Here is a 57,671-nt window from a genome sequence, read left to right on the forward strand (position 1 = left end):
GACTCGAACCCGCGACCCTCAGCTTGGAAGGCTGATGCTCTAGCCAACTGAGCTATTCCCGCCGGTCTTCGTTCTGAAGCTGCTCAACAGCCTGGACAGCCTGTCGGTCTCAACGGCCCGGTTATCCTGGTCAGTCCATGCGGTCCAGCCGGCCTTGCCGGGCCCTCTTCGCGAAACATGGGGAGGGCAGGATTCGAACCTGCGAAGGCTGAGCCAACGGATTTACAGTCCGTCCCATTTGACCGCTCTGGAACCTCCCCTGGCTGCCTGAAAGCCACCACTCGGATTCGAACCGAGAACCTACTGATTACAAATCAGCCGCTCTGCCATTGGAGCTATGGTGGCCCATTATAATCAGTACGGATACACATCTTGAGCAGCTCAAGAACACAGACAGGTAAATATAATCAACATCCCTGCCATTGTCAAGGGTGTATGTAAAATAAAATGGAAGCGGGACCGGGCTACCGCCGAAGGCGGATGTGGAGTTCCCGGAGCTGTTTTTCGCTGACTTCCCCGGGCGCGCCCATGAGCAGGTCCTGGGCGTTCTGGTTCAGGGGGAAGGCGATGACTTCCCGGAGATTGGTTTCGTCGGTGAGGAGCATGACGATACGGTCGATGCCCGGAGCGATGCCGCCGTGGGGCGGCGCGCCGTACTTCAGCGCGCTGATCATGCCGCCGAACTCGGCGTCGACCTCGCCGGCGGAGTAACCGGCGATTTCGAAGGCCCGGTACATGATGTCGGGCCGGTGGTTCCGGATGGCGCCGCTGGACAGTTCCGTACCGTTGCAGACGATGTCGTACTGGTAGGCCAGGACTTCGAGGGGCGGCGTGGTCTCCAGGGCTTCGAGGCCGCCCTGGGGCATGGAGAAGGGATTGTGCGAGAAGATCACCTTGCCCGATTCGGCGTCGTATTCGTACATGGGGAAATCGACGATCCAGCAGAAGCGGTAGGCGCCCGGTTCCCGCAGGTCGAGCAGGTCGGCGAAATGCAGCCTGAGGCGGCCCGCCACATCGACGGCCCGTTCCTCCGTGTCGGCCACGAAGAACCACGAGGCCCCCGTTTCGGGTTCGATGACGGATTTCAGCCGTTCCAGGGTCGGACTGTCCAGCACGCGGGCGATGGAACCCTTGACCCCGTCCTCGGTAAAGGAGATGTACGCCGCGCCCCGTCCCCCGAAATCCTCCTTCACGGTCCGGTCCAGGTTGTCGAAGAAACTGCGGGGCCGCGCGGCCACGCCCGGGACGGCCAGGACCCTGACGACGCCGCCCTTCTCGACGATCTGGCGGAAGGCGTTGAATTCCGATGCCCGGAAGGCCTCGGTGACGTCCTCGATCTCCAGGCCGAAACGAAGGTCGGGCTTGTCGGTCCCGTAGCGGAGCATGGCGTCGCGATAGGGGATGCGCGGGAAGGGCGGGGCGGTGACGTCCCAGTCGCTGAACTCGGTGAACAGGCCGTAAAACAGGGTTTCCAGCGCTTCGAAGACGTCATCCTGCTCGACGAAGGACATCTCCACGTCCAGCTGGTAGAACTCGCCCGGCGACCGGTCGGCCCGGGCATCTTCATCCCGGAAGCACGGGGCGATCTGGAAGTACCGGTCGAACCCCGAGATCATCAGGAGCTGCTTGAATTGCTGCGGCGCCTGGGGAAGGGCGTAGAACTTGCCGGGATGCACGCGGCTCGGGACCAGGTAGTCCCGGGCGCCCTCGGGCGAACTGCTGGTGAGGATGGGCGTGTTGAACTCGTTGAATCCCATTTCCGTCATGCGGCGCCGTACGCTCGCGATGATGCGCGACCGCATGATGATGTTGTGGTGCAGCCGCTGCCTGCGCAGGTCCAGCATGCGGTAGGTCAGCCGGGTGGCTTCCGGGTATTCCCGCTCGTCGGCGACCGACAGGGGCAGGGCATCCGCGGCGCTGAGCACCGTCATGGAATCGGACTTCACCTCGATGTGCCCGGTAGGCAGGTTGGGGTTGATCGCATCGTCAGCCCGCAGGATCACCTCGCCGGTAAAGGTGGCGACGCTCTCCGAACGCAGGTCCCCCGCCTCCTCGTGGAATCCGCTTTCCGGCGTGATGACGACCTGCGTGATCCCGTAGTGGTCTCTCAGGTCGATGAAGAGCAGGCCGCCGTGGTCCCTTTTGCGGTGCACCCAGCCGGCGATCCGCACCCGCGTTCCGTCGTCGGTCTGCCGCAGTTCACCGCAGGTGTGCGTCCTGTACGGGTGGTCTTTCATCTTATTCCCTTTCTTCCCTTTCCGGTTGAACCGCGACTCGGGTCGGTGCGTCACGCGGGCCGGCCGGACCGCTCTACGCCCAGTTCGGCCAGGAGGTCCAGCGTGTTCCGCATGCAGATCCTGGAGGCCGCTTCGCCGGCCTCCGAAAACTGTTTTCCACCGGGCAGTTCAAGCAGTGCGTGCTCGATCTGCTCCGGTCCGACGCGCCAATGGGTCTCGAGTGACACGCAACCTTCGTAGCCCTGCTCGAGCAGTTCGGCAAACTGACCACGGTAGTCGATCTCGCCTTCGCACATGGGAACGTTGACATACTTCTTGTCCGTACCCCTGGCCCCATCCTTGATGTGCATGTGATACATGTCCGACCGGATGTGGTCGTAACCGTCGGGATAAGGTGCGTGACCGTCGTCGTCGAACAGTTCGTTGCAGGGATCCCAGAGGGGCTTGACGACCTGTGTATCCAGGGCGTCGATCAAACGCCGGGTCTCCGCGCCGGTGCCGATCATGGTGGACATTTCGTTTTCCAGTCCCAGCACGACGCCCTCGCCCTCGGCGATACGGACAGGTTCAAGGAACCGTTCTACAATCCGGTCCCAGTACTTATCGAGGGGATCCTGTTTCCAGAAGGCGAAAACGCGGACCAGCGGCGTGTCCAAACCCCGGGCGACCCGTATGCTCCTGCGGAGGATTCCGAGATGTTCCCTGTACGAGGCGTCGTCATCAATGTCGCATTTGTAGAAGGGTGGTGCCACGCCGACGACCGCCAGTCCGGCTTCACCGGTCCGGTCCCTGATCCGCGCGATCTCGTCGTCGTCAAGATCCTGTGGCGGTTTGTCCCAGATCGATCGGATCTCGATCCCGTCCAGGTTGAAGTCACGGGCGAATGCGATGACCCTGTCCAGGTCCTGGGACACCTCGTCGGTGATTACGGCGATCGTGAACATGGGGCTGGATGCCTCCCTTGCGCGTCTTTTGCTGTGCGCGTTTTTTGCTATGCCTTGTGCCCGGTCATGGATTCGGCGAACCGGAAGATCGACGATTCCTGGTCGAAGGTCTCCACCGAACCGGGCCGGCTGTTCCTGATTTCCGCTATGGCGGCTTCGGGCGTGGATCCCTGCCAGACGAGATACCCGGCCAGCACGGTTCCGGTCCGGCCTATGCCCGCCATGCAGTGTACGACCACGCCGCCGTGTTCCACTTGCTCATCGATGTACTGGACGGCCTGGAGGATCTGTTCCGGAGAAGGCGCCGTCATGTCCTCCACGGGGATGTGCATGCTGCTGAACCCGCAGTGGTCCAGCGTCCCCCCGTGGAGCGGTTCGTGCGTCAGGGACACCACGGTGCGCACGCCCAACTCCTTCAGGCGCATCAGGTCCTGTACCAGCGCGGGGTCCGCCCCGGGGTCCGCCTTGCCGCCCGCGCGTCTGCGAAGGGCGCTCGTCGGCAGGGCCATGCCGGCCAGCCGCCGGGGTATGACCCAGGTAAAGTTTCTCAGCATCCTTTGCTCACGGGGTCCCTTTGCTCACGGGGTCCCTTTGCTCACGGGGTCCCTTTGCTCACGGGGTCACTTCCCCGGTATGTCCTCGAACTTGCCTTCCTCGATATTCTTCGGATCGATGGTCGTCTTCGGCTTCTTCGGCGTCCTGGACCGGGGTTCGGGCTCCGGCCGGGCCGGCCGGGGGGGACGCATGACCATGGCGGCCAGGAAACGAAGGGCCTGCTGGATCAGGATCCCCGCCAGGAATCTCATTACGAACCGGAGTATGTAAGTCAGCATGGCGCTATCCGTCGCAGGAGGGTTGCATCACTTCTTCCACACACGCGCGCGCTTCCTCCTGTACTTCATCGGGCGTGCGCGCGCCGTCGATGATCCTGATGTGGTCCAGGACGCTTCTCCGCCGCGCCAGTTCCAGGTAGTTCTCGCGGATGGCGCGGAGCGTTTCGAGATCTTCGAACAGTTCGGTATCCGGCCGCGCCCGGCTGATACGGTCCATGCAGACTTCGGCGGGCGCATCGATCAGCAGGGTCAGGTGGGGGTGGATCGCCCGGGCGTTGATCGACTCGATCCAGTCCAGTTCGCCGGGCATCTCCCGCCACTGGTAGGCGAAGGACGAGAGGAAGTACCGGTCGCAAAGCACGGGGATTCCGCGGTGTATGTGGGATTCGATTTCCGTTTTGACGTGGTCGATCCGATCGGCCGCGAAGAGCAGCGCGTGACAGATGCCGTCCAGTTCCACCCGGCGCTGAAGGGCGTCTTTCAACAGTCTTCCGATGGGGCGGTTCGTGGGTTCCCCCGTCGTATGAACCGGACCTCCGAAACGGGTTTCCATCCACCGCCTGAGCCGTTCCAACTGGGTCGTCTTGCCCGCCCCGTCGATCCCTTCGATCACGATGAACGGCGCGGTGGCCTCCCCGGCGTCGCCGCGGACCTCCTTCCCCATCATGAATACCCCCATGGGCGGAGCAGGTCCCGCCAACCGCGCGCTTCTTCCAGGACGCCGGCTTCCTTTTGTTCATATCGTCTCAGGATTTCCCTCAGCCCGGTGCTGAACAGGACGCCGATGGCGCCGAGACCCAGAAAGAGCAGCCCGATGCCGCTGGCCAGGCTGAAGGCCATGACGAGGGAACCGGCCGCCAGCAGCGCGAAGGAACGACGCGGGTTGTCCACGACCAGGTATACGCCCGTCCGGACGATCTGCCAGACGGGTAATTGCTCGCGCAGCATGAGGGGCAGCGCGTATACGGCCGTCATGCAGACGAAGACGATCAGCCACAACATCACGCCGCTCAGTATTGCCCCCGTCCATGGCCAGTCTTCCATGAGCCGCACGTAGAAGAACACGTTGGCCGCGAGCAGGACCAGGACGCCCGCGTACAGGCCGCAGAGCGAAAAGCTCCGGCCCAGGTCCCCGCGGGTGTGGGCGAAGAAATCCCTGATGCCTGTTTCTTCATAGGCCGCGATACGTCCGGTGACCCGGAACAGTCCGGCGAAGGCGAGGGGAAGGGTAACCAGCGGCAGGGCAAGCAGCAACCAGAGGATGTTGATCACGATCAGCGTTCCCAGGTAATCATAAGTATTCCAGAACCACTTCCTGAACAGACCGGGTTCCCTGTCCTGCATTTTCAGCGCACCCCGATTCCAAAGGCCGACTCGGACTGGGCGACGATACGCGCACCCCGATTCCAAAGGCCGACTTGGACGCAATACAACGCCAGCATGGTACAGGCTGCCCCCCGAATTCGCAACTGTTTTCTTGGTGAGAAAAAACCTTGACTTTACCGCCGTACCGCGCTATAATGGCGCATTCGACATTCGGCAGCCGAACGGTTTTTACATCGAGCATTGGACTGAAATGACAGCCGCAAGTTCGTCCCGGTCATCCCGATTCTACGCTTGGCGGAAGCAGAGCGATCTGTTTACCTGGTGGCCTTTTTACGGGACGAGGCGGCATGTCATGCGAAGCGGCGCCTGATTGAAGTAGATTCATCCTTCGTTGATTTGACCGGCCTCTACCCTCACAAGGTAGCGGCCTTTTTTATTTTATGGGGTGGTCGAAGACGGACCGCTGAAGGCGTGAGATTCGTGTCGACGCTACGCTTGAGGTCGACGGGCACGTCGGGTGAATCAAAGACGGGCCGCTAACAGGGTTGGGGATACCTTAAGGATCAGTTCACCGGGAGCGGGACAGGATCATGCGAGTTACCCATATACACCTGGAAGCCATCGAATACCAGACCGAGGGCGGCCTGGCCGTCAAGCGGTACGCCGAGCATCTTTCTCCGGACGAAGCCATTGAACCCGTTATCGACGCGCTCGATGCCCACCTGGGCGCCCTGTTCGCGTCCGGCTACGAGTATCCCGGAAGATATACCCGGTGGGACATGGGGTTCGTCGATCCGCCGATCCGGATCGAAACCCGGGAGAACGCCTTCCTTATCGAAGCCCTGAACGCCCGGGGCGGGGTGTTGCTGCCCGCGATCCTCGCGCAGGTCGAAGGTCTGCGGGCCACGCGTGCCGTTGCCCGTCACGAAGAACGCATCACCGGCGAGGTGCATACGCCCGGCGGACATTTCACGGAAGAGCAGCGCAGCCGTCAACCCTCCGTATTCTCGATCCTGCGGGGGATCATAGACCTCTTCTCCTGCCCGGACGAACATCATCTCGGCCTCTACGGCGCCTTCGGCTACGACCTTGCCTTTCAGTTCGAACCCATGGACTACCGGCTAAGCCGCCCGGCGGACCAGCGGGACCTGGTGCTCTACCTGCCAGACCGGCTGGTGACGGTCGATCACAACCGCGAGGTGGCCGTCCGGTACGACTACGAATTCGATACAGGCGGCGGGTCTACCCAGGGCCTGCCCAGGGAAGGCGCCGTCCAGCCCTACCGTGCGGGACGGGCCACGGCCGCCCGGGAATTCGAGAAGGGCGCTTATGCCGACGTCGTCCGCAAGGCGCAAGAGTATTTCAGGAGAGGTGACCTGTTCGAAGTCGTGCCCAGCCAGACCTTCTACGAGTCCTGCCCGGACCCGCCCTCCGAAATCTTCCGCCGCCTGAGGGAACGGAATCCCGCGCCGTACGCCACGCTCATCAACCTGGGACAGCGCGAATATCTGGTCGGCGCGTCGCCAGAGATGTTCGTCCGGGGCGAAGGGATCCGTATCGAGACCTGCCCCATTTCAGGTACGGTCAGCCGGGGGAACGACGCGCTGAGCGACGCCGACCAGATCCTCAAGCTGCTGAGCTCGGAGAAAGAGGAGTCCGAGTTGACCATGTGTACGGACGTGGACCGGAACGACAAGTCGCGGATCTGCGTGCCCGGCAGCGTTCGGGTCATCGGACGGCGCCAGATTGAGATGTACTCGAGAGTGATCCACACGGTCGACCACGTGGAAGGCATCCTGCGGCCGGAGTATGATGCGCTGGACGCCTTTCTCGCGCACACATGGGCGGTCACCGTGACCGGCGCGCCGAAGATATGGGCGATGCGGTTCATCGAAAACAATGAACGGTCGTGCCGCGCCTGGTATGGCGGCGCGATCGGATTCCTCGGATTCGACGGGAACATGAACACGGGGCTTACCCTCCGGACCATACGCATCAAGGACGGTATCGCCGAGGTGAGGGCCGGGAGCACGCTGCTGATCGACTCCGATCCGGGGGACGAGGAGCGTGAGACGGAACTCAAGGCCATGGCGTTCATCGATGCGATCGGGCGTCCCCGGGAATCCCAGGGGGGAAGCGCCCATCCCGGATTCGCGGAAGACGCCGGATCGGGAAAGCGCGTGCTGCTGATGGACTATGAGGATTCTTTCGTGCATACGCTGGCCAACTACCTGCGCCAGACCGGCGCCGATGTCATGACGGTCCGAACGGGCATCTCGCGGTCCAAGCTGATGGAACTCATGGACGCCTACGACCCGGACCTGGTCTTTCTGTCGCCCGGTCCCGGCCAGCCGTCGGATTTCGACGTGGCGCTGGCCATCGACGCGGCGCTGGAACGGGCGCTGCCCGTCTTCGGTGTCTGCCTCGGGCTGCAGGGCATCGTCGAGTACTTCGGCGGTACCCTGGGTGTGCTGCCCTATCCCATGCACGGGAAGGAGTCGCGCGTGATCGTCCGGGACAGGCGGTCCGGACAAGCCGGGCGGACCGGGACCCTGTTCGAAGGGTTCCCCCAGTCCTTCACCGTAGGCCGCTATCACTCGCTGCATGCCGAACGCGATCGGCTGCCGCCTGAACTTACCGTCACGGCGGAGACGGAAGACGGCGTCGTCATGGCCATCGAACACCGCACCATGCCCGTGGCGGCGGTACAGTTCCATCCCGAGTCCATCATGACGCTCAAGGACGGGATCGGCATCCGGCTCATCGACAATGTCTTCAGGTATCTGGTCAAAGCGGCCGACGCGGTGGACGCGCGCCGGGAGGGCAGTCCATGAGCCAACTTATGAATCGACCCATGAACCGACCCGCAGTCATCCTGACGGGAATCAAGCCCACGGGCAGTCCGCACCTCGGCAACTACATCGGCGCCATCCGGCCCGCGCTGGAGCACGCGCGGCGGTCGCCCGACGTGCGTGCCATGTATTTCCTGGCGGACTACCACGCACTGACGCTCGTCAAGGACCCTGTGCGATTCAGGGACCTGTGCCACGAACTCGCCGCGACCTGGATCGCCTGCGGACTAGATCCCGAACGGCAGGTCTTCTACCGCCAGTCGGACGTGCCGGAGGTGTTCGAGCTGTCCTGGATCCTGTCCTGTTCGACGTCGAAGGGCCTGATGAACCGCGCCCACGCGTACAAGGCGCACGTGGATCGTCACACGCGAGGCGGACGGGACGCGGACTCCGGGAATCCGGACGCCGGGGACGCGGACGCCGGGGACGCGGACGCCGGGGTGAATATGGGCTTGTATTCCTATCCCATACTCATGGCGGCGGACATCCTGCTGTTCCAGGCGAAGTACGTACCGGTGGGACGGGACCAGGAACAACATATCGAGATCGCCAGGGACATTGCCGCGCGTTTCAATCGGTCCTTCGGCGACGTGCTCACCCTGCCGGTATATCTGTCCGACCCTTCAACGGCCGAGATTCCCGGCACGGACGGAAGAAAGATGAGCAAGGCCTATAACAATACCATACCGCTTTTCGGGTCGCGCGAGCAGTTGCGCAAGGCCATATTCGGGATCAAGACGGATTCGAGTCCGCCCGGCGCGCCCAAGGACCCCGGGACGTCGCTCGTATTCCAGATCTACAGGCAGTTCGCGGACCGGGACCGGACCGAGTCGATGCGGAACCGGCTGGAGCGGGGACGGATTACGTGGAAAGCGGCCAAGGAAGAGTTGTTCGACCTTGTCGACGGTTTGCTGGAACGTCCAAGGGCGGTCTACGAGGAACTGATGGCCGACCGGACCCGCATCGACCGCTTGCTGGAATCGGGCGCCAGCAGCGCGCGGGAACTGGCCCGGCCGACCATGGAGACCGTGCGGCAGGCGGTGGGGCGATAGCGGCGTTAGGCGCCGTGAACGGGAAGCGCGCAACCTGCGGCCTGCAAGCCGGTGTCGGGAGATAGCGGCGTTCATGCCGTCGTCCCGGGTTTCAAGCGACAGGAAGGGACAGGGTTTCATGATTCAGCAGGCCATTGCGAAGGCGATCGACGGGATCTCGCTGACCGAAGCGGAAGCCGTGGAGGTCATGAATGGGATCATGTCGGGGGACGCCACGCCGGCGCAGATCGGCGCGTTCCTCGTCGCATTCCGTCTGAAGGGCGAGACGATCGAAGAGGTCACCGGGTTCGCCAGGGTCATGCGCGACCGGGCCACGCGGGTCGAATGTCGGGCTTATCCCATCGTGGATACCTGCGGCACGGGCGGCGACGGAAAGCATACGTTCAATATATCGACGGCAGCAGCTTTCGTGGCCGCGGCCGCGGGCGCCTTTATCGCCAAGCACGGCGGCCGCGCGGCATCCAGCAAGGCGGGCAGTGCCGACGTGCTGACGGCCCTGGGCGTCAATATCGAAACGCCGCCGGAAAGGGTGTCCGCCTGCATCGACGAGATCGGCATCGGGTTCATGTTCGCCCCGGCCCTCCATTCGGCCATGCGGTTCGCGAGCGGTCCGCGCCGGGAACTCGGCGTGCGGACGGTGCTCAACCTGCTGGGACCGCTCACAAATCCGGCCGGGACCACGGCCCAGGTCATGGGCGTGTACGACGCGAGTGTCATCCAGACCGCCGCCCACGTGCTGAACAACCTGGGGGCGGAGCGCGCTTTCGTGGTGCACAGCGCAGACGGCCTGGACGAGTTCACCACCACCGCGCCGACCCACGTGGCGGAGGCCCGGGACGGCGTCGTGCGGACCTATGACGTCGCGCCGGAAGACTTCGGTCTGCCGCGGGCGTCCATCGAGGACCTCAAAGGGGGCGAGGTGGAAGAGAACGCGGAGATCATCCAGTCCGTGCTGGCCGGGGAATCCGGTCCCCGGCGGGACATCGTCCTGCTTAACGCCGCGGCGGCGATCGTGGCCGGCGGTGCCGCGGAGGACTTCGACGAGGGTATCGAAAAGGCGGCCCGGGCCATCGACACCGGCGGGGCGCGGGAGAAACTCGACGCACTGGTCCGCATGACCGGCGAATGACCCTCCGGACCCCGGACAGCGGGATGGGAGAGACACGAAAGCCATGAATATCCTGGATCGGATCGTAGCGCATAAGATCGAAGAGGTGGAAGACCGGAAGCGGCGCATGCCCCTGCCGGTTGCCGGACCCGAAACCGGGCCCGTACGCCGCCGCGATGTCCGGCCCTTCGACCGTGCGCTGAAACAGGGAAACGGCATCGGGGTCATCGCCGAATTCAAGAAGGCTTCGCCCTCGAAGGGGGCGATCCGTTCCGACGCGGCGCCCGTGGAGATCGGACCGGTCTATGCAGCCCATGGGGCATCGGCCATATCGGTGTTGACGGACCGGCGGTTCTTCCAGGGCAGCGACGAGGACCTGGTGGCCCTTCGGCGGTGCGTCCCCGTGCCTGTGCTGCGCAAGGAGTTTATCGTGGACGAGTACCAGGTGCACGAGACCGCGGCGTTGGGTGCGGACGCCATGCTGCTCATCGCGGCCATCCTGGACGACTCCCGCCTGACGGCCCTGCAGCGGACCGCGGCGGACTGCGGTCTGCACTGCCTGGTGGAAGTGCACGACGAGCGGGAACTGGACCGGGCCCTGGCGGCGGGCAGCCGCATCATCGGCATCAACAACCGGGACCTGGCGGACTTCACCGTTACGCTGGATACGTCGCTGCGTCTCAGGCCGCGCATCCCCCGGGACATCGTGACCGTCAGCGAGAGCGGCATCCATGGGCGCGAGGACGTCCTGCGGCTGCAAGAGGCGGGATTCGACGCCGTACTCGTGGGCGAGTCCCTGATGGGGGCGGAGGAGATCGGCGGACAACTGGACGCCCTGCTGGGCCGGTCCATCGAGAAGGCGCAACAGGGGATCCGAAGGCGAACGGCTTCCCCGGGGACAGGGCCATGAATTCGGTCAGGATCAAGATCTGCGGCATTACGAACGAGGCGGACGCCGCCGCGGCGGTTCGCGCGGGCGCGGACGCGCTCGGGTTCATCTTCTATGAGGGCAGTCCCCGCTGCGTGACGCCGGGCCGGGCCGCGGAAATCGTGGCCGGACTGCCGCCCTTTGTCGTCCCGGTGGGCGTATTCGTGAACGCGTCGGCCGACGACGTGGACGGAATCTGCGGGGCCGTGGGTATCCAGGTCGTGCAGCTCCACGGCGACGAACCACCCGGTTTCTGCGAAGCACTCGGGCGCCCGGTCATCAAGGCCTTTCGCGTCAGGGACGCATCGTGGAAATCCGACGCAGAGGGCTATCCCGTCGACGCGGTACTACTCGATACGTATGCCGAAGACCGGTACGGCGGCACGGGGGCCACCTTCGACTGGTGGCTCGTGGAAGGCAGTCCCCACCGTGTCATCCTGAGCGGCGGGCTGAATCCGGACAACGTGGCCGAGGCCGTAAGCTGCGTGCGGCCCTACGGCGTGGATACGGGCAGCGGCGTGGAGCGTGAACCGGGCCGCAAGGACCACGGCAAGATCCGTGATTTCGTGGAGGCGGTGAGGCGGCCTATATGACCTCTTCGCTTGAAAACGGGCCCATCGGCCTCGCCATATCGGGTTCGACCCGCGTGGTCGGCGTATGCGGCCAGGGCATCGGGTATACGCTTTCGCCGGCCATGCACAACGCGGCCTTTCGCCATTGCGGACTGGATTACGTGTATGTAACCTTCGAAATCGCGGCCACCGAAGTGCGGCGGGCCGTCGACGGCATCCGGGGGCTGGGGCTGGCTGGGGTCAACGTGACCAAGCCGCTCAAGACGGACGTGCTGCCCTATCTGGACGAGGTGTCCGAAGAAGCCCGCAGGATCGGCTCGGTCAACACCATCGTGAACCATGGGGGCCGCCTCGCTGGCATGTCGACGGACGGCGACGGACTGTTGCGGGCGCTCGAGGAAAAAGGCGTAGCCGTCGCCGGTTCGAGAATGTTGATCCTGGGCGCGGGAGGAGCGGCCCGGGCGGCCTGCGCCATGGCCCGCGGGCAGGGGGCCGCATCGATTACCATTGCCGCACGCAACGTGGACCGGGCCCGGGACACGGCGTCGGTGGGTGGCGCAAAGGCGATCACGCTTTCGCCATCGGACCTCGGCGTCGCGGTCCGTGGCGCCGACCTGGTGATTAACGCGATCCCGGAAGACCTGCCGCTGGGAGGTGACTGGTTTTACGAAGGGCAGTTCGTCTACGACACGCGTTACGACCAGGCGGAGACCGGACTGATGCGATGCGCCCGGTCGCGGGGCGCGGAAAGCTCGAACGGCATCGGCATGCTGCTGTTCCAGGGTGCGGCGTCTTTTGAAATCTGGACCGGCCACGCGGCGCCGGTCGAAGTGATGAGAAGCGCGTTGGAGAAACAGCTAAGGCACAGGAAGGCTCGGGAGGAGAAGGCATGTTGCGATACCTGACCGCAGGCGAATCACACGGACCGGCCATATCGGCAATTCTCGAAGGTCTGCCCGCGGGGCTGCCGGTGGCTGCGGAAGACATCAACCGGGACCTGAAACGGCGCCAGGGCGGATACGGCCGGGGCCGGAGAATGCAGATCGAGACCGATACGATCGAGATCCGGGGCGGCGTGCGCCACGGCAGGACCATGGGCGGACCGGTTTCTCTCGTCGTGCAGAACCGGGACTGGCAGAACTGGACGGACGTCATGGCGATCGAGGAGGCCGACGGTCCGGTGAGGCGGCGGGTGACCCGGCCCCGACCCGGCCACGCCGATCTCGCGGGCGGACTGAAGTACGACCGACGCGATCTGCGGGACATCCTGGAACGGGCGAGCGCGCGGGAGACGACCATGCGGGTCGCGGTCGGCGCGGTCGCCCGTTCCCTCCTCGCTCAGTTCGGCATGCGCGTGCTCAGCCACGTGGTGCGGATCGGGCAGGTGGACGCGGACGTGAGCGCCCTGTCGAACGATGAGATCATCGACCGGGCCGAAGCCTCTCCCGTGCGCTGCGCCGATGAAGACGCCGCGCAGAAGATGATCGCGGAGATCGACCGGGCGAAGTCTCTCAAGGACACGATCGGCGGGGTCTTCGAGGTCAAGGTGCTGAACGCGCCGCCCGGCCTCGGCAGCCATGTGCAGTGGGACCGCAAGCTCGACGGACGGCTGGCCCAGGCGGTCATGAGCATACAGGCCGTGAAGGGCGTGGAGATCGGGCTGGGTTTCGGCGTGACCCGGGTCCTCGGTTCGGAGGTCCACGACGAGATCTTCTACGAAGGAGGACGGTTCTACCGCGAAACGAACCGGGCCGGCGGCGTCGAGGGCGGCATGACCGAAGGCGAGGAAATCGTCGTCCGCGGCGCGCTCAAGCCCATCGCGACGCTCATGCGCACGATCATGTCGGTGGATATCGAGTCCAAGGAAGCCTTCGATTCCGCCAAGGAGCGGTCGGACGTGTGCACCGTGCCCGCCGCCGGCGTGATCGGCGAAGCGGTGGTGGCCTTCGTTGTCGCCGACGCCATGCAGGAGAAATTCGGGGGCGACAGTCTGGAGGAAATGAAGCGCAACTACCAGGGCTACATGGACCAGCTGGCGCGGTACTAGCACCGGCAGGAGCGTTACTGGCGAAAGTATCGGCGCGCGTTCGTCGAAGCGCTGGATCGGGGCCGGCGGACCGCGCCGCCGCCTTCCGGCTAATCGAGGCGCGGGCAACAGGCGGACGGGAAGTGGCTGAGTCTGGAGCACATCAATCCGGCGGAATCGTCCTTATCGGTTTCATGGGCACGGGCAAGACGGCGGTGGGCTGGCGCCTCGCACGGGCCCTGGGCGTGCCCTTCGTGGACACCGACGCGCTGATCGAAAAGAAGGCCGCGGCGCGTATCCCCGAGATCTTCGAGCAGCGGGGGGAGACCGGTTTCCGGGCGATCGAGAAGTCTGTCATCCGGAGCCTCGCCGACGGGGTGCGCAGAGTGATCGCCACGGGCGGCGGCGCGGTGCTTGATCCGGACAACTTCGACGTGCTGCGGTCGCTGGGTCCGGTCATACATTTGAACGCGCCGGCAGAGACGGTACTGGCGCGCACGCGGGGCGATTCGGGGACCCGGCCGCTCCTGACCGGGGAAGACCCGCTGGAACGGATCCGGTCACTCCAGCGCGAGCGAGCGCCGGTCTACGGCGGGGCGGACCATGAAGTCGACACGTCGCGGCATTCGATCGAGGATATAGTGGAGATGGTCAAGGCCTGGGTAGAAAGCGAAGAACGGGTGATCCGAGTGGACCTCGGATCCGACAGCTATGACATCGTGATCGGGCCCGATGTGCTCGACCGGCTGGGAAGCCGTATGACGTCTTTCGATCTGACCGGCCGCGCGCTGGTCGTGACCCATCCGGGCATCGCGCAGCGCTACGGCGGTCGGACGACAGACTCTCTGCGGTCGGCCGGGTTCGAACCGGATCTGGTCGAAGTTCCGGACGGCGAGGCGCAGAAGTCGCTGCAGTGGGCTGAGAAACTCTATGACGCCATGCTGGCCCACGGGATGGACCGCCGTTCCCCCGTTATCGCGCTGGGCGGCGGGGTCATCGGCGACCTGGCCGGTTTCGCCGCGGCCACTTTCCTGCGCGGCGTCCCGTTCGTCCAGGTCCCCACCTCGCTCCTGGCCCAGGTGGACGCCAGCGTGGGGGGCAAGGTGGCCGTGGACCACCGCCGCGGGAAGAACCTGATCGGTGCGTTCTACCAGCCCCTGCTCGTGCTGGCCAGCCTGGATACGCTCGACAGCCTTCCGGACCGGGAACTGCGTGCGGGCATGGCGGAAGTGATCAAGTATGGCGTCATTGCAGACCCAGGACTGTTCGCCTATATTGAGGGGCGCCTGGACGATATACTGAAACGCGACCGCGGCGTGCTGGCGCACCTCGTGGCGCGGTCCTGCGAGATCAAGGCGGAAGTGGTCGCCGGAGACGAACGCGAACATGGACGGCGAGCCATCCTCAACTTCGGCCATACCATGGGCCACGCCATCGAGACGCAGACGGGCATGCTGCACGGCGAGGCCGTGGCCATCGGCATGGTCTACGCCGCCCGGGTCGCGGAGCGCATGGGCCTGCTGGACGGCGAAAGCGTCCGGCGGCTGATCGAACTGGTGCGGCGCACGGGGCTGCCCTGCCGGTGCGACGGACTGGACGTCCCGGCGACGATCGAGACCATGAAGTTCGACAAGAAGTCGGTGGGCGGCCGCCCGCGTTTCATCCTGCCCAGCCGCATCGGCGAGGTGGCCGTACGCGACGACGTGCCCGCCGAATACATCCGGTCCGTCCTCGCGACGGGGAACTAGAAGGGCGGCGCCCAGGCGCCGGATCAGTGAAGGCATGATGAAAATACTCGTATTGCACGGTCCGAATCTGAACATGCTGGGCGTCCGGGAACCGGAAGTCTACGGTACGGACACGCTGGAGGACATCAACCGGTCCCTCGAGACGGCCGCGGCGGGACAGGGGATTGAGGTGCGCATCCGCCAGTCCAACCACGAGGGGGTGCTGGTGGACGAGATTCAGGATGCCCTCGGCTGGGCCGACGGCATCCTGATCAATCCCGGCGCGTACACCCACACGAGCATCGCCCTGCGCGACGCGATCGTCGCCGTGGGCCTGCCCGTGGTGGAAGTCCACCTGTCGGACATACACGCCCGGGAAAAGTTCCGGCATCATTCCTATATCGAGCCCGTGGTCCTCAGGCAGATCTGCGGACACGGAAGCGACAGCTATCGGCTGGGCCTGGAGGCCCTGATCGACCACATCAGCATTGGGAGCGAAGGATGACGGCGATCACGCTGCCCGACCAGCGCGGACATTTCGGGATATTCGGCGGCCGCTACGTTCCGGAGACGCTGATGACGGCCCTGGACGAGCTGCTGGACGTCTACGAGGCGGCAAAAACAGATCCGGAATTCGAGGAGGAATTCCGTTACTACCTCCGGGACTACGTGGGCCGTCCGTCCCCCCTCTACTACGCGGAGCGGTTGACGCAGACCCACGGCGGCGCGCGGATCTATCTCAAGCGGGAGGACCTGAACCACACGGGCGCCCACAAGATCAACAACACGATCGGCCAGATCCTGCTCACCCGGCGCATGAAGAAACCACGGGTCATCGCGGAGACCGGTGCGGGCCAGCACGGCGTGGCCACGGCCACCGTGGCCGCCCGCTTCGGCCTGGAATGCGATGTCTACATGGGTTCCGAGGACATGGAACGCCAGGCGCTGAACGTCTTCCGCATGCGCCTGATGGGCAGCCGGGTCATCGCCGTCGACGCGGGCAGCCGCACGCTGAAGGACGCGCTGAACGAGGCCCTGCGGGACTGGGCGACCAACGTCCGCCATACCCATTACATCATCGGATCGGTGGCGGGGCCCCATCCCTTCCCCATGCTGGTGCGCGATTTCCAGTCGGTCATCGGCCGGGAAGCGCGGGAGCAGGTCCTGGAGAAAGAAGGGCGGCTTCCCGATGTGCTCGTCGCCTGTGTGGGGGGCGGCAGCAACGCCATCGGGCTCTTTCATCCCTTCCTCGGCGACGGCGTTCGCCTGGTCGGCGTGGAGGGCGCGGGACACGGGCTGGATACGGGGATGCACGCGGCGACGCTGGGCATCGGCACGCCAGGCGTCCTGCACGGCGCCATGAGTTATACCGGACAGGACGCGAACGGCCAGATCCAGGTCGCCCACTCCGTCTCCGCGGGACTCGACTATCCCGGTGTGGGACCCGAGCACAGTTACCTGAAGGATTCCGGCCGCGCGGAGTACGTGAGCGTGACCGACGACGAGGCGCTGGAGGCCTTCGAACTGCTCTCCAGGGTCGAAGGCATCATACCCGCGCTCGAAAGCGCCCACGCCATCGCCCATATCGCCCGGATCGCCCCGGAAATGGACCGGGAGGAGGTCATCGTCGCCGGGCTGTCGGGCCGCGGAGACAAGGACGTCGAGCAGGTGGACGGGTTGCTGGCCCGGCGCGAAGAGGACGCTGAATGAACCGGATCGAAGAGACCTTCGCATCGCTGAAGTCCGCGGGCCGCACGGCGCTGATCCCCTACATCATGGCGGGGGACCCGGACCTGGAAACGACGGCCTCGCTGGTCGTTGAAGTGGATCGCCGCGGGGCCGACCTGGTGGAACTGGGCGTGCCCTTCTCCGATCCCATCGCCGACGGCCCCACGATCCAGCGCGCCGCGTTGCGGGCCCTGGACCGGGGCACGACCCTGCGGGCCATCGTCGACACGGTAGCCTCGATCAGAAAGCAGTCCTCCATACCCATTGTCTTGATGACCTACTACAACCCGGTGCTCGCTTACGGGATTGGGGAATTCTGCCGGGATGCCGCCCGCGCGGGGGTGGACGGCCTGATCGTGCCCGATCTGCCGCCGGAGGAAGGGGCCGAACTGTCCGATGCCTGCCGGCGGCACGGCCTCACCGTCGTCTTCCTGGTGGCGCCCACGAGCACTACGCAGCGGATCGAACTGGTGAACCGTCACTCCACGGGGTTCGTCTACTGCGTCTCCCTCACGGGCGTCACGGGCGCGCGGGGAGAGCTGGCGGACGGGGTGGACGCGTTCATGGCGCAGGTGCGGTCCCACACAGACCGGCCTCTCGGGCTGGGCTTCGGCATCTCGTCGCCGGAGCAGGCCGGAGAGGCCGCGCGACTGGCCGACGGGGTCATCGTGGGCAGCGCCATCATCAACGTGATGGAAGCGCACGCCGGCAAGCCGGACATGCTCCGGTCCGTGGGCGAATACGTGGCTTCACTGAGGACGGGTATAGACCAGGGAACACCGGTGCCCGCACAGGGCTAGTTTTGCGAATGGGGCCGGGCAGGTGCCTGCTCGCATGGAGCATTGGGATGGTACAGGCTTCACGTCAAAAGGGAGATGCGTGTGGGCGTCCAGGAGACCGGTCCGGTCTTCGCGGCGTCCACCTGTTTTACCCCGTTCCCGGTTTTTGCCGGGATAAATCGGGTACGCACCAACCCGGGAGGAACTATGGTCCGAGGCGTTCGCGGCGCCATAACCGTTGAATCGAATACAGCGGAAGCCATTCGAAGCGCGGCCCATCGGCTGCTTACGACGATTATGGACCGAAACGGCATCGAACTGGAACAGATCGCCAGCGTGGTTTTCTCCGTGACGAAGGATATCGACGCGGAATCGCCCGCTTATGGCGTGCGGCAGATGGGATTGGTCGCCGTTCCCCTGTTCAGTCTGCAGGAAATGGAGGTCCCGGGTTCGCTTGTCCGTTGCGTACGGGTACTGGTTCATATAAACACCGACAAATCACAGGACGAAATACGGCATGTGTACCTGGACGGCGCCGTCGTGCTCCGGCCGGACATCGCCGGGAGGGAATGAAATGGTCGTCGTAATGAAACCGCAGGCCACGGAAGCACAGAAGGAACACGTCCGCGAGACGATCCGGGCCTTCAGATGCAAACCACGGGATATCCAGGGGGACGTGATCACCATCATCTGTCTTATCGGCAATACGCTCAGTCTCGTTCCCGAACAGTTCGAGATCCTGGAGGGGGTGGACCGCGTTCAGCGCATCCAGCGGCCCTACAAGCTGGTGAGCCGGGAGGTGCAGCCGCACAAGACCCGTTTCAAGGTGGGCGACGTAATGATCGGCGGCGACGGCATCGCCATCATCGCCGGTCCCTGTTCCGTCGAATCCTACGACCAGTTCCTGGAGGCGGCGCAGCACGCCCGATCCGCAGGGGCCCATATCATACGCGGCGGAGCCTTCAAGCCCAGGACCTCGCCCTACAGCTTCCAGGGGCTCGGTGAGGAGGGCCTGAAGATCATGGCCCGGGTCAGCGAGGAAACAGGCCTGCCGACCATCTCGGAAGTGATGGAGCCCGAGATGGAACCCATGGTCTCGGAATACGTGGACATGCTGCAGATCGGCGCCCGGAACATGCAGAACTATCCGCTGCTGAACGTCGCGGGACGGAGCAGCAAGCCCGTCATGCTCAAGCGGGGCATGTCCGCCACGCTCGAAGAGATGCTCCTGGCGGCCGAGTACATCCTGGCGGCGGGGAACCACAACGTCGTCCTGTGCGAAAGGGGCATCCGGACTTTCGAGACCTGGACCCGGAACACCCTCGACATCTCCGCCGTACCGGTGCTGCAGAAATACACCCATCTGCCCGTGTTCATCGACCCGAGCCACGGGACCGGCAACGCCGATTTCGTGGGGCCGGCCGCCCGGGCGGCCGTGGCGGTGGGCGCCGACGGGCTCATGATCGAGATGCATCCGACGCCGGAGCGCGCGCTGTCCGATGGGGACCAGTCCCTGACTCCGGAAGCGCTGACCTCCCTGATCCCGGAACTGCAGGCGGTCGCGACGGCCGTCAACCGGACCATCGGCTGAGCTGGCCTATGCGCATTACCATTATCGGCGTGGGACTGCTGGGCGGTTCCTTCGGCATGGCGGTCCGGAAGGCGGGGGCGGCGGAACGCGTCGCGGGCGTCGACCTGGACCGGGCCGTACTGGACCGGGCCCTGGAGCGCGGCGCCATCGACGCGGGATACCTTGAAACGGCCGAAGGGGCGGAAGGCGCCGACCTGGTCGTACTCGCCACGCCCGTGCGGTCTATCCTGGACATGGTGCCCCGCCTCGCGCCGCTCCTCGGTGAGGAGACCATCCTCCTGGACCTGGGCAGCACCAAGGAGGCCATCGTTTCCGCCATAGCCGGCGAGGCCGGCATCAGGCGGTACGTCGGCGGCCACCCCATGGCGGGTACCGAGCACACCGGCATCGACCACGCCGATGACGGGCTGTTCCAGGGCGCGACCTTCGCCCTGGTTCCGCCGCCCGCGGTGGATGTAGGCGCGCTCGACCTGCTCAGGGACCTGGTCCGCCGGATCGGGGCGCGTCCCGTCGTCATTCCCGCCGAGCGCCACGACCGGATCGTCTCCGTCACCAGCCACCTGCCCTACCTGTTGTCCGTGGTGCTGGCCCTTGCCGCGGAGCAAACGGCGCGCGAGGAAGAACGCCTGGGTGAGTTCGCCGCGTCGGGATTCCGGGACACGACCCGGCTGGCTGCGTCCACCGTGCGGGTGATGGCCGACATCTGCCTGACCAACGGACGGCCCCTGCTGCGCGGCATCGAGGACGCCAGGCGGTTGCTCGACGACCTGGCGGCGCAGATCGAGGAGGGGCGCGAAACGGAACTGGTGGAGACGCTGACGAAGGCGAAGGATAGCAGGGCCGCGTTGCTGGGTGAAAGGAGGACCGATTGAAGAAGTACAGGACCGGCTTCCAGGGCGAGCTGGGAGCCTTCAGCGAAATGGCCGTGCTCGCCTATTTCGGAGACGGGGCCGAACCGGTACCCCACGGATGGTTCGACGACGTGTTCCGCGCCGTGGACGAGGGCAGCTGCGACTACGGCATGCTGCCGATCGAGAACACCCTGGCGGGCAGCATCCACGTCAACTACGACCTGATGCAGGAGCACGACCTGCAGATCGTGGGCGAAATCGTGCTCCGCATCGTCCACAACCTGATGGCGAAACCGGGTGTCCGGCCGGAGGAGCTCCGCCGGGTCCAGTCCCATCCCAAGGCGCTTGAACAGTGCGTCCGGTTCTTCCGGGAGCATCCGTCGATGAAACCCGACACCGTGTACGATACGGGCGGGGCGGCCAAGATGCTCGGGGAGGGAGATGCCCGGGACGTCGGCGTCATCGCGAGCACGCGGGCCGCGGAGCGTTACGGACTCGAGATCCTGGAAAGCGGGATCGAGGACAACGTCCAGAACTATACGCGTTTCCTGGTCCTGGGCAAAGAGCCTGAACCACCGGAGGGCGAACGCCTGAAGACCTCCATCGTGTTCTCGGTGCCCCACGAACCCGGCATGCTGTTCAAGGCCATGAGCGTCTTCGCGCTGCGGGATATCTCCATCAACAAAATCGAATCGCGGCCCCTGGTCGGATCCCCCTGGGAGTACCTGTTCTACCTGGATTTCGAGGGTCACGCGGAGAGCCTGCTCTGCAGCCGGGCGCTCAACCATCTCCGGGAGATCGCGGCAAACTACAAGCTACTGGGCTCCTATGCCGAGGGCCGCATCGTGGACCGGGTTTGATGGGAGCGTGTCAACCCCGTCAGGACGTTTCCTGCGCGTCGGCTTGCCGGAGCGCCAGCCCGGGTTCGACGAAGAGCGTTTTTTCGCGGGTGAACACGACCTGCCCGGGGCTGCCGTTTTTCATTTTCCGGACGTAACGGCGCTCCGTGTAGTCCACCGGTACCGTGGTGGAACCGCGGCCCTTGCTGTACCAGGCCGCCAGGCAGGCCGCTTCGTGGAGGGTCTTCCTGCTCGGCATCTGGGTCTTGTCCTCCCGCCGCAGGATCACGTGGGAACCGCCGAGGTTCCGCGCGTGCAGCCAGATGTCGTCCGGCGCTGCCGATTTCGTCAGCGCTTCGTTCTCCCGGCTGTTGCGGCCGACGAGCAGCAGGTGTCCACTGGAGGTGAGGTACCTCCTCGGATGGATGTCCTGCCCGGCCTTCTTGCGCGGCCGTTTCGAAGCGCCGGTTTTCGAAGTGCCGGTTTCGCGGGGCGCCTTGACCAGGTCCAATCTGATGCAGGCTCTGTAAACCTCCTCCAACCTCTCTTCATCGGCGTCGCATCCCAGCTTCGCGCGGATGCCCGTGACTTCTTCCAGGCGTTTCCGTGCCCGGGCGATGCGTTGGGCCACCGCCTTCCGGCCATCCCGGGCCTTGCGGGCCTGGCGGAAGTACCACCGGGCGTTCTCCGCCGGCGACAGGCCGGGCTTCATGGGAATAGCGACTTCCTCCCGGCCACTGCTGAAGTAGTCTTCGACCACGGCTTCCGCCGCCCCCGATTTGAGCCGGGCCAGGTGAGAGGTGATCAGCTCGCCGTACCGGCGGTATTCCTCTTCCTGCTCCACGTCAATCAGGTCCTGACCCAGGTTCTCCGCCAGGCGTTCAAGGCGCCGGGTCTCATCGCGCAAGGCCCGCTGCACGTTCTGCAGCCGTTGCCTGAACGCTTCTTCGGCCATCCGTTCTTCGTAGAAACTTTCCACCGCGACGCTGACGGATTCGTGGCGTTCCACCTGCACCTCGGGCAGGGAATGGACCGGGACCGCGGAAAGGATGCGGGCCCGCCCGTCCTCCGATCTTCCGATGCAGGGCGTCCAGTCCCGTGCCCTGACGCGGTGGACAAGCTCCTCCAGGCTCCGCCCGGTCCGCGCGATGCGGTCCTCCATGTCCGTGCCCTCAAAACCCGTCGCGTCCGAAAGGCCCGCACGGGCGAGGACCTCCCGGGCCATATCCCGGGACAGGCCCGCAAACGTGGCGGTTATATGACGCGCCAGTTCCTCCGGCGTCTCCAGGCGGTCCGCCCCGGCCATGCAATCCGTCCCGGACAGCCGTTCGACCGTGGCTTCGTCGAGGGGTGTCTTCTTCATCGGCGGTGGGAACGCGTAGGGCTCGCCGGGAACCAGCGTCCTATCCGTGCCCCGGATGCGGCGGAGGGTCTCCAGGATAACCTGTTCCGGGTCGGAGAGGAAGACCATGACGCCCCGGTTCCCGATGAGCTCGGCGATCAGGCGGTACCGGCCGGATCCCGGAGAAGGCCGGCCCCGGCAATGGAGTTGCACCACCCGTTCGAAGGGGGCTACGTCGACCTTTTCCAGCACACCGGGGATGAGATGGTCCCGCAACACGGCGAGCAGCGCGGACGACGCTGCGCCCTTCTTCGCGGCATCCGACAGATGAACCCGGGAGAAACCCGGCTGCACGGAAAGAGACAGCACGCGCCTGCCCGTGCTCATCTTCAGGACGAGGCCGATTTCCATGGGTGCGTACTGTTCGACGGCCACAATACGCGCCCCCTCAAGCTCCCCGCATTCGTCTTTCACGGCCTGCAACACCAGGGCGTCCATGACGGCTCCATCCTGATTCCGGTTCCGGTGCGATCTTTGTTCGATGACGTTCCACGCCGGCGGGACCACCGCGTTCCGCCTTTTGCTTAATATAACGGGACCGGCTACGTCATGGGTGATGATTCTTCTTTTCGGCCTGCCCGTGGCGTGCCCGGAGCGTACCCGGAGCGTACCCGGAGCGTAACCGTGGCGTGCCCGGAGCCTGCCCGGGGCGTGCCCGAAATGGGCGGGAACGCCGCCGGACGGCCACCAATATGTTATTGACAAATCGCCGTTTAGCGTGTATTTTCATGTTTCTTGGAAACAGGCGGTAACGGGGATTCAGGGGCTTTGAATGATATGCAGCATGACTGGATACGGCGCCGGGGAATCCGACCTCGCCGACGTCCGCACCGTCGTCGAACTGCGTTCGGTTAACGGCCGGTTCTGCGACATCGCGGTACGGCTGCCGAAGTCTCTGGGTTCGCTGGAAGGACGCGTGCGCGCGTACGTGCAGGACCACGTGACGCGGGGCAACGTCTCAGTGTCCATCCGGTGCGACGATGGAGAAACCAACGCCCACGGGATCAGGATCGACGCGGAGGCGGGAAGGAAGTACTGCGACGCGCTGAGGCGGCTCAAGGACGAGCTCGGCGTATCGGGCGAGGTCTCGCTGGAAATGGTCGCCGCCTACCCGGGCCTGGTTACGCCAGAAGCCGACGAAGTCGACCCGGCCGAGCGCTGGGCGGGAATCGAGGCCGCCCTGGAGCGCGCCCTCGCCGCCTTCAAGGACATGAAGCGGAACGAGGGGAAGGCGCTCGAAATTGATCTGCGCGGCAGGATACAGGCCATACAGGCCCTGCTGCGGTCGATCGAGGACCGGGCGCCGGACCGGGTGGCCGAATTCCGGGCACGCCTGCGCCATCGGATCGAAGGCCTGCTCGACGACGGACCGGTCGACCCGCAGCGCGTGGCCATGGAGATCACCCTGTTCGCGGAGCGCAGCGACGTGACCGAGGAATGCGTCCGCATGAACGCCCATTGCGGCGCCTTCCTGGAAGCGCTGGGGGACGACGGGAGTCCGGGCAGGCGCCTCAACTTCCTCATCCAGGAGATGAACCGGGAGATCAATACCATCGGATCCAAGGGCAACGATACGGAAATCAGCCATTCCGTCATCCAGGCCAAGGAAGAATTGGAGAAGGTCCGCGAACAGGTGCAGAACATTGAGTGATTCCGTCGCGCCCGGCCGCACATTGAGTGATTCCGTCGCGCCCGGCCAAACGGAGGCAAAGGGGTTCTGCCTGGTCCTCTCCGCACCGTCGGGTACGGGAAAGACCACGATCGGCGAGTTGCTGACGACCGGTGACCCGGCCATCGTCCGGTCCGTATCCATGACGACCCGGATGAAGCGGCCGAACGAGCGGGAAGGGATCGATTACCAGTTTGTCAGCGCGGATGAATTCAAGGAGAAGATACGTCAGGGCGACTTTCTCGAATGGGCGGAAGTTTACGACGGGGTGCTGTACGGTACCCCACGGGACGCCGTCGAGCAAATCATCCGGTCCGGGGGCGTGGCCCTGCTGGTCATTGACGTCCAGGGCGGAGGGGCCGTCAAGGCCATTTTCCCGGAGGCCGTTCTCGTCTTCCTCATTCCGCCATCCCTGGACAGCCTGGCGCGGCGGTTGAAACAGCGAGGCCTGGAAACGGACGATCAGATCCGCAAGCGACTGGAAAAGGCGCGCACCGAGATGAAGTACCTGCCCGCGTATGACTACGGGGTCGACAATGAAGACGGCAAGCAGCAGTCCACCGTTGACGCCATTCGGGGGATCATAGCCGCCGAACGGCGTCGCATCAGCCGATGGGAGCAGCCATGAACGCCACGAAAACCACACAGTACATTTCCCAGGAGCGCATGAGGGACGTCGCCGACAACATCTACGAGGCCGTCATGGTGACGGCCATGGAGGCACGGAGAATCAACCTCCATAACAAGATGCTGGGCACGCAGGACGACCGCGCCGAGAAAGTGACGACCCAGGCGCTGGACCGGTTGCTCGGTGACGAGTTGAACTACGACTACCAGCCGGCCGAGGAAGACGAGGCCGTGGAGTAAGGCAGGAGCTTTCGATGTCCAGGTTGAAAGGACGCCGGATCGTCCTCGGCGTGACGGGCAGCATTTCGGCCTACAAGGCGGCGGAAGTAGTCCGCGGGCTCATCCGGGAACAGGCGGACGTCCGGGTGGTGATGACCCGTGAAGCCGGTGCGTTCGTCGGTGCCGTAACCTTCAGCGCGCTGACCGCCCATCCCGTGGCCGTCGAGCAGTTTCCCGATACCGGGATGGCTGGCGAAGAACACGTCGATCTCGCGGTCTGGGCCGATACGGTGGTCATCGCGCCCGCCACGGCCAATATCATCGGCAAGATGGCGAACGGGCTGGGCGACGACCTGCTCTCCTCCGTGATGCTGGCCTGCGAAGCGCCCTGCTGCCTGGCGCCGGCCATGAATTTCCGCATGTGGAGAAACGAGGCCGTCCAGTCGAATCTCGACCGCCTCCGGAGTCGTGGCGTTCACGTCGTCGAACCGGAATTCGGCCTGCTGGCCAACGGCGAAGAGGGGGACGGGAGGCTGGCGGCGCCGGAGCATATCGTGGAAGCGATCGCCATTCTCGCCGATCCCGACCACGACCTGGCCGGATGTAACGTGCTGGTGAGCGCCGGCCCCACGGCGGAGGACATCGATCCCGTCCGGTGCGTGACGAACCGCTCCAGCGGAAAGATGGGTTACGCCCTCGCAAGGGCCGCGGTCCGGCGCGGCGCGTCGGTCACGCTCGTGGCGGGACCCACGAACCTCCAGGATCCCTACGGGGTTGCAGTCGAACACGTCCGGACCGCCGGTGAAATGCGCGAAGCCGTCCTGGCCAACCGCGAAGGCCAGCACGCCGTGATCATGGCTGCGGCCGTGGCGGATTACCGGCCGGGTGACCAGTCCCCCCGGAAGATGAAGAAGACGCAGGATCGTCTCACGTTGGAAATGACGCGGACCACCGATATCCTCGCGGAAGTGGCCGCCGACCGGCCGCCTGTGCTGATCGGCTTCGCCGCGGAGACCCATGACGGTCTTGAATACGCGCGCAGGAAGCTGGCGGAGAAGGACCTGGACCTGGTGGTCTACAACGACCTCACCGCCGAGGGTGCCGGGTTCGGAACGGATACGAACATCGTCACCCTGATACGCCACGACGGCCGCGAGGAATCCCTGCCCCTGCAGTCCAAGTCCGACGTGGCGGACCGCGTCATGGACGAAGTCGCCGCCCTGCTGAGAAACCGGGAAGTCGTTCCCGCATGAACAACCAAGCGTCGCTGTCCGACCTGATACGCCAGACCGTCGAGGCCGTGAGGCAGGAAGAAGAGCAGGGTCTCGAATCGCTCTACCTGCCGGAGGGCCTGGACGGGGCGCTTCCGCTGCCGGAACAGAGGGGGTTGCCTCGTTCCGAACAACCGGGCCAACCTGCCGGGGCCGGGCGAGCGGCCCAGGCGGGCCAACCTGCCCGGAGCAGCCAGACTGCCCCGACCGCTCAACCTGCCCGAAGTGGCCAACCTGTACGGCCGGGCCAACCTGCCGGGGCCGGGCGAGCGGCCCCTGTGGCCCCTGTGGCCCCTGTGGCCCAGGCGCCCCAGGCGCCCCAGACGGACCCGGCAACGTCCCTCGAGGCTCTGTATGCGAAATACCATCGCTGCACGGCCTGCGCGCTGGGATTCAAGCGAAAGCACTTTGTATTCGGTACCGGGAACGAGCACGCCGACGTGATGTTCGTGGGCGAAGCGCCCGGCGCCCAGGAAGACGAACAGGGCCAGCCCTTCGTGGGCCAGGCGGGAAAGCTGCTGACCCGCATCCTGAACGCCATTGATTTCACCCGGGACGAGGTGTACATCACCAACATCCTGAAATGCCGGCCGCCGAACAACCGCGACCCGATGCCCGAAGAGATCGACGCGTGCGACGCCATCCTGAAGGAGCAGATCCGGCTCGTCCGACCCAGGTTGATCTGCGCCCTCGGCCGCGTCGCGGCCCAGGCCCTGCTCGGGAAGAACGATTCGATTCGGTCGCTGCGGGGCAGGTTCCACGACTATCACGGCATCAGACTGCTGGTGACGTACCACCCTTCCGGCCTGCTGCGCAATGCGGCCTACAAGCGGCCGACCTGGGAAGACGTGCAGATGTTGCGGAAGGAATACGACCGTATCGCGCAGTCCGATGCGCAGGCGACCCCGGGAGCTGAGGTCTCATGAACAGCCAGAGCGACGGGGCGGAGCGACTTCCGCCACAGGCCGTGGAAGCGGAGGCGGCGGTCCTGGGCGCCATGCTGCTGGAGCAGGACGCCATATCGATCGCCCTCGAGATCCTGGACGATACCGCGTTCTACCGAGAGGCGCACCGCAAGATCTTCAACGCCATCATTGCCCTGTACGACCGGAACGAACCCACCGACGTGATCACCCTGAGCGAAGAGCTGGAGAAGCGGCATGAACTGCCCGCCGTGGGGGGATCCTTCTACCTGGTCGGCCTGACGGAAGGCGTTTCGACTGCGGCCAACGTGGAATATCACGCCCGGATTGTGCTCGAGAAGTCCCAGGGACGCAAGCTGATCAACGTGGCGACCCAGATCGCCTCCCGGGCCTATGAATCGTCGGAAGACACCGCGGAACTGCTGGACGACGCCGAACGGATGGTGTTCTCCCTGTCCCAGCGCGACGCCCGACGCGGCTTCACCCAGCTCAATCCCATTCTGCACGACACCTTCGAGAACATCGAAAAGCTCCATGAGCAGGACACCACCGTGACCGGCGTGCCCACGGGCTTCACCCGGCTGGACGAGATGACCGCCGGCTTCCAGCGCGGGGACCTGGTCATCATCGCGGCCCGGCCGGCCATGGGGAAGACAGCCCTCTGCCTGAACATCATCCGCCACGTGGCGGTGGAGGCCGGGGTCGGCGTCGGCCTGTTCAGCCTCGAGATGACCAGCCACCAGCTGGCCCAGCGGATGCTCTGCAGCGAGGCTCGTGTGGATTCCCACTTGATGCGCACCGGCCGGCTGCCGGGAGACGCGTGGTCGAACCTGAGCATCGCGGTTGGGGCCCTCGCCACCGCGCCGGTGTACATCGACGAGACCCCGGCGTTGTCGGTTACCGAAATGCGTTCCCGGGCGCGCAGGCTGATGTCCGAGCATGACGACATCGGCCTGCTGGCCGTCGACTACATGCAGCTCATGCGGGGCCCGAACGACGCGGAGAACAGGCAGCAGGAGATCTCCGCCATCTCCCGGAACATGAAGGCCCTGGCCAAGGAGCTGGACGTCCCGATCGTCGCGCTGTCGCAGCTTTCCAGGGCGGTGGAGATCCGCGGCGGGGACGGTAGGCCGCAGTTGTCGGACTTGAGGGAGTCGGGCGCGATCGAACAGGACGCCGACGTGGTGCTGTTCATCTACCGGCCCGCCCGTTACGCAGACGGCGAGGAACAGGAGCAGAACCAGGCGGAAATCATCATCGGCAAGCAGCGCAACGGTCCCGTCGGAACGGTGGACCTGGTCTTCGTGGACCGTTTCGCCCGTTTCGAGAACCCGGATCTCTATCACGAAGACCCGGGCTGACCGTTCTTCCCGCGTTACGATCTCTACCCGCTCATGATCGAAATCGTACACTTGAGAAAAGCCTTCGGGAAACCGGTGCTGAAGGATGTCAACCTGACCATCGAGTCCGGGGAGACCATGGTCATCATCGGCCGGAGCGGATGCGGTAAGAGCGTGCTGCTCAAGCACATCACAGGCCTGCTGCACCCGGACGGCGGAACGCTGCTGGTGGACGGCAGGGACGTGACCAGGCTGTACGGCACGAAGCTGGACGAAATCCGGAAGCGGTTCGGTTTCCTGTTCCAGGGCGGCGCCCTCTTCGATTCCATGACCGTGGGCGAGAACGTGGGGATCGCCCTGAAGGTACACACCGACCGGACCGAGGCGGAGATCAACGAACGGGTCCGGACCTGCCTCCAGATGGTCGGCCTGTCTGACGTGGAGGAACAGAAGCCGGCGGAACTTTCGGGCGGCATGCGCAAGAGAGTGGGACTCGCCAGGGCGATCGCCATGAACCCGGAGTACATTCTCTACGACGAACCCACTACGGGTTTGGATCCCATCATGGCGGACATCATCAACGACCTGATCCTGGACATGAACCAACGGCTGTCGGTGACGGCGATCGCAGTGACCCACGACATGATCAGCGCGTACAAGATCGCGGACCGCATCGCCATGCTCCACGACGGGGTGATTCACATGGTGGGGACACCGGACGAGATCCGGAACTGTGACGACGCGCTGGTGCAACAGTTCATCCTGGGCCGCGGCGAAGGCCCCATCAAATCGCTGGAATAGTCATGGACCAATCGACTGGAGGATCGCGGGTCTCGCGGTATGGCTTCGCTGGCCTTTAACCTGCTCGCCCGGGACCCGGCTTCCAACGCCCGGGCCGGCCGCATGACGACCCCCCACGGCGAAATCCGCACGCCGGTGTTCATGCCCGTGGGGACCCAGGCGACGGTGAAGACGCTGACGCCGGAGGAACTCGAGGCCGCCGGCGCGCAGATCATACTCGGCAACACCTACCACCTGTTTCTCAGGCCCGGACATGCGTTGATCCGGGAGATGGGCGGGCTGCACGGCTTCATGAACTGGCGGCGGCCCCTGTTGACCGACAGCGGGGGCTACCAGGTGTTCAGCCTTTCGGACCTCAAGTCCATTCAGGAAGAGGGGGTGACCTTCCAATCGCATATCGACGGCTCGCGGCACCTGTTCACGCCGGAGTCCGTCATGGAAATAGAGACCGCACTCGGCGCCGATATCATCGCGCCCCTCGACGAGTGTCCACCCTATCCCTGCGACTACGGTTACGCGAAGGATTCCGCCGCCCTGACGTTGCGATGGGCCGAGCGGTCCCAAAAGCGTTTCGACGAACTGGAGGGAGAAAGGGCGCATCCCCAGGCGCTGTTCGGCATCGTGCAGGGAAGCGTCTACGAAGACCTCCGGGTCGACTGCGCGCGGTCGCTGGTGGACCGGGGATTTGACGCCTACGCCATCGGAGGGATGTCGATCGGGGAGCCGAAATCGGCCATGGCGGACCTGATCGACGCCACCGTAGAACACCTGCCGGAAGACCGGCCCCGTTACCTGATGGGCGCCGGCACGCCGGAAGACCTCGTCGACGCCGTGGGACGGGGTATCGACATGTTCGACTGCGTCATTCCCACCCGCGAGGGCCGGAACGGCGCGCTTTACACGCGCTCCGGACGCATCAATATCTATAACGCTCGCTTCAGGGCCGATGACGGACCGATCGATTCATCCTGTTCCTGTTATGCCTGCCGGACCTTCAGCCGCTCGTACATCCGGCACCTTTACCGCGCGGGAGAAATACTGGGTCCGAGAATGGGGACTCTGCACAACATCCACTTCTACGTCGGCCTGGTCTCCGAGATGAGAAAAGCCATCCTGGAAGGCCGTTTTGGCGCGTGGAGCAGGTCGTTTCTGACCGCGTATCGCAGTGAGACCGCAAGAAGTGAGACCGCAAGAAGTGAGACCGCAAGAAGTGAGACCGCAAGAAAGGAGCAACCCCAGTGATTCAAGATGCCTTTGCCATGGGCCCCGGCGGTGGCGGAGACGCTTCCGGACCGGGTTTCCTGATCTCCATGATCCCCATCCTGTTGATGTTCGCGATCATCTACCTTCTGCTGATCCGTCCCCAGCAGAAGCGTCAGCGGGAACACCAGGCCATGCTGGACGCCCTGCAGAACGGGGACAAGGTGGTGACGCAGGGCGGGATCATCGGTGTCGTTACCGGACTGAAGGCGGACACGGTCACGGTGCGTATCGCCGACGACGTCCGCATCGACCTGCAACGCAGCGCCATTTCCCGCCTGATCAGCAGCAAGAAGGGCGGCAAGGAAGAGTAGGAAAGGAATAACAGGAAGCAGCCATGGCGGTCAGACCCATTCGCATATACGGCGACCCGGTACTCCGGGAAAAGTCCCGCCCGGTGGGGGAGATATCTTCGGCGCTGCGCCTCCTCGCCGGGGACCTGGTCGACACCATGTACGACGCGGAGGGTGTCGGGCTTGCGGCTCCGCAGGTCGGGGAGCCCGTCCGCATGTACGCGGTGAACCTCGGGGCGATCGGTCCGGAACTCTTCCTGGACCGCCGTGGGCCGTCCCTGGACGAAGAGCCGGAACACCTGGTGCTGGTGAACCCGCGCGTCGTCAAGCAGGAAGGCGCGCAGACGGGAGACGAGGGGTGCCTGAGTTTTCCCGATCTGTTCGACAAGGTGACCCGGCCCGAGGTCGTGCGCGTCGAGGCGACGGACCTGGACGGACGCCCCGTCGAGATCGAGGGCAGCGGACTGCTTGCGCGGGTCCTGGTCCATGAGTACGACCACCTGGAGGGCGTCCTGTTCATCGATCACCTCAGCAAGCTCCGCCAGCAGTTCCTCCGCGGCAAGCTGAGGAAGCTCAAGGAGAGCGGTCAGGCGGTCTGATATGCGCGTGGTCTACATGGGTACGCCCGCCTTCGCGGTGCCAAGCCTCGAGGCGCTGATCGGCCGCCCGGAACACGAGGTGGCCGGCGTCGTCACCGGCCCCGACCGACCGAAGGGGCGGGGATTGAAGACCGCGCCTTCACCGGTGAAGGAAACCGCCCTACGGCATGGTATACCGCTCTGGCAGCCGGAGAAGTTGCGCGACCCGGGTTTCCTGGACGCCCTTCGGTCCCTGGACGCCGGCCTGTTCGTGGTCGTGGCCTTCCGCATCCTGCCGGACGAACTGCTGGCCATCCCCCCGCGCGGCACGATCAACCTGCATCCTTCCCTCCTGCCCCGGTACCGCGGCGCGGCGCCCATCCAGTGGGCGGTGATGAACGGGGACGAGGTTACGGGCGTCACCACGTTCCTGGTCGAAAGGAAGGTGGACACGGGCGACATCCTCTGCCAGGAGACCGTGCCGATCGGACCGGAAGAAACCGCCGGCGGACTGCACGACCGACTGTCCCGCACCGGCGCGGACCTGCTCCTGCGCACGGTGGATCGGGTGGCGGACGGCCGCATAACGCCGCGTCCGCAACGGGGCGAAGCGTCGCCCGCGCCGAGGATCTCCCGGGAGGACGGCCGCATAGACTGGCGGCTGCCGGCCCGTGCCATACACAACAGGGTGCGCGGCCTGAACCCAATCCCCATGGCCTTCACCACCTGGCGCGGCCAGCGCCTCCGGGTTATTTCGAGTCAGCCCCTCAGCCTGAAAGGGGAAGGGGAAGGGGGCGGGCCGCCCGGAGAGATCGTCTCCGCCGACGAACGCCGGGGCATCACGGTGCAGACCGGAGAAGGCGGGTTGAGGCTGACCATGGTGCAGCCCGAGGGCCGGAGCAGGATCGAAGGCGCGGAATTTGTGAGAGGATACCGGCCCGTAGCAGGCGACCTTCTCGGCGGCTCCTAGCGTCCGCGGTCCGCGGTCGAGCACGGCCGGACAGCACCGTCCTGAGCACGGAACCTCTATCATGGTTCGACCTGACCACGAAACGCCGACCGAGGCCGGAGAGAACGCGCCATCGGTGCGCGAGACTGCCCCATCGGTGCGCGAGACTGCCCCATCGGTGCGCGAGACTGCCTCATCGGTGCGCGAGATCGCGTTGAAAGCGCTGCATCGCGCGGAAGATCGGGACATGGGGCCGCGGGATGCCCTCCATGCCCTCTTCCGGCGGCACGATTACCCGGCCCGGGACCGGGCCTTCGCGACTGAACTGGTATACGGTTCCATCCGCTGGCGCCGCCGCCTGGACTGGATGCTTGGCCGGCTGCTGCGTGGCAAACCGGAGTCGTTGACGCCGTGGATCCGCCTGATCCTCCACATGGGCCTGTACCAGTTGATGATGATGGACCAGGTCCCCGACGCCGCCGCCACCCATGAATCCGTGCAACTCGCCAAGCGCTACGGGCACGAAGGCACCGTCCGCCTGACCAACGCGATCCTGAGGTCGGCCATCCGGCAGCGGGACCAGCTTTCGCGGCCACCGCATGGGGGAGACCCCGTCTCGGACCTCGGCATTACCCATTCCTATCCCGATTGGCTGGCGAAGCGATGGATCGATCGGTACGGCGTGGAATCCGCCGCCGCCCTCATGGAGGCCGGGAACCGGCCGCCGACCCTGTCCGCTCGGGTCAACACGGCGAGGTCCACGCCGCAGGACCTCGCCGCATCGCTTGCGTTGCACGGCATCCAGGTGGAGCCGGGGCGATGGCTCGATGATTTCCTGATTCTTAGGCACGCGGGCGAACTGCACGGACTGGCCGCACATGAGGCGGGACTTTTCCAGGTACAGGACGAAAGCGCGGGTCTCGCGGTGAGGCTTTTGGGCCCGAAAGTGGGCGAGAACGTTGTCGATTTATGTTGCGCTCCGGGCGGAAAAACAACATATATTGCGCAAATTGTGGGCGCGGGCGGACGGGTGATCGCCTGCGATACGTCACCGCATCGACTCCGCCGCGTGGAGGAACACCGGCAGCGAATGGGGTTGGGGCAGGTGCGTCTTGTCGTCATGGACGGCCGGTCGCCCGGCCTGGATTTAAAGGCCGACCGGGTCCTGGTGGATGCGCCCTGTTCCGGTCTCGGCACCATCGCGCGCAGGCCCGATCTGCGGTGGCGGAGAACGGCGGAGGACATCGGCCGGCTCCGCGGCGAGCAACTGGCGTTGCTGGAGAAAGGCGCCGGCATGGTGAAGCCGGGCGGCGTCCTGGTGTACAGCACGTGCACCATCGAGCCTGAAGAGAACGAGGACGTCGTGGCCGCGTTTTGCAGCAGGCATCCCGGTTTTCGTCCGGACAGCCCCGGCGGCTGGCCGGAGGAACTGGCCGGAGTAATGGACGGCGCGGGCCGGATCGCCACGCTTCCGCCGGTACACGGGGTGGACGGGAGTTTCGCGGCGCGGTTTCGAAAAACCGGCTGACCGCACTGGGCAGCCAGTCTGAGAAATGACGGCTGACCCTACAGGGTGGCAAGCCTGAGAAGAACCGGTTGACCGCACTGGAGCGTATCGTGTTTGAAGAACTGACCGGACGCATGGAAGGAATCGTCCGGAATCTCCGCGGCCAGGGCAAGCTGACGGAGAAGAACATCGACGACAGCCTCCGGCAGGTGCGCCGCGCCTTGCTGGAAGCCGATGTGAATTTCAAGGTAGCCCGGACCTTCATCGACTCGGTCAAGGTAAAGGCCCTGGGGCAGGGCGTGCTCAGGAACCTTTCCCCGGGGCAGCAGATGGTGGGGATCGTCCACCAGGAGCTGATCTCCCTGATGGGCGAGGAAGCCGTCGAGGTCGCCCTCGCGGAATCGCCGCCGACCATCGTCATGCTGGCCGGCCTGCAGGGGTCCGGCAAGACGACGGCCACGGGGAAGCTGGCCCTCCACTTCCTCAGTGCGGGCCACCGGCCCATACTGGCCGCGGCGGATATCTACCGGCCCGCGGCGGTGAAGCAGCTGCAGGTACTCGGCGAACAGCTGGACGTGCCGGTCGTGGCCCTCGGGGACGGCCGGTCTCCTCTGGCCATCTGCAGGGTCGCCGTGGACCGCGCGGACCGGGAGGACCACGACGTCGTCATCCTGGACACGGCGGGTCGACTGCACGTCGATGAGGAGATGATGGATGAACTCCGCGGGATCCGCGAGGCGGTACATCCCCACGAGATCCTGCTCGTGGTGGACGGGATGACGGGACAGGACGCGGTCAACGTGGCCGAGGTCTTCGACCAGCACCTTGACATCGACGGCTGTATCCTGACGAAGATGGATGGGGACGCCCGCGGCGGCGCGGCGCTGTCCATTCGGCAGATTACCCGGAAGCCCATCAAGTTCGTGGGCGTCGGCGAGAAACTGGACGCCCTGGAGTTGTTCCATCCCGAACGGATGGCGTCCCGGATCCTGGGGATGGGCGACGTGGTTTCCCTGGTCGAGCGCGCACAGGCTGCCATCGACGTGGAGGAAGCGCGCAAGCTCGAAACGAAACTACGCAAGCAGACCTTCGATCTTGAGGATTTCCGGTCGCAGCTCCAGCAACTGGGAAAAATGGGTTCCATGCAGGAACTGGTCGAAATGATGCCGGGAGTAAACAAGAGGGCGTTGAAGGATATGGACATGGATGAGAAAGCGCTCGTTCGCATGGACGCCATTCTGAGTTCCATGACCAGACACGAAAGGGCGCGCCCCGTGGTCATCAATGGCAGCAGGCGCCGCCGGATCGCGCGGGGAAGCGGCACGAGCGTACAGGAGGTGAACCAGTTACTGAAACAATACAACATGATGCAGAAAATGATGAAGCAGTTGAACCGGCCGGGCGCCCTCGAACGGCTCGGTCAGAAAATGCTGCCTTTCGGGTAGCCTAAGGAGCGGAACATGGCAGTGGCCATACGGCTTCGCCGCACGGGAGCCAAGAAGAGACCCTTTTACCGGATCGTCGTTACGGACAACAGGAAACGCCTGGGCGGCAAATACATCGAAAGCCTGGGTTACTACAACCCCATTTCGCCGGAACAGCTGGAGATGGACGTGGAAAAGGCTGTCGACTGGCTCAACCGCGGCGCCCAACCGAGCGAAACGGTGCGGTCGCTTCTGGTGAAGAGCGGCGCGATTCAGAAGTGGCGCGGCGACAACGAAGAGACGACCGAAGCGGCCGAGTAAACTGAAGCGGATCGGTCGGCGGTGTGCCGGGGCGGGCGAGAGCGGTAAAGCGGATCGGCCGGCGGTGCGCCGGGGCGGGGTGTAAGTGAGCGCAGACTGGATCAATATCGGATTCATCCGCAAACCCCACGGCCTCAAGGGCTTCGTCCGCGTGGAAGGACTGTCGGACGCACCGGACCGGTTCGCGGACCTGGTCCGGATCGGCGTGGAACTGAAGGACGGACGGCGGGAGTCGCTTGAGATCGAACGCTGCGACCGGGACGGGAACGGCTGGCGGATGAAGTTCCACGGGGTCGATAAGGCGGAGCATGCGGAACGGCTCCGCGGCGCGTACATCCAGGTGCCCGAAGAAGCCGTCGCCCCGTTGCCCCGTGACGCGTATTATGTCTTCGAACTCGAAGGCTGCGCGGTCGTTTCCGACGAAGGAGAAGAGATCGGAACCCTCCGCGAGGTGATGTCCCTGCCCGCGAACGACGTGTTCGTGGTGGACACGCCAACAGGAGAAGCGATGATCCCGGCGGTCCGGGACATCGTGGTGGAACTCGATCCCGGTGAGGACAGGATCGTCGTACGGAAGATCCCGGGATTGATCTCGTAGCGGAACTGACCATGCGTATCGACATTCTCACGGCTTTCCCGGGTGTATTCGCGGGACCCTTCGGGGAGAGTATCGTGGGCCGGGCGTGCCGGCAGGACCTGGTGGATGTCTTCGTCCACGACCTGCGGGCATTTACGATGGACCGCCACAAAACCGTCGATGACTACGCTTACGGTGGAAGCCCGGGCATGGTGCTCAAGGCGGAGCCTATATGCAGGGGCGTAAAGCATATCCGGCGGCAAGTTGACGAAGCGTCCCGGGCGTCCAGGGCTGACCAGGTCGACACGTCGTCCCGGACTGACCAGGCTGACGAACCGTCCGGGGCTGACCGGACTGACCGCTCCCGTACCGTGCTGCTGTCGGCCGGGGGCAGGCCCTTCGTGCAGGATACGGCCAGGTCCTTCGCGGAACTGGACCAGCTGGTCCTGATCTGCGGGCATTACAAGGGTGTCGACGAACGGGTGGCCACGGGCCTGGGCGCCGAGGAGTACTCCGTGGGCGATTTCGTCGTCACCGGCGGAGAGATCCCGGCCATGATGGTCGCCGACGCCGTGATCCGTCTCCTCCCCGGGGTCCTGGGCGAAATGGCTTCCGCGGTCACGGATTCGCACTACGAAGGACTGCTGGGCAACGCCGTGTACACGCGGCCGGAGAACTACCAGGAATGGCGCGTGCCCGAGGTGCTGCTTTCCGGGCACCATGGGCGCATTGAAAGATGGGAAAGGCAGGACGCCCTGAAGAAGACGTACCAGCACCGTCCCGAGTTGCTGGAAACCGTGGAATTGACCGGAGAGGATATGACTTATCTGAGAACCCTTCAACAGGACGAAAACGGGTAGCGTACCCGCGGTCGTTCGAAAGGACGGAAGTTACCATCATGAACGCATTAGACACGATCACCCAGGACCAGCTGCGGACCGACCTGCCGGAATTCCGTGCCGGAGACACCATTCGGATGGAGGTCAAGGTCCGCGAAGGCGACAAGGAACGCGTACAGCTTTTCCAGGGCGTGGTTATCCAGCGGTCCGGCTACGGCATCGGCGAGACCGTCACGGTCCGCAAGATCTCACAGGGGATCGGCGTCGAGCGCATCTTCCCGCTGCATTCGCCGTCGGTTGGAAAGATCCAGGTGCTGCGCAGGGGCAAGGTGCGGCAATCTCGCATCTACTACCTGAGGAAGCTCAAGGGCAAGGCCGCCCGGATCGCCGAGCGGCGCAACTGAGCATGGCGAAGGGCGACGCGGAGCGGAAGAGACACCGGGCCATGGCCCGCTTTGAACGGTCCCTCCTCGGTCATGGCGCGCGGCCCGCGGCCGGTGTCGACGAAGCCGGGCGGGGCGCCCTGGCCGGCCCCGTAATCGCGGCCGCCGTGATGCTGCCGGATGATGCCGTGATTCCGGGCCTGGACGATTCGAAACGCCTCACGCCCGCCAGGCGGGAGGCCCTCTACGAGAAGATAACGGCCGTTGCCACGGCCATCGGCGTCGGCCGGTCCGACCCGGCCGAGATCGACACGGTGAACATCCGCCGGGCGAACCTTATCGCCATGAAAGAAGCCGTGGAGGCCCTATCGCCGCCTCCCGGCCACCTGCTCGTCGACGGGATCGACCCCATCGACTGGCGGGGCCCCCAGACCACCGTGGTGGGAGGCGACGCACGCAGCCTCTCCATCGCGGCGGCGTCCGTCATCGCGAAGGTGACGCGGGACCGGATCATGATCGCGTGCGACCCGGAATACCCCGAATACGGATTCGCCCGTCACAAGGGTTACGGCACGGCGGCGCACCTGGCCGCGCTCGAGGACCATGGACCGTCGGCCGTGCATCGCCGCTCCTTCCTGCGGAAGAGATTCGTTTTCACCCCGGCCTGACCACTGGCTAGCATCGAATATACGCCCTGTCATCCCGTGTTGATCCCGGGCACTGATTCCGGGCATTCATCTCGAAGGCATCATGACCACATCGACGCAAATCCTGGGTTCACGCGGCGAGTCCATCGCGGAAGCCCTTCTGCGCCGAAAGGGCCATGACGTGCTGGCCAGGAATTACCGGGACCCCGTCTCCCGATGCGAAATCGACCTCATTACCCGGGACGGCGACGAACTCGTATTCGTGGAGGTCAAGGCCGGAACCGGCCGCCGGTTCGGGGACCCGCAATCCCGGGTGGACGCGAGGAAACAGCGTCATATCGCCCGGGCCGCCCGAAGGTTCCTGCAGGAACGAAGCTGGCAGGAGACGCCGTGCCGTTTCGACGTCGTCGGGATCGACCTCTCTCGGAACCCACCCGGGGTAACGCACCTGGAGCACGCATTCTGTGGTGGCGTCTGATGGGTCGAGTCCACCTTGAGGCGTAAACGAGGAGGCGCTCCTCTCCTTGTGGTTGCGGGCGGGCGAGCCGGAAGTGGCCGCTCCGGAACAGATCGGGCCTTCAAACACCGGACGGGTTGTCATGCCGAATCTGCGTAAATCGCTGAAAATACTCGTCGCGGCCGGTTTCCTGCTCTGGATCGTCGATGGGTACCTGATCATGCGGTCCGAATATCCCCGTTCCGCGCCGGACCCGGATCCCGGGCTTTCGCCGCGCTATTCCGGCGCCATCCACATCCATTCCACCTACTCCGACGGCGGGGGATCGGTCGAGGATATCGTCCGGGCGGGGCAGAACGCGGGACCGGATTTTCTCGTACTGACCGATCACGACACCATGCAACCCCTGATCGACGGCCACCAGGGGTATCATGACGGCTTGCTGCTGCTGGTGGGCGAAGAGGTCAACACCAGCGCGGGCCACCTGCTTTCCCTCGGCGTGGGCAGGGATGTGAGCCAGGACGGCCCCCTGGGGCTACCAGCAGTTGTCGAGGAGATTTCCGAATCGGGCGGTGTGTCCATCGCGGCGCACCCCACGGGCCGCCGGCCCTGGACCGACTGGACCCTGGAAGAGATGGACGGCCTGGAAGTGCTCAACGGGAACAGCGAATGGCGCGATGACGGCGTGCTGGAACTATTGCGGGCCTTTGTTTTCCTGCCGTTCATGCCCGACGGGGTCTTCAACAGCCTCATCGACCGTCCCGACGAGGCCATCCGACTCTGGATGCATCGCGCGCAGCGCCAACCGGTGACCGTGATCGGCAGTCTGGACGCCCACGAGCGCATAAAGCTCTGGGGTGAACGCCACCTGTCCTTCCCCACCTATGAACGCATGTTCGGATTGATCCGGACCTATGTGATCACCGGTACGGAACTGACGGGCGACGCCGGGGTCGACGAGAAGATCCTGTTGAACGCGATCCACCGCGGAAGTTGCTACGTGGTGTTGGAAGGATACGAGCCGGCTCCCGGTTTTTCCTTCAAGCACTCCAGGGGACCGGAGACTGAGTCCATGGGGTCCAGTGTCGAGTACCAGGACGGCGGACGGTTGCACGTGACTGCGCCGTCATCGGGCCCGGTGCGCATACGGCTGTACCGAGACGGAGTACCCCTGATCGAGACCAAAGGACATGAACTGTTCGTGGAGGTTCCCGGCCCGGGGGTCTATCACACCGAGGTCTACCAGCTTCGCAGCACCCTGTTGCGCGGCGAGCGCCAGAGGCTCTGGATCATCTCCAACGCCATCCGGTTGGAGTAGGCTGCGTCCCGTCCGCGCCACCCGGCCTTTTACCGCACTTCCGCCACCGCCCAATCCAGTTCCCTGCCGGGATACATGGGGACGACGTCGCCGTACCGCTCGGGGATGACCGCCCCGGTCTTCTCGAACACCACGGTTTTTGCAGGCGGTGCGACCCCGTAGATCCGTTTCGCGTTATCCGAGACAAAGGCCTGCAGCCGGTCCAGCGCGCCGTGTTCCTCGAAAAGCCCGACGAGCATCTGCAGGGCGATGGGGGCGGTGAAGACCCCCGCGGCGCAGCCGGCGCTCTCCTTTTTGTCGACCGGGTGGGGCGCGGAATCGCTGCCGAAAGCGAGCCCGGGATGGGCTTCGAGGGCGAGCGCGAGGAGCGCGTCGCGGTCTTCCGGCCGTTTGGCGATGGGCTTGCAGAAGAGGTGAGGGTTGAGCAGGCCGCCCGCCACGTCGTCCAGGGTGATGATCAGGTGCTGCAGGGTGACGGTGGCGGACAGGTTCTCGTGGCGATCCAGCAGCGCGGCGGACTCACGGGTCGTGATGTGTTCCATGACGATGTGCAGCCGGGGAAAGCGCGTGGCCAGGTCTTCGTAGACGGGGAGAAACGCGCGCTCCCGGTCCATGACGAAATCCGTCGTTTCGCCGTGAACCATCAGCCGGATGCCCAGGTCCTGCATCAGGGCCAGGGTGTCCTCCACGTCGCGAAGTTCGCCGACCCCTTCATCGCTGTGGGTGGTTACGCCCTCCGGGTACAGCTTGACGCCGATGATACGGTCCTTCATCGAAGCCAGTTCACTTTCGGGGTAGGGCCGCATGAACAGGGTCATGTAGGGTTCGAAGGCGTGGCGGTCCACGACCGCCCTGATTTCCCGCTCGTACCGTTCCAGACGGTCGGGGTTGTCCACGGGGGGCACCAGGTTGGGCATGATCACGCCGCCCGCGAAGGTCTCCGCGCTCAGCGGCGCCACGCGCCTCATCATGGCGCCTTCGCGGAAGTGGATGTGCATGTCCAGGGGGGATTGCAGGGAGAAGGTAGTGTTCGACATGGGATGCGCCGGGATTCCTGTAATACGCCTTCCGATATTTGGGGTCTGGGTCGTGCAACAAGGGCTTGGGTCGTGCAATAAGGACCGGGTCGTGCATCAAGAGCCGGGATCGTGCATCAAGGGCTCTGGCCGTGCTTCAAGAGCCGGGGTTGTAGAAAGGCAGGTCCGCGATTTCGGCGCGGACCGGAAGGCCGTTCACCTCGACTTCCAACGGTCCGCCTGGTCCGCCCGACGCCATGGATCTCCGCCGGACGAATCCCAGCGCGATGATCCCGTCGACCGCCTGTCCGTGGACCGCCGTGGTGATCCACCCGGCTTCCTTCCCGTCCTTCCGGATCATGGCGTCTGGCTCGGGCCGCGTTTCCCCTTCGATGACCAGTCCCGACAGCAGGCGGTTGGGGCGGCCCCGATGCTCCATCATCACGACGGGCTCCTGCCCGATGTAGCAACCCTTGGTGAAACTGACGGCCCGGTCCTTCACCGCTTCGTTGGGTATGATCCGGTCGTCCAGTTCCGCCGTGCAGCGGGGAATGCCCGCTTCCACGCGCAGGACCTCCAGGGTCTCGTATCCAATGGGTACGCAGGGAGCGCCGCCTCCCGCGCCATCTCCCGCGCCGGCGAGTAACGCCTTCCAGATTTCATCCGCACTTCCGGCGGGTACGTAGATGTCGTAATCCCGTTCGCCCGTACGATGCGCACGCGCCACCGTCGCGGGCACGCCGCTTAATTCGATCTCCCCGTGTCCGCCGGGCGGAAGCGGCGGCAGGGGACCGGCCAGGCCCTGGATGCAGTCGTCCGCCCGCCTGCCGGACACGCCGATCAGACCGTAGCAGGCAGTGACGTCCGCGATCTCGACGTCGTCCATGAGGGCGTACCGGTCGAGTGTATTCCGGAGCACGTCCGCCATCCCTGGTTCCACGTCGATGAGCAGGTCCTCTTCGCGGACATGGACCGTCATGTCCGAGATGATCTTCCCCTGGGGCGTCAGCATGCAGGCATAGACGCCCTCGCCGGCGCCGAGCTGCTCCACGTCGTTGGTCACCACGCGGTGCATGAAGCGCTGCCGGTCCGCGCCGGTCATGCGCAACTTGCCGCGGCCGGAAAGGTCGCTCAGGCCGGCGGCGGTCCGGACTGCCCGGTATTCGGCGGCGCAATCCCCGTAGTGCAGTATGGCCGGCCGGCCCTGGAAATCACCGGCGACCGCGCCGAGATCGTCGTGGCTTATGGCCGTTTCATGCATCGATAGCACCGGGTATCCGATTGAGGTTCTGGAAGCAGGATGAAACACCTTTAAAACGCTATGTATCAATGCGCGGGCACCCGGTTTCTGTCAATCTATATTTTAGGCGCGGCCAGGGCCTTTTGGGTTGACACCGCAGGGTGTTTTCGTTATGGTGAACCCGTTGTTCGCGGCGTGCCTGAAGTGCCGCGCTGCCTGCCATCTCCCCATTGTACAAACTCGAAAGGACCGCGGTGGCCGCTGTCTCGCTGGAACAACTCGTCTCCCTCTGCAAGCGCCGCGGAATCATCTACCCGGGCTCGGAAATCTATGGCGGCCTGCAGGGCCTGTACGACTACGGCCCGGTGGGCGTCGAGCTGAAGAACAACATCGTGGACTCCTGGTGGCGGCGCAACGTCTATGAGCGGGATGACATGGAGGGGCTCGACAGCGCCATCCTGATGAATCCGCTGACCTGGAAGTACTCGGGTCACGAAGAGACCTTCGTCGACCCCCTGGTGGACTGCCGCAAGTGCCAGGGACGGTGGCGCGCCGACCAGATCGGTGGGGTGTGCCCGGCCTGCGGATCCACGGACCTGACCGAGCCGCGGCCCTTCAACCTGATGTTCAAGACCCAGGTGGGTCCGGTATCTGAAGAAGGTGCTTTTGCCTACCTGCGACCTGAGACGGCCCAGGGCATATTCGTCAATTTCAACAACGTGCTGACCACCACGGCGCGCAAGCTGCCCTTCGGCATCGCCCAGGTGGGCAAGGGGTTCCGCAACGAGATCAATCCCCGCAACTTCCTGTTCCGCGTCCGGGAATTCGACATGCTGGAGATCGAGTTCTTCGTTCATCCCGGTACCGAGGACGAATGGCAGGACAGGTGGCTGGAGGACCGCCTCGCCTGGTGGGAACACATCGGCGTCAGCAGGGAAAACATCCGGATCCTTGACGTGCCGCAGGATGATCTCGCCCACTACTCGAAGAAGACCTACGACCTCATGTACCGATATCCCACCCTCGGCTTCGAGGAACTCGAGGGCATCGCGAGCCGGACGGACTTCGACCTGGGCTCCCACACGCGGTACCAGGAACAGTACGACCTCACGGCGCAAGTAGCGGAAAACCCTTCCAGCACGACCAGGCTTTCCTATTTCGATCCGCAGGCGAACCAACACGTGATCCCCTTCGTGGTCGAGCCGGCGGCGGGGGTCGGCCGCTGCCTGCTGGCCGTGCTCAGCGAAGCCTACGACGAATCCATGGTAAAAGCGCCGCCCGAAGACAAGCTTTCCGCCGTCAAGGGTGGGCTGGACGCCTTCAACGCGTCGGTCGCGAAGAACAGCAAGATGCCGGAGGAAACGCGGGAATCCCTGCTGGCCTTCGGGGAGGCGATCGCCGGCGATCTGCCCGAAAACATGCCGCGCATCGACGCGCTCCTGGCCATGTCGGGGGCGGACCGGATCAAGGAGGGCAAGACGCTGCGGAACCTGTCGCAGAAGGTCATCGGCGACCACTACCGTACGGTATTGCGGCTCAAGCCCCACCTGGCCCCGGTCAAGGTGGCGGTCTTTCCGCTGAAGCGGACCGACGAACGGCTTGCCGAAACGGCCCGGGATATCCGCCGGTCGCTGCAGTCCGGGGGCAGGATACGCACGGTGTACGACGACACCGGCGCCATCGGCAAGCTCTACCGGCGCCAGGACGAAATCGGCACGCCGCTCTGCGTCACGGTCGACTTCCAGACCTTAGATGACCAGGCGGTGACGGTCCGCGACCGGGATACCATGGCGCAGGACCGGGTGGCCATCAATGAACTGGAAGATTACGTAGCGGAAAAGCTGGCATCCTGAGCCGGGTCGCCCCGGTGGAGCAAGGGCCGCTTCGGCGGAGATAGGGTCGCCTGGCGGAGAACGGGCCGCCCGGCGGAGAACGGGCCGCCCGGCGAAGAACGTGACCGCCCCGGTGGAGATTGGGTCGCCCCGGCGGCGCGAGACGAGAAAGGAGCAATACATGGCACGGAACGTTAACGTGGGCCTGGTGGGTTATTCGTTCATGGGCAAGGCACACAGCCACGCCTTCAAGGACATGTCCTTCTTCTTCCCTGACGCGGCCGGCGTGCCGGTCATGAAGGCCATCTGCGGGCGCAACGCGGAGAACGTGAAAGGCGCGGCCGCCGAGTTCGGGTGGGAAGGATACGAGACCGACTGGAAGACGCTGATCGCCCGGGACGACATCGATCTCATCGACGTTTCGACACCGGGCGACAGCCACGCGGAGATCGCCATCGCCGCCGCCGAAGCGGGCAAGCACGTCTTCTGCGAAAAACCGCTGGCCAACACCCTCGCGGAGGCCCGCGCCATGGCCGAAGCCGTGAACCGGGCGGGCGTGAAGAGCATGGTGGCCTACAACTACCGGCGGGTGCCCGCCGTCGCGCTGGCGAAGCGGCTCATCGAAGAAGGCCGCATCGGCCAGGTGTATCACTGGCGCGCCGTCTACCTGCAGGACTGGATCATGGACCCCGACTTCCCCCTGGTCTGGCGGCTGCAGAAGGAAAAAGCCGGATCGGGCCCCCACGGCGACCTGAACGCCCACATCATCGACCTGGCCCGGTATCTCATCGGCGAGATCACCGAGGTGACGGGCATGCAGGAGACCTTCATCAAGGAGCGTCCCATCGTGGAGGAGATCGACTCGGCCCTGGGCGCGAGCGCCGGCGGTTCCACGCGGACGGGACCGGTGACCGTGGACGACACGACCCTGGCGCTGGCCCGGTTCGAGAACGGCGCCGTGGGCTCCTTCGAGGCCACGCGCTTCGCCGGCGGGCGCCGGAACGGAAACCGATTCGAGATCAACGGCAGCAAGGGCTCCATCGCCTTCAACCTGGAGAAGATGAACGAGCTCCAGTACTACAACAGGGATGACGAGGACCACGTGCAGGGCTTCCGCGAGATCATCGTGACCGAAGGCGCCCACCCCTATATGGACCGGTGGTGGCCGCCCGGACACATCATCGGCTGGGAACACACCTTCATCCACGAGGTGTACGATCTCATGCAGGCCATCGCCGGCGCCGACGACAATCTCCATCCGGATTTCGACGAAGGCGTCCGGGACCAGGCCGTGCTGGAAGCCGTTTCGCTGTCGGCTGAGAACGGCAGCTGGGTCCGGATCGCCGACCTGTAGGTTAGTGGCCACCGCGCTGTACATGGCGACTATGCATCAGAAAGGAGCAGTCAATCATGTCTCGTCCCGTAACGCTTTTTACCGGCCAGTGGGCGGACCTCACCCTCGACACACTCGCCGGGAAGGCGGCAAGCTGGGGGTTCGACGGTCTCGAGCTGGCCTGCTGGGGTGATCATTTCGACGTGAATCAGGGCGCTGAAAGCAAGGCGTACTGCGAGGACCGCAGGGCGCTGCTGGACAAGCACGGCCTGCAGGTGTTCTCCATCAGCAACCATCTCGCCGGCCAGGCGGTCTGCGACCTGATCGATGCCCGCCACGAGGCGATCCTGCCGCCCCATGTCTGGGGGGACGGGAACCCGGAAGGCGTGCGCCAACGCGCCGCCGAGGAGATGAAGCAGACCGCCCGGGCCGCCGCGAACATGGGCCTCGACGTGGCCAACGGGTTCACCGGCTCGTCGATCTGGCACCTGCTCTACTCGTTTCCGCCCGTGGACCCTTCATCCATCGACGCGGGATACGAAGACTTCGCGGCGCGCTGGAATCCGATCCTGGACGTGTTCGACGAGGTGGGCGTGAAGTTCGGCCTGGAGGTGCATCCCACGGAGATCGCCTTCGACCTCTCCTCGGCACAGCGGGCGCTGGACGCCCTGGGCAACCGCGAGGCCTTCGGATTCAACTACGACCCCAGCCACTTCGGCTACCAGGGGGTGGACTACGTCGAGTTCATCCGGACCTTCAGGGACCGCATCTACCACGTGCACATGAAGGACGTCTGGTGGTCGGAACGCCCGACCCGGGCCGGCGTCTTCGGCGGACATGTAAACTTCGGCCATTCCGACCGCTACTGGGATTTCCGGTCCCTCGGCCGCGGCAGCATCGATTTCGAGGAGATCATCCGCGCGCTGAACGAGATCGGATACCAGGGTCCCCTATCCATCGAGTGGGAGGACAGCGGCATGGACCGCGAGCACGGCGCCGAGGAAGCCTGCGCCTTCACGAAGGGCGTCGACTTTCCTCCGTCCGACGTGGCCTTCGACGCCGCCTTCGCCGAAGAGTGACCAACCAGCCCGCGGCTGCAGCACCGGCCTAGTGGCCGGCGGGGTTCCGCGGCGGCCGGGAGGGCACGATGGGAGTACGGAACTACGTCTTGATCTGCGCCGCCGCGCTGGTCGCAGCGGCCTGCGGGTCCCCGGTTATCGAGCCGGGCGACGGGACGGAGGCCTCGCGCGTCAATACGGTGGGGCGGGAACTGCCCGCCGACGCCGCTCCACTCAGCGAGCAGTACATCCGGCTGAGCATGCTGGAACCGTCCACCCTGGACGTGGGCATCTCCCTCTTCGACGCCCAGTTCAACGCCTTCCTCTTCGAATCCCTGCTGGTCTTCGACGAAGACATGGAAATCAGGGGCGCGGCCGCCGAATCCTGGTCCGTGGCGGACGACCACGTGACCTGGACCTTCAGGATCCGCGCAGGTGCGAAGTGGAGCGACGGCCGGCCGGTGACGGCCCACGATTTCGAATGGTCCTTCCGCCGGCTGCTCGATCCCGCCCACGCCAACATCTTCGCCTACTTCTACTACCCGATCAAGGGCGCCCGGGCTTTCAACACGGGACAGACGAACGACCCGCAGGCCGTCCGCGTCCGGGCCGTGGACGACCGTACGCTGGTGATCGAGACCGAAGAACCCTGCTCGCACTTTCCCTATATCCTCACCTTCTTTACTTCCGTGCCCGCGCCCAGGTGGCAGGTGGAGAAATACGGAATAAGGTGGTCCGAGCCGGAGTACTGCGTGTCAAACTCCACCTGGCGCCTCGCATCGTGGGACAAGAACGTCGGCATGAACTACACGCTGAATCCCCATTACAACGGTCCGTGGAAGGGATATCTCGAACGCATCGAGTTCACCTTCATCCTGCCGGGCTGGCGGGGCCTGCCGGCCTATGAGAACAGCGAGTTCGACCGGATCGGCGTCATGGGTCCGGATTACCATCACGCACGCATGGACCCCGTCCTGAGCCGCGAGCTGATCACCTATCCGAACTTCGGGACGTACTACACGATCTTCAGGACGCGCGAGCCGCCCTTCGACAACATCCGGCTGCGCCAGGCCCTGGCCCACGCCATCGACCGCGAGGCCATCTGCAACGTTGTGCTCGGCGGCGCCGCCACGCCGGCCTACGGCATGCTGCCGAAGAGCTTCCCGGGGTACCAGGCGGACCGGATCCGCGCGTACCAGGCTTTCGATCCGGAGCTGGCCCGGCAGCGGCTGGCGCAGGCCGGCTACCCCGAAGGCAAGGGGCTGCCCGCGCTCGAACTCTGGGTGCGGGGCCAGCCGCCGACGCCCGATGAATGGAACGTGGTCGTCGCCATGCAGCAGATGTTCGAGGACCACCTGGACATCGAGGTGAACCTGCGGCAGCAGTCCACCAACGCCTTCAACGCCTTCATGCGCGACCACGAGATCCCGTGGGGTTTCCTGTGGTTCAACATGGACTATCCCGACCCCAGCGACATGATCGCTGTGCCCTGGCGCTCCCAGCCCGTGGGATCGGGCCGGCAGGACTGGAAACACGACGAGTTTGACCGCCTGGTGGATGCGGCCGCGCGGGAATTCGACGAGGAGAAGCGCGTCGCCATGTACCAGGACGCCGAGGTGATCCTGTCCGAGCAGGCCGCGGGCGTGTTCCTGCACAACATGGTCAACGCGACCCTGAGCAAGCCGTGGGTCCTGGGCATCGAGGAAAATCGGTACGGCGACCGGCGGTGGAGCGGTTTCGCGCCGGCCTTCTCTACCCTGTATATCGGTGAAACCGGGCGGGAATCCGGCCGTCGGTAGGGTTCGGTGCGTCGGCGGCGATCAGGCGAAGGGGTCCAGGTCGAATCCCGTTTCCGGCCGGATCCGTTCGGTGCCTTCGGGCCAGTCCGAGGGCCAGTCCCAGCCCGGGATCTGCAGGCTTTCCGCGCGGACCCGGTGCGCGGCGGCCCGCCGGTGCACGCCGTGCGGCGCCGTACTGACCTCCGAGCTGTGGAGCATGGTGGGATAGTAGAAGGTGACGCTTCCCTCGCCCGCCGTGCAGTCGATCGCCTCGTGTTCGTGCGCGGCGACATAGGCTTCGGGGCCGCCCTTCAATTCAAGCGGTCCTTCGAGATAGGAGCCGGGGAGGACCTTCATGGCGCCGTTCTCGATGGTCTGCGGGTCCACGTTGATGCGGACGATGATGGTCTGCTGGAAATAGTCTTCCTTCCAATCGATGTCGGCGGGCCTGATGTGTATGTGGCCGAACTGGTTCCAGTAGCCGGTAAGATCGAGGTCCCGGTCCGGGGGCGGGTCCACGATGAAGAAGGTGTCCTGGTGCCAGCCGATCTCCGCGTCGCCGCCGGCCACCTTGTCGAACATGGTGCCGATGCTCGCGTGCTTCACCGGTTCGCCCAGGGCGCGTTCGAGCACGCTGACGATGGCGGGATGCCGGGAGTACCGGAGCCCGCCTTCGCACACGGCGTAGAGTTCCCACAGCAGCCAGACCGTGTCCTTCGATTTCCCGAGAAGCTTTTCGGTCGGCCGCCCCTTGTATTCATCTACGCGGCGTGCTTCCGCGATGGTCCGGTCCAGCAGACCGCGGAACGTAACCATCTCTTCCGCGGAGAATACGCCTTCGACGGTCACGATGCCCTGCGTCCTCAGCGCATCCACCGCTTCCTGCAGACCGAGGGCGTTTTTTACCTGGATCATGGTGTTCCTCCCCTGACGCGCCGGACCGCTAACGGTTCAACCTGAGCGTGATGTCTTCCGTCTCCCATCCCAGTCGTACTTCCAGGGTGTCCGGATGGACCATGGACCGTTCGGCGGGAACGAATGGCAAGGGGTTGCCGTAATCGAATCTACCGTTTCCGTTCGCGTCGCGGTAGGCTTGAAGGATATACTGGCCCGGCAGCACATTGTCAAACCGAAAACCCCCCGGTCCGGCCAGTTCGATCTCCGCGGTGGGCTCCGAGTCCCGTAACTGGTAAAGGGAGATCCCCACGGCTCCCGCCCCCGCGGTGTCTTCATCCTCGAACCGTCCCGACAGCGAACCGTAGCTCTCGGGATCGATGGTCGTGAAGGTATACGAGAGCGTGTCGGGACGGTCGCCGGTGGCCTGCAGCGGCTGGTCGAACCCGTTCTTGACCAGGCCGGCCAGTACGAGGATCTCGTAGTCGGTACTCGGCTGCAACATGAAATCGGGCCGCATTGCGGCGACCGTGGCGTCGATCCACCGGAGATCCCCGCCAGTCTTCCGGTCCGTGGAATCCCGAAGTACCACGGCCCCTTCCTCCAGGGTGACGGGTTCGCTGAACGAAAATCGAAGCTCGACGGACTGCGCGACGTCCCGCGCACGGTTGCCGGGGTAGACTTCCAGCAACCTCGGTGCCGGCGAGTTCTCAATGGACGACCCGGTAAACTCGGCGGTGTTCTCCGTCGTGTCCATCGGCTCAGACCAGGTATTTTCCAGTCCGGTAACGGTCAGGCGATAGACCCGGTCGCGGACCTGGGGCGCCGTGGTGAGCACGATGGTCGCCGGATCCGCCGGATCCTGGTACGCGGATGTGACCTCGAGGCCTTCGTCCTCCTCCACGCCAGTGATGGCATAGGCACCCGTGTCCCGGACCATGTCCGCGCGAGGCGCCTCGCTCAGGAAGACACTCACTTCGCGGCGGTGGGCAACCCGGGCGGACATTACGTGCATGGCGGCGGTATCGTTCACGGCCATCCGAAACCACATGGGACCGTCCACCATGCCCTCCTCCGCTATACCTTCTTCCGCCATGCCCTCTGCCGCCATGCCCTCTGCCGACAGGACGACGTCCCGGGTGGGCACGCCGATGGGGTCCACCCCCGCGTCGTAGAGACGGTCTCTGCCCTGGTCCAGGAAGGCGAAGAGGCGGTAACGGCCAGCCGAGAGATGGGTGAAGGTGAAGGTGCCGTCCCGACCGGCCTGGACCAGGTAGTCCGGGGTCGTGCCGGACGGGTCGGGATCGGGCTTCCCGGCGAGATCGTAGGCCCAGACATAAGTATTCCTGGCGGGTTGGCCGTCGTGGACCGTCAGGCCGCTTACCTCCCCTTCTTCGATGCCGGGGCCGGTCGACAGTGCGTATACGTAGGTGGAATCCATGCGGTTACTCCGCATGTCCCTGATGCCGGTGCCCACCGTGATGATGTAGGTTCTGTCGACCAGCAGGGGCTCCTCGAAACGGACCGTGATCTCGTTACCCCGCCAGTTCGCTTCGGCTTCGAATTCCACGATCGGCGCAATGAACAGGTTGCCTTCGATAGAGCGGGGCTGGATGCGTTCGCTGAAGGTCAGTTTCGGGGAAACGTCCTGCGGCACGTGGGTCGAACCCGCCGGGGGATCGGTTTCAACCACCCAGGGCGGAATACGGTCGCGCGGTCCGCCGGGCGGCATGCCCTCGCGGGCGCAGGCCACGGCGACCAGGCCGACCAGGCCGACCAGGCCGACCAGGCAGGCCATGGCGACCAGGCAGGACGGGCCGAACTGGCGGGCCGTGTCGACCCGTCGGACCATGTCGACCTGTCGGGCCAGGCTGACCGGAATCTTCTGCGCGGAGTGGTCCGGCGTCCTGTTCATAGATCAGGCGCGGGGATGCGCCTCTTCGTACGTTTTCTTGAGGCGGTCGAGGGCGACGTGGGTATAGACCTGAGTGGTCGAAAGTCGTTCGTGGCCGAGTAGCTCCTTGACCGCCAGCAGGTCCGCTCCGGCGTCGAGCAGGTGCGTGGCGGTCGTATGGCGAAGCATGTGGGGCGTCAATCCCTGCTGGCTGATCCTGAGACCGTATCTCCCCAGGATGTACTGGACCCCTCGTCCCGTCAGCCTGCGGCCGTGTTGATTCAGCAGGAGCGCGGTTGTTTCGTCACGCTCGGTTTTGATCAGCGTGAGGCGGACGTCCATATAGGCCGCCAGCGCGGACAGCGCTGGCCCGCCCAGCGGCACGATGCGTTCCCTGTCCCCCTTCCCGATCACGCGGATCCGTTCCTCCGTCATTTCGATCGCGCCGACGTCGAGTCCGACGAGTTCCGACAACCGCATGCCCGCTCCGTATAGCAGTTCCAGGATGACCACGTCCCGCAGCCCGAGCACCCGGCCGCGGTCGGGCTGACCGAGCAGGGCCTCCACCTGGCCCTTGTCCAGGAATCGGGGCAGGTGGCGGTCCCATTTCGGCGTGGTCAGGTAGACGCACGGGTTGGAGGAAACGACCCCTTCCCGGCAGAGGTAGTGGAAGAAGGACCGCACGGCCGCGAAACGGCGCGCGATCGTCCGCCTGCTGAAGCCTTCCCGGTGCAGGTGGTGCAGGAACGCCCGCACCACGGACTTGTCGACGGATTCCGGGTCGGGCGTAGCACCACCGCCGGCTTCGGAAAGGAAAGACTGGAATTGGCCCAGGTCGCCGGCATAGGCCGACCGGGTATGCCCGGAGTAATTACGCTCGATCTCGAGATGATCGAGGAATGCGCTGACCAGTTTCTCCATGGTCGGTCAAGCCTCCTGGAGGGTCTGGCCGGCCTGGCCGGCCTGTCCGGCCTGGTCGGCATGGTCCGCCTGGACGTCCCGGTCCGCCTGGTCGGAACCGGCGGCCTGCGACTCGGCGGCCCGCACGCGATGCTTGCATGACGGACACTGCAGCGACGCACGGCCGGACCGTTCCTGTTTCTCGACCATTAGGGGATAGTCGCACCGGGGACAGCGTCGGTCGACCGGCTTGTCCCACACCACGAAACGGCACTTGGGGTAGTTGCTGCAACCGTAAAAATTCCGGCCCTTCTGCGACCGGCGCGCCGTGAGGAACCCGCCGCATTCTTCTTCAGGACAGTCGACCCCAAGGTTGACCGGCCGCGTCTCCCGGCAACGGGGATATCCGCTGCACGCCAGGAAGGGGCCGTACCGGCCGGTCTTCACGACCATTTTCTCGCCGCATTTCCCGCATACTTCGTCGGTACTCAGGTCGGCGTTCTCTTCGTCGTTCATCGGCCGGGTGTTTCGGCATGCGGGAAATCCTCCGCAGGCCATGAACCGCCCGTTCCGACCCCATCGGATAACCATGGGCTTGCCGCATTTCTCGCACTTCTCGTCCGTCTCCTCCGTCAGCGAGCTCTTCAGCTCCGATCGCTGGGCGTTTACGGTCTGCAACCGCTCATTGAAGGGCTGGTAGAAGTCCACCAGGGTGCCGGTCCAGTCCAGTTCCCCGGTTTCGATGCGGTCCAGCGCGTCCTCCATCTTCGCGGTGAACGCCACGTCGAACAGGTCCGGAAAAGCCATGACCAGGATCCGGTTTACGGCTATGCCGAGGTCCGTCGGGGTGAACCGGCCCGCTTTCATGGCCGCGTACTTGCGCATACGCAGCGTGCTGATGATCTGCGCATAGGTACTCGGCCGGCCGATCTGCCGGACTTCGAGTTCCTTGACGAGACTCGCCTCGGTGTACCTGGGCGGGGGCTGGGTGAAATGCTGCCTGGGTTCGAGCTCTTCCAAGGCGAGTTTCTCGTCCTTCCGAAGCTCGGGAAGGGATTTCTCATCGTCCTTGACTTCCGCGTCCTCGTCGACCGGTTCTTCATAGGCCTTCAGGAATCCCGCGAAGGTCGGTACGGTACCCGTGGCGCGGAACTGGTACTTCCCGCACCGTAAGTCAACGGTAGTCACATCGAACCGGGCCGGTCGCATCTGGGACGCCACGAAGCGCAGCCAGATCAGTTCATACAGCCTGTACTGGTCCTTCGTCAGGAAGGGCTTCATCTTCTCCGGGGTGCGGTCCGCCGCCGTGGGCCGGATCGCCTCGTGGGCGTCCTGGGCGCCGGCCTTGGTCTTGAACCTCCTCGGTTTGGGGGGGACGTATTCGTCGCCGTAGACCCGGCCGATCAGGTCCCGGACGGCCGCGATCGCCTCGTCCACGACCCGGGTCGAGTCGGTCCTCATGTAGGTGATCAGCCCGATGGCCCCCTCGTCGCCCAGCTCGATGCCTTCGTAAAGTTGCTGGGCGATCATCATGGTCTTCTGGGTGGTGAACCGAAGGCGCCTGGCCGCGTCCTGCTGCAGGGTGCTGGTAATGAAGGGTGGATAGGGATTGCGCTGCGTGCGCTTCCGCGTGATGCCCTCGATCTCGAAGGTCTTCCCGCGCAGGTCCTCGATCAGCGCCCGGGCCGACTTCTCGTCGGGCAGGTTGAACTTCTCTCCGTCCACGCGGATCAGCTTGACGGGGAATACGACGTCCCCCTCGGACCGGAGGTGGGCCGTAATGGACCAGTACTCTTCGACCTTGAACTGCTCGATTTCAACTTCCCGTTCGCAGATCAGCCGCAGCGCCACCGACTGTACCCGGCCCGCGCTCAGACCGCCGGTGATCGTCTTCCAGAGGAAGGGGCTGACCTGGTATCCGACGAGACGGTCCATGACGCGCCGCGCCTGCTGGGCGTTGACTTTCTGCATGTCGATCGACACGGGCTTGTCGATCGCGGTCCGTACCGCCCCGGGGGTGATCTCGTGGAAAAGCACCCGCCCCACTTCCTTCTTGCTGTTGCCCAGCTGGCTGGCCACGTGCCAGGCGATGGCCTCGCCCTCCCGGTCGGGGTCGGTCGCGAGGAAGATCTGATCGGCCGTCCGCGCCGCGCTGCGGAGGTCCTTCACGACCTTTTCCTTACCCGGGATCGTTACGTATTCGGGCTGGAATCCGTTCTGGACGTCGACACCCAGGCTCTTGGGCGGCAGGTCCCGGACATGACCCACGGACGCCATGATCTCGAAATCCTTGCCCAGGTACTTCTTGATCGTACGGGCCTTGGCCGGGGACTCCACGATAACGAGTGATTTGGACATGTTTGAAAGTAGTCGCGTGAAATGAGTCGCGCTGGAGATGAAGGAAGGTCGGACTTCAGTTCCCGACGATGCCCTCTTCGAGGTCGTCGGGCAGCCAGATCATGACCTGGCCGGATTCCGACTCGAGCAGGATCGGTGCGGCGATGGTTTTTATGTCATCCCTGGTGACGGAACGGGCGCCCGTCAGCATGGCCCGTTCGATGATCAGTTCGGTCTGCGTATCGGTGATCAGGCCCAGTTCGCGAAGCTCCAGCAGGTAGCCGTAGGCGTCCGGCTGGATCATCAACTGTTCCACGGCGTGCAGAATCCGGTTGGGTTTGGGCTGGAGCGGCCTGGTCGGATCGACCACGACTTCCGCCTGCGCCTGGAGACGGTCGAAGAGCCAGGCGAAGGCCGTGTTGACCTCCTGCTGGGTATAGCCGTGCCCGACGAGGGTCTGGGAGACGTCGGCGATGTCGTTGAAGCGGCCTTTCTCATCCTGCATGTGCTTCATGAGGAAAACGATGATTTCCATCACTTTTTCCATGATTTTCTCCTGAAGGAATGCGAAGATGTGATCAGAACCGGGCCCAAAAACGACCCCTGGCCGTACACCGTACTTTTCGGTTTTCGCTGTCCAAATCTAAGCTTCCGGGGGTCCGCATGCAAGTTTTTTTACCGGTCCCGGACGGGGTTACGTCGATTCGAACACCTTGCCGATTTCATCCCGGTCGAAGGCTGGTAGATCGGAGGTTTCACCCTTGCTCCTGATCCGGATTCCGAACCCGGGAGGCTGTACGGACCCGATCTCGGCGACCGGGATGCCGGCTTCGCCAAGGCGGACCGCCAGGGGCTCCGCTCGGTCTGCCCCCACCACGATGAGCAGGGCGCCCGACGCGATGACCCCCAGGGGATCCAGGCCGTAAAACGCGCAAAGGGCCTCCGGTTCGGGCAGCACCGGAATCCGGTCCTCCTCGATGAGCATGCCGACCCCGGAAGCGACGGCGATCTCCCGCAGTCCCGACGCGAGTCCGCCCTCCGTGGGATCGTGCATGGCGTGGACCCCGCCGGTTTCCATGGCGAGTCGGGCTTCCCTGACCACGCTGAGGCCGGGTTGCCTGAGATACCGCTGGCAGGTCTCGAGAAACCCGTCGGAAAACTGCGTCCGGACCTCGTCGCTTTTCTCCATGGCGATCAGCGCCGTTGCCTCGATGGCGATCCCCTTGGTCAGCAGGATCCGGTCGCCCACCCGGGCGCCGTCGCCGGAGACATAGCCGTCGGCTGTCGTTTCCCCCAGCATCTGCCCGATCAGCAGCGGCCGATCCAGGCCGTGGGTGATTTCAGTGTGACCGCCGCAGAGGGTGATGTCGAGTTCGCGGCAGGCGTCGGCCAGGCCGGAGAATATGCGGTCCACCAGTTCGGCGTCGGTTTTGTCTTCCGGAAGCAGTATGGTCGAGAGGAACCACCGGGGCGCCGCGCCCATGGCGGCGATGTCGTTGGCGTTGATGTTGACGGCGTACCAGCCGATTTCCTCGGTGGCGAAAGTGATGGGGTCGGTTTTCGAAACGAGTACGCTGGAACCGAATGAGATGACCGCCGCGTCCCGTCCGATGCCAGGGCCCACGAGCAGTCTCGGGTCGGCGCCGGAAGCGTAGCGGCGCAGGATGCGGTCCAGGTCTTCCGCGGGCAGCTTGCCGACCGGATAAAAAGGAGGCATGTCTCGCTGTTTGGCGTGGGTGCGTCGATGCCGCGCGTCGGCCGGTTACTCCCGACGCTTCCGCTGGGCGCGCAAAGCTTCCTTCAGGATCTTTCCGGGCTTGAACTTGGCTTTCCGGCGGGCTGGAACCTCGATGGTGTAGCCGGTCCGCGGATTGCGGGCCGCCGGCTTGGGGCGGGTATTCCTGATCTCCAGCGCGCCGAATCCCCTGATCTCGATCCGGTTGCCTTCGACCAGGTTCTCCCGCATGATTTCGAAGAGCGCGTCGATCACGGGATAGATCTGCGTCTTCTTCAGTCCCAGCGTCTCGCTGATTTCGTTGACCAGTTCTCTGCGCGTTGTCGTCATGTAGATTCCTCGGTCCGGTATCCTTCGTTTCCGCCGGATGTATTATAGGGCCGGCCGTACAGGCGGTGCAGCTTGTCCACGTTCTCCTGGTCGATGGAGTTGACCTGGCCAAGCATGCGCGCCACGAGGGCGATCTGCGCGCAGTGCTCCATGGTTTCCATCTTGTGATAGGCCGAAACGATGTCCGGACCCAGGGTCAGCGCGCCGTGGTTTTCGAGCAGGACCGCGTCGTGGTTCCGCACGAATCCCCGCAGCGATTCGACCAGTTCCATGGTCCCCGGCGTCCCGTAAGGCGCGATGGGTACGAAACCCAGGGAGACGATCACCTCGGGCAGCAGGGCGTCGGGCAGATGCACGCCGGCCACCGAGAAACCCGTCGCGGCCGGGGGATGGGCGTGAGCCACGGCGTGCACGTCCGGACGCTCGCGGTACACCATCAGGTGCATCTTCATCTCTGACGACGGTTCGTGCGTCCCCGAGATCACCGCGCCGTCATAGTCGACGATCACGAATTTGTCCGGGTCCAGGAAACCCTTGCTCACCCCGGTCATCGTGATCAGCAATCGGTCTTCGGACAGTCGAACGCTCAGGTTTCCGTCGTTCGAGGCTACGTATCCCCGGTCATACATCCGCTTACCGACGTGGATTACGTCGGATACGACTTGCTCTATTTGCAAAATCACGTTGTTCCGGTTGAAAGATTGCGGATTGCGGTGGTACGGTTCGAATATATCCGGCCTGCCGTTCCCTTACAAGTATTATTATTTCCATAAGTTATAAACCGGAAAGTTACAGGTTGGACCGCACGATTCGCGCCACGTCGTCGATGCGATGCGGCGCCACGCCCCGCAGGTCGATCCGGACCCGGTCCCGGCCGCATTCGGCCAGCAGCGGCGGGGTTCCCGTCAGCCACCGGGCCGCCAGGCCGCCGGGATCGCCGCCCGGCCGCCGTATGGAGACGGCGTAACCGGGCAGGGCGTCGGCGGGGAGTCGGTACGCCGTGAGATACGCACGGTTTTCGATCAAGGAACACGCACCGCGGAGCCGGCCGTCTTCTGACAGGCGTTCGAACAGCAGGCGGGCACGGGCGCCTACCTCCTCCCCGGAGGCAGCCAGCATGTGGGCC

The 57,671-nt window shown here is 64.8% G+C and carries 57 protein-coding genes and 2 tRNA genes (1 of these 59 running past the window's edge); 39 read left to right on the forward strand and 20 right to left on the reverse strand.

Annotation, left to right across the window (positions count from 1 at the left end; translation table 11 throughout):
* Positions 1–178 precede the first annotated feature (178 nt).
* The 8 genes from OXH56_13275 to OXH56_13310 form a co-directional block, all read right to left on the reverse strand.
* A tRNA-Tyr gene (locus tag OXH56_13275) sits at positions 179–260 on the reverse strand.
* A gap of 12 nt (positions 261–272) precedes the next feature.
* Positions 273–345, reverse strand: a tRNA-Thr gene (locus OXH56_13280).
* Positions 346–464: 119 nt separating this feature from the next.
* A complete protein-coding gene (gene aspS, locus OXH56_13285; GenBank protein ID MCY3556279.1) occupies positions 465–2,237 on the reverse strand; it encodes an aspartate--tRNA ligase in 1,773 nt (590 codons plus the stop codon).
* 50 nt (positions 2,238–2,287) lie between these two features.
* Positions 2,288–3,181, reverse strand: coding sequence for a sugar phosphate isomerase/epimerase (locus OXH56_13290; protein ID MCY3556280.1), 894 nt, complete (start codon positions 3,179–3,181; stop codon positions 2,288–2,290).
* Positions 3,182–3,228: 47 nt separating this feature from the next.
* Entirely contained in the window at positions 3,229–3,735 is a 507-nt protein-coding gene (locus tag OXH56_13295; protein MCY3556281.1) for a dual specificity protein phosphatase family protein, read from the reverse strand.
* A 66-nt stretch (positions 3,736–3,801) separates the two neighbouring features.
* Positions 3,802–4,014 (reverse strand): hypothetical protein, encoded by a 213-nt coding sequence (locus tag OXH56_13300; protein MCY3556282.1) that lies wholly within the window; start codon positions 4,012–4,014, stop codon positions 3,802–3,804.
* Between the two features lie 4 nt (positions 4,015–4,018).
* Positions 4,019–4,693, reverse strand: a complete 675-nt coding sequence (gene tmk / locus OXH56_13305; GenBank protein MCY3556283.1) for a dTMP kinase — start codon at positions 4,691–4,693, stop codon at positions 4,019–4,021.
* Entirely contained in the window at positions 4,678–5,358 is a 681-nt protein-coding gene (locus tag OXH56_13310; protein ID MCY3556284.1) for a hypothetical protein, read from the reverse strand. The genes tmk and OXH56_13310 overlap by 16 nt, the downstream gene beginning before the upstream one ends.
* Positions 5,359–5,930: 572 nt before the next feature.
* On the opposite strand from OXH56_13310, the gene OXH56_13315 reads away from it, so the two are divergent.
* The 15 genes from OXH56_13315 to pheA all read left to right on the forward strand — a co-directional run bounded on the left by OXH56_13315 (position 5,931) and on the right by pheA (position 21,414).
* The gene (locus tag OXH56_13315; GenBank protein MCY3556285.1) at positions 5,931–8,174 is read left to right on the forward strand and encodes an anthranilate synthase component I; all 2,244 of its coding nucleotides are present in this window, start codon (positions 5,931–5,933) and stop codon (positions 8,172–8,174) included.
* A 20-nt stretch (positions 8,175–8,194) separates the two neighbouring features.
* On the forward strand, positions 8,195–9,244 hold the full coding sequence (trpS, locus tag OXH56_13320; GenBank protein MCY3556286.1) for a tryptophan--tRNA ligase: 1,050 nt from the start codon (positions 8,195–8,197) through the stop codon (positions 9,242–9,244).
* 118 nt (positions 9,245–9,362) lie between these two features.
* Positions 9,363–10,373: an anthranilate phosphoribosyltransferase gene (trpD, locus tag OXH56_13325; protein MCY3556287.1), complete on the forward strand. Its 1,011-nt coding sequence runs from the start codon at positions 9,363–9,365 to the stop codon at positions 10,371–10,373.
* A gap of 43 nt (positions 10,374–10,416) precedes the next feature.
* A complete protein-coding gene (gene trpC, locus OXH56_13330; GenBank protein ID MCY3556288.1) occupies positions 10,417–11,262 on the forward strand; it encodes an indole-3-glycerol phosphate synthase TrpC in 846 nt (281 codons plus the stop codon).
* Positions 11,259–11,873: a phosphoribosylanthranilate isomerase gene (locus OXH56_13335; protein MCY3556289.1), complete on the forward strand. Its 615-nt coding sequence runs from the start codon at positions 11,259–11,261 to the stop codon at positions 11,871–11,873. The genes trpC and OXH56_13335 overlap by 4 nt, the downstream gene beginning before the upstream one ends.
* Entirely contained in the window at positions 11,870–12,757 is an 888-nt protein-coding gene (gene aroE, locus OXH56_13340; protein MCY3556290.1) for a shikimate dehydrogenase, read from the forward strand. Before OXH56_13335 ends, aroE begins: the two co-directional genes overlap by 4 nt.
* Complete coding sequence (gene aroC, locus OXH56_13345) at positions 12,745–13,899, forward strand: chorismate synthase (GenBank protein MCY3556291.1); 1,155 nt, start codon at positions 12,745–12,747, stop codon at positions 13,897–13,899. Before aroE ends, aroC begins: the two co-directional genes overlap by 13 nt.
* Before the next feature lie 122 nt (positions 13,900–14,021).
* A complete protein-coding gene (aroB, locus tag OXH56_13350) occupies positions 14,022–15,626 on the forward strand; it encodes a 3-dehydroquinate synthase (protein MCY3556292.1) in 1,605 nt (534 codons plus the stop codon).
* 34 nt (positions 15,627–15,660) lie between these two features.
* A complete protein-coding gene (gene aroQ / locus OXH56_13355) occupies positions 15,661–16,110 on the forward strand; it encodes a type II 3-dehydroquinate dehydratase (protein ID MCY3556293.1) in 450 nt (149 codons plus the stop codon).
* 5 nt (positions 16,111–16,115) lie between these two features.
* The gene (gene trpB / locus OXH56_13360) at positions 16,116–17,315 is read left to right on the forward strand and encodes a tryptophan synthase subunit beta (GenBank protein MCY3556294.1); all 1,200 of its coding nucleotides are present in this window, start codon (positions 16,116–16,118) and stop codon (positions 17,313–17,315) included.
* Positions 17,312–18,133, forward strand: a complete 822-nt coding sequence (trpA, locus tag OXH56_13365) for a tryptophan synthase subunit alpha (GenBank protein ID MCY3556295.1) — start codon at positions 17,312–17,314, stop codon at positions 18,131–18,133. The genes trpB and trpA overlap by 4 nt, the downstream gene beginning before the upstream one ends.
* A gap of 186 nt (positions 18,134–18,319) precedes the next feature.
* Positions 18,320–18,685 carry a chorismate mutase gene (gene aroH / locus OXH56_13370; protein MCY3556296.1) on the forward strand — a complete coding sequence of 122 codons (366 nt, stop codon included), beginning with the start codon at positions 18,320–18,322 and terminating at the stop codon, positions 18,683–18,685.
* Position 18,686: 1 nt separating this feature from the next.
* A complete protein-coding gene (gene aroF, locus OXH56_13375) occupies positions 18,687–19,703 on the forward strand; it encodes a 3-deoxy-7-phosphoheptulonate synthase (GenBank protein MCY3556297.1) in 1,017 nt (338 codons plus the stop codon).
* 8 nt (positions 19,704–19,711) lie between these two features.
* Entirely contained in the window at positions 19,712–20,575 is an 864-nt protein-coding gene (locus tag OXH56_13380; protein MCY3556298.1) for a prephenate dehydrogenase, read from the forward strand.
* Entirely contained in the window at positions 20,572–21,414 is an 843-nt protein-coding gene (pheA, locus tag OXH56_13385; protein ID MCY3556299.1) for a prephenate dehydratase, read from the forward strand. The genes OXH56_13380 and pheA overlap by 4 nt, the downstream gene beginning before the upstream one ends.
* 19 nt (positions 21,415–21,433) lie before the next feature.
* Here pheA and OXH56_13390 read toward each other — a convergent pair whose 3' ends face one another.
* On the reverse strand, positions 21,434–23,233 hold the full coding sequence (locus tag OXH56_13390) for an NFACT RNA binding domain-containing protein (protein MCY3556300.1): 1,800 nt from the start codon (positions 23,231–23,233) through the stop codon (positions 21,434–21,436).
* A 346-nt stretch (positions 23,234–23,579) separates the two neighbouring features.
* Between OXH56_13390 and OXH56_13395 the strand changes: the two genes are divergently transcribed.
* From OXH56_13395 to OXH56_13490, 20 genes are all read left to right on the forward strand, one after another.
* Positions 23,580–24,446: a YicC family protein gene (locus OXH56_13395; GenBank protein ID MCY3556301.1), complete on the forward strand. Its 867-nt coding sequence runs from the start codon at positions 23,580–23,582 to the stop codon at positions 24,444–24,446.
* A complete protein-coding gene (gmk, locus tag OXH56_13400; protein ID MCY3556302.1) occupies positions 24,439–25,092 on the forward strand; it encodes a guanylate kinase in 654 nt (217 codons plus the stop codon). Before OXH56_13395 ends, gmk begins: the two co-directional genes overlap by 8 nt.
* A complete protein-coding gene (locus tag OXH56_13405; GenBank protein ID MCY3556303.1) occupies positions 25,089–25,331 on the forward strand; it encodes a hypothetical protein in 243 nt (80 codons plus the stop codon). The genes gmk and OXH56_13405 overlap by 4 nt, the downstream gene beginning before the upstream one ends.
* Before the next feature lie 14 nt (positions 25,332–25,345).
* On the forward strand, positions 25,346–26,563 hold the full coding sequence (gene coaBC, locus OXH56_13410; GenBank protein MCY3556304.1) for a bifunctional phosphopantothenoylcysteine decarboxylase/phosphopantothenate--cysteine ligase CoaBC: 1,218 nt from the start codon (positions 25,346–25,348) through the stop codon (positions 26,561–26,563).
* Positions 26,560–27,507, forward strand: a complete 948-nt coding sequence (locus tag OXH56_13415; protein ID MCY3556305.1) for a uracil-DNA glycosylase — start codon at positions 26,560–26,562, stop codon at positions 27,505–27,507. Before coaBC ends, OXH56_13415 begins: the two co-directional genes overlap by 4 nt.
* On the forward strand, positions 27,504–28,865 hold the full coding sequence (dnaB, locus tag OXH56_13420) for a replicative DNA helicase (protein MCY3556306.1): 1,362 nt from the start codon (positions 27,504–27,506) through the stop codon (positions 28,863–28,865). The genes OXH56_13415 and dnaB overlap by 4 nt, the downstream gene beginning before the upstream one ends.
* A 33-nt stretch (positions 28,866–28,898) precedes the next feature.
* Complete coding sequence (locus OXH56_13425) at positions 28,899–29,645, forward strand: ABC transporter ATP-binding protein (GenBank protein MCY3556307.1); 747 nt, start codon at positions 28,899–28,901, stop codon at positions 29,643–29,645.
* A gap of 39 nt (positions 29,646–29,684) precedes the next feature.
* Positions 29,685–30,887: a tRNA guanosine(34) transglycosylase Tgt gene (tgt, locus tag OXH56_13430; protein ID MCY3556308.1), complete on the forward strand. Its 1,203-nt coding sequence runs from the start codon at positions 29,685–29,687 to the stop codon at positions 30,885–30,887.
* A complete protein-coding gene (gene yajC, locus OXH56_13435) occupies positions 30,884–31,219 on the forward strand; it encodes a preprotein translocase subunit YajC (GenBank protein MCY3556309.1) in 336 nt (111 codons plus the stop codon). The genes tgt and yajC overlap by 4 nt, the downstream gene beginning before the upstream one ends.
* A 23-nt stretch (positions 31,220–31,242) precedes the next feature.
* Positions 31,243–31,797, forward strand: coding sequence for a peptide deformylase (def, locus tag OXH56_13440; GenBank protein MCY3556310.1), 555 nt, complete (start codon positions 31,243–31,245; stop codon positions 31,795–31,797).
* Between the two features lies 1 nt (position 31,798).
* Complete coding sequence (gene fmt, locus OXH56_13445; protein ID MCY3556311.1) at positions 31,799–32,746, forward strand: methionyl-tRNA formyltransferase; 948 nt, start codon at positions 31,799–31,801, stop codon at positions 32,744–32,746.
* A gap of 61 nt (positions 32,747–32,807) precedes the next feature.
* A complete protein-coding gene (gene rsmB / locus OXH56_13450) occupies positions 32,808–34,253 on the forward strand; it encodes a 16S rRNA (cytosine(967)-C(5))-methyltransferase RsmB (GenBank protein MCY3556312.1) in 1,446 nt (481 codons plus the stop codon).
* An 86-nt stretch (positions 34,254–34,339) separates the two neighbouring features.
* Positions 34,340–35,677: a signal recognition particle protein gene (gene ffh, locus OXH56_13455; GenBank protein ID MCY3556313.1), complete on the forward strand. Its 1,338-nt coding sequence runs from the start codon at positions 34,340–34,342 to the stop codon at positions 35,675–35,677.
* A gap of 15 nt (positions 35,678–35,692) precedes the next feature.
* A complete protein-coding gene (rpsP, locus tag OXH56_13460; GenBank protein ID MCY3556314.1) occupies positions 35,693–35,977 on the forward strand; it encodes a 30S ribosomal protein S16 in 285 nt (94 codons plus the stop codon).
* An 85-nt stretch (positions 35,978–36,062) separates the two neighbouring features.
* Positions 36,063–36,575 carry a ribosome maturation factor RimM gene (gene rimM, locus OXH56_13465; protein MCY3556315.1) on the forward strand — a complete coding sequence of 171 codons (513 nt, stop codon included), beginning with the start codon at positions 36,063–36,065 and terminating at the stop codon, positions 36,573–36,575.
* Between the two features lie 11 nt (positions 36,576–36,586).
* Positions 36,587–37,414: a tRNA (guanosine(37)-N1)-methyltransferase TrmD gene (gene trmD, locus OXH56_13470; GenBank protein MCY3556316.1), complete on the forward strand. Its 828-nt coding sequence runs from the start codon at positions 36,587–36,589 to the stop codon at positions 37,412–37,414.
* A gap of 38 nt (positions 37,415–37,452) precedes the next feature.
* A complete protein-coding gene (rplS, locus tag OXH56_13475) occupies positions 37,453–37,797 on the forward strand; it encodes a 50S ribosomal protein L19 (protein ID MCY3556317.1) in 345 nt (114 codons plus the stop codon).
* A gap of 2 nt (positions 37,798–37,799) precedes the next feature.
* Entirely contained in the window at positions 37,800–38,444 is a 645-nt protein-coding gene (locus OXH56_13480; GenBank protein ID MCY3556318.1) for a ribonuclease HII, read from the forward strand.
* 82 nt (positions 38,445–38,526) lie between these two features.
* Positions 38,527–38,901: a YraN family protein gene (locus OXH56_13485; GenBank protein ID MCY3556319.1), complete on the forward strand. Its 375-nt coding sequence runs from the start codon at positions 38,527–38,529 to the stop codon at positions 38,899–38,901.
* A 121-nt stretch (positions 38,902–39,022) separates the two neighbouring features.
* On the forward strand, positions 39,023–40,198 hold the full coding sequence (locus OXH56_13490) for a CehA/McbA family metallohydrolase (protein ID MCY3556320.1): 1,176 nt from the start codon (positions 39,023–39,025) through the stop codon (positions 40,196–40,198).
* Positions 40,199–40,227: 29 nt separating this feature from the next.
* Here the strand turns inward: OXH56_13490 and pyrC are convergent, their stop codons facing one another.
* The gene (pyrC, locus tag OXH56_13495; protein MCY3556321.1) at positions 40,228–41,235 is read right to left on the reverse strand and encodes a dihydroorotase; all 1,008 of its coding nucleotides are present in this window, start codon (positions 41,233–41,235) and stop codon (positions 40,228–40,230) included.
* Between the two features lie 136 nt (positions 41,236–41,371).
* Complete coding sequence (locus tag OXH56_13500) at positions 41,372–42,475, reverse strand: hypothetical protein (GenBank protein ID MCY3556322.1); 1,104 nt, start codon at positions 42,473–42,475, stop codon at positions 41,372–41,374.
* A 233-nt stretch (positions 42,476–42,708) separates the two neighbouring features.
* On the opposite strand from OXH56_13500, the gene OXH56_13505 reads away from it, so the two are divergent.
* From OXH56_13505 to OXH56_13520, 4 genes are all read left to right on the forward strand, one after another.
* Positions 42,709–44,307, forward strand: coding sequence for a His/Gly/Thr/Pro-type tRNA ligase C-terminal domain-containing protein (locus tag OXH56_13505; protein MCY3556323.1), 1,599 nt, complete (start codon positions 42,709–42,711; stop codon positions 44,305–44,307).
* Positions 44,308–44,467: 160 nt separating this feature from the next.
* Entirely contained in the window at positions 44,468–45,640 is a 1,173-nt protein-coding gene (locus OXH56_13510) for a Gfo/Idh/MocA family oxidoreductase (protein ID MCY3556324.1), read from the forward strand.
* A gap of 56 nt (positions 45,641–45,696) precedes the next feature.
* Positions 45,697–46,698: a sugar phosphate isomerase/epimerase gene (locus OXH56_13515; GenBank protein MCY3556325.1), complete on the forward strand. Its 1,002-nt coding sequence runs from the start codon at positions 45,697–45,699 to the stop codon at positions 46,696–46,698.
* Between the two features lie 68 nt (positions 46,699–46,766).
* Positions 46,767–48,476, forward strand: a complete 1,710-nt coding sequence (locus tag OXH56_13520) for a peptide ABC transporter substrate-binding protein (protein ID MCY3556326.1) — start codon at positions 46,767–46,769, stop codon at positions 48,474–48,476.
* A 21-nt stretch (positions 48,477–48,497) separates the two neighbouring features.
* Here the strand turns inward: OXH56_13520 and OXH56_13525 are convergent, their stop codons facing one another.
* From OXH56_13525 to OXH56_13565, 9 genes are all read right to left on the reverse strand, one after another.
* A complete protein-coding gene (locus OXH56_13525; protein MCY3556327.1) occupies positions 48,498–49,370 on the reverse strand; it encodes a phytanoyl-CoA dioxygenase family protein in 873 nt (290 codons plus the stop codon).
* Positions 49,371–49,398: 28 nt separating this feature from the next.
* Complete coding sequence (locus tag OXH56_13530; GenBank protein MCY3556328.1) at positions 49,399–51,264, reverse strand: Ig-like domain-containing protein; 1,866 nt, start codon at positions 51,262–51,264, stop codon at positions 49,399–49,401.
* Positions 51,265–51,267: 3 nt separating this feature from the next.
* Positions 51,268–52,164, reverse strand: a complete 897-nt coding sequence (locus OXH56_13535) for a tyrosine recombinase (protein ID MCY3556329.1) — start codon at positions 52,162–52,164, stop codon at positions 51,268–51,270.
* Between the two features lie 6 nt (positions 52,165–52,170).
* The gene (gene topA / locus OXH56_13540) at positions 52,171–54,501 is read right to left on the reverse strand and encodes a type I DNA topoisomerase (protein MCY3556330.1); all 2,331 of its coding nucleotides are present in this window, start codon (positions 54,499–54,501) and stop codon (positions 52,171–52,173) included.
* 55 nt (positions 54,502–54,556) lie between these two features.
* On the reverse strand, positions 54,557–55,027 hold the full coding sequence (locus tag OXH56_13545) for a DUF494 family protein (protein MCY3556331.1): 471 nt from the start codon (positions 55,025–55,027) through the stop codon (positions 54,557–54,559).
* Between the two features lie 147 nt (positions 55,028–55,174).
* The gene (locus tag OXH56_13550) at positions 55,175–56,197 is read right to left on the reverse strand and encodes an AIR synthase family protein (protein MCY3556332.1); all 1,023 of its coding nucleotides are present in this window, start codon (positions 56,195–56,197) and stop codon (positions 55,175–55,177) included.
* Positions 56,198–56,242: 45 nt separating this feature from the next.
* Complete coding sequence (locus OXH56_13555) at positions 56,243–56,545, reverse strand: HU family DNA-binding protein (GenBank protein ID MCY3556333.1); 303 nt, start codon at positions 56,543–56,545, stop codon at positions 56,243–56,245.
* The gene (locus OXH56_13560) at positions 56,542–57,222 is read right to left on the reverse strand and encodes a class II aldolase/adducin family protein (protein ID MCY3556334.1); all 681 of its coding nucleotides are present in this window, start codon (positions 57,220–57,222) and stop codon (positions 56,542–56,544) included. The genes OXH56_13555 and OXH56_13560 overlap by 4 nt, the downstream gene beginning before the upstream one ends.
* Before the next feature lie 112 nt (positions 57,223–57,334).
* Positions 57,335–57,671, reverse strand: partial view of a hypothetical protein gene (locus OXH56_13565; protein MCY3556335.1) — the 3' portion only. Its footprint extends 1,079 nt past the window's final position; 337 of the gene's 1,416 nt are visible here — the last part of the coding sequence; the start codon falls outside the window, past its right edge; it ends in the stop codon at positions 57,335–57,337.

It is taken from the genome of Gemmatimonadota bacterium (assembly GCA_026702745.1).
Taxonomy (GTDB): Bacteria; JAAXHH01; JAAXHH01; order JAAXHH01; family JAAXHH01; genus JAAXHH01.

Excerpts from the sequence above, each read along its gene's own strand:
- aspS (MCY3556279.1), bottom strand. The coding sequence starts at position 2,237 with ATGAAAGACCACCCGTACAGGACGCACACCTGCGGTGAACTGCGGCAG.
- OXH56_13290 (MCY3556280.1), bottom strand. The coding sequence starts at position 3,181 with ATGTTCACGATCGCCGTAATCACCGACGAGGTGTCCCAGGACCTGGAC.
- OXH56_13295 (MCY3556281.1), bottom strand. The coding sequence starts at position 3,735 with ATGCTGAGAAACTTTACCTGGGTCATACCCCGGCGGCTGGCCGGCATG.
- OXH56_13300 (MCY3556282.1), bottom strand. The coding sequence starts at position 4,014 with ATGCTGACTTACATACTCCGGTTCGTAATGAGATTCCTGGCGGGGATC.
- tmk (MCY3556283.1), bottom strand. The coding sequence starts at position 4,693 with ATGGGGGTATTCATGATGGGGAAGGAGGTCCGCGGCGACGCCGGGGAG.
- OXH56_13310 (MCY3556284.1), bottom strand. The coding sequence starts at position 5,358 with ATGCAGGACAGGGAACCCGGTCTGTTCAGGAAGTGGTTCTGGAATACT.
- OXH56_13315 (MCY3556285.1), top strand. The coding sequence starts at position 5,931 with ATGCGAGTTACCCATATACACCTGGAAGCCATCGAATACCAGACCGAG.
- trpS (MCY3556286.1), top strand. The coding sequence starts at position 8,195 with ATGAACCGACCCGCAGTCATCCTGACGGGAATCAAGCCCACGGGCAGT.
- trpD (MCY3556287.1), top strand. The coding sequence starts at position 9,363 with ATGATTCAGCAGGCCATTGCGAAGGCGATCGACGGGATCTCGCTGACC.
- trpC (MCY3556288.1), top strand. The coding sequence starts at position 10,417 with ATGAATATCCTGGATCGGATCGTAGCGCATAAGATCGAAGAGGTGGAA.
- OXH56_13335 (MCY3556289.1), top strand. The coding sequence starts at position 11,259 with ATGAATTCGGTCAGGATCAAGATCTGCGGCATTACGAACGAGGCGGAC.
- aroE (MCY3556290.1), top strand. The coding sequence starts at position 11,870 with ATGACCTCTTCGCTTGAAAACGGGCCCATCGGCCTCGCCATATCGGGT.
- aroQ (MCY3556293.1), top strand. The coding sequence starts at position 15,661 with ATGATGAAAATACTCGTATTGCACGGTCCGAATCTGAACATGCTGGGC.
- trpA (MCY3556295.1), top strand. The coding sequence starts at position 17,312 with ATGAACCGGATCGAAGAGACCTTCGCATCGCTGAAGTCCGCGGGCCGC.
- aroH (MCY3556296.1), top strand. The coding sequence starts at position 18,320 with ATGGTCCGAGGCGTTCGCGGCGCCATAACCGTTGAATCGAATACAGCG.
- aroF (MCY3556297.1), top strand. The coding sequence starts at position 18,687 with ATGGTCGTCGTAATGAAACCGCAGGCCACGGAAGCACAGAAGGAACAC.
- OXH56_13380 (MCY3556298.1), top strand. The coding sequence starts at position 19,712 with ATGCGCATTACCATTATCGGCGTGGGACTGCTGGGCGGTTCCTTCGGC.
- OXH56_13390 (MCY3556300.1), bottom strand. The coding sequence starts at position 23,233 with ATGGACGCCCTGGTGTTGCAGGCCGTGAAAGACGAATGCGGGGAGCTT.
- OXH56_13395 (MCY3556301.1), top strand. The coding sequence starts at position 23,580 with ATGACTGGATACGGCGCCGGGGAATCCGACCTCGCCGACGTCCGCACC.
- OXH56_13405 (MCY3556303.1), top strand. The coding sequence starts at position 25,089 with ATGAACGCCACGAAAACCACACAGTACATTTCCCAGGAGCGCATGAGG.
- coaBC (MCY3556304.1), top strand. The coding sequence starts at position 25,346 with ATGTCCAGGTTGAAAGGACGCCGGATCGTCCTCGGCGTGACGGGCAGC.
- OXH56_13415 (MCY3556305.1), top strand. The coding sequence starts at position 26,560 with ATGAACAACCAAGCGTCGCTGTCCGACCTGATACGCCAGACCGTCGAG.
- dnaB (MCY3556306.1), top strand. The coding sequence starts at position 27,504 with ATGAACAGCCAGAGCGACGGGGCGGAGCGACTTCCGCCACAGGCCGTG.
- OXH56_13425 (MCY3556307.1), top strand. The coding sequence starts at position 28,899 with ATGATCGAAATCGTACACTTGAGAAAAGCCTTCGGGAAACCGGTGCTG.
- tgt (MCY3556308.1), top strand. The coding sequence starts at position 29,685 with ATGGCTTCGCTGGCCTTTAACCTGCTCGCCCGGGACCCGGCTTCCAAC.
- def (MCY3556310.1), top strand. The coding sequence starts at position 31,243 with ATGGCGGTCAGACCCATTCGCATATACGGCGACCCGGTACTCCGGGAA.
- fmt (MCY3556311.1), top strand. The coding sequence starts at position 31,799 with ATGCGCGTGGTCTACATGGGTACGCCCGCCTTCGCGGTGCCAAGCCTC.
- rsmB (MCY3556312.1), top strand. The coding sequence starts at position 32,808 with ATGGTTCGACCTGACCACGAAACGCCGACCGAGGCCGGAGAGAACGCG.
- rpsP (MCY3556314.1), top strand. The coding sequence starts at position 35,693 with ATGGCAGTGGCCATACGGCTTCGCCGCACGGGAGCCAAGAAGAGACCC.
- trmD (MCY3556316.1), top strand. The coding sequence starts at position 36,587 with ATGCGTATCGACATTCTCACGGCTTTCCCGGGTGTATTCGCGGGACCC.
- rplS (MCY3556317.1), top strand. The coding sequence starts at position 37,453 with ATGAACGCATTAGACACGATCACCCAGGACCAGCTGCGGACCGACCTG.
- OXH56_13480 (MCY3556318.1), top strand. The coding sequence starts at position 37,800 with ATGGCGAAGGGCGACGCGGAGCGGAAGAGACACCGGGCCATGGCCCGC.
- OXH56_13485 (MCY3556319.1), top strand. The coding sequence starts at position 38,527 with ATGACCACATCGACGCAAATCCTGGGTTCACGCGGCGAGTCCATCGCG.
- OXH56_13490 (MCY3556320.1), top strand. The coding sequence starts at position 39,023 with ATGCCGAATCTGCGTAAATCGCTGAAAATACTCGTCGCGGCCGGTTTC.
- pyrC (MCY3556321.1), bottom strand. The coding sequence starts at position 41,235 with ATGTCGAACACTACCTTCTCCCTGCAATCCCCCCTGGACATGCACATC.
- OXH56_13500 (MCY3556322.1), bottom strand. The coding sequence starts at position 42,475 with ATGCATGAAACGGCCATAAGCCACGACGATCTCGGCGCGGTCGCCGGT.
- OXH56_13510 (MCY3556324.1), top strand. The coding sequence starts at position 44,468 with ATGGCACGGAACGTTAACGTGGGCCTGGTGGGTTATTCGTTCATGGGC.
- OXH56_13515 (MCY3556325.1), top strand. The coding sequence starts at position 45,697 with ATGTCTCGTCCCGTAACGCTTTTTACCGGCCAGTGGGCGGACCTCACC.
- OXH56_13520 (MCY3556326.1), top strand. The coding sequence starts at position 46,767 with ATGGGAGTACGGAACTACGTCTTGATCTGCGCCGCCGCGCTGGTCGCA.
- OXH56_13525 (MCY3556327.1), bottom strand. The coding sequence starts at position 49,370 with ATGATCCAGGTAAAAAACGCCCTCGGTCTGCAGGAAGCGGTGGATGCG.
- OXH56_13530 (MCY3556328.1), bottom strand. The coding sequence starts at position 51,264 with ATGAACAGGACGCCGGACCACTCCGCGCAGAAGATTCCGGTCAGCCTG.
- OXH56_13535 (MCY3556329.1), bottom strand. The coding sequence starts at position 52,164 with ATGGAGAAACTGGTCAGCGCATTCCTCGATCATCTCGAGATCGAGCGT.
- topA (MCY3556330.1), bottom strand. The coding sequence starts at position 54,501 with ATGTCCAAATCACTCGTTATCGTGGAGTCCCCGGCCAAGGCCCGTACG.
- OXH56_13545 (MCY3556331.1), bottom strand. The coding sequence starts at position 55,027 with ATGGAAAAAGTGATGGAAATCATCGTTTTCCTCATGAAGCACATGCAG.
- OXH56_13550 (MCY3556332.1), bottom strand. The coding sequence starts at position 56,197 with ATGCCTCCTTTTTATCCGGTCGGCAAGCTGCCCGCGGAAGACCTGGAC.
- OXH56_13555 (MCY3556333.1), bottom strand. The coding sequence starts at position 56,545 with ATGACGACAACGCGCAGAGAACTGGTCAACGAAATCAGCGAGACGCTG.